Origin of the sequence: Streptomyces sp. NBC_00223 (assembly GCF_036199905.1) — a bacterium.
Classification (GTDB): domain Bacteria; phylum Actinomycetota; class Actinomycetes; order Streptomycetales; family Streptomycetaceae; genus Actinacidiphila.
The window spans coordinates 7869964-7926581 of sequence record NZ_CP108109.1 but is presented as its reverse complement, the minus strand read 5'-3'; the positions used below and the strand labels follow the sequence as shown (position 1 = coordinate 7926581).

Sequence of the window (56618 nt, the reverse complement as noted above, 5' to 3'; positions counted from 1 at the left end):
CGCGAGATGCAGGACCAGGTCGACCGGACCCGGCACGTCGAACGGCTCGGAGACGTCCCTGATGTCCAGTGCGAACCCCGGATCGTCGGACCGTCCGGCGACGTTGTCGGCGGAGCCGGTGAGCAGATTGTCGACGCAGACGACTTCCGCCCCCTCCTCCCGCAGCCGGTCGCACAAGTGCGACCCGACGAAACCGGCGCCACCGGTCACCACCGCGCGGCGTACTCTGCGGCCCTCGCCCATATCCGTCTCCTTCGACGTCTCACCGCGCGTCATGGTCACGACTCCCGCAGCGAGCGGCCGGTCTTCGTCAGGAACACGTCGTCCAGCGTCGGTCGGTGCAGCTCGATGGTCGACAGCTCGATGCCCACATCGGCCAGCGCCCGCATGATCCGCGGCATCGCCGTCTCGCCCACGTCCACCGACAGCCGCAGATCTCCGTCGTCGCGTATCTCCACCGACTGTACGCAGTCCTGCTCGCCCAGCACTCCGGCCGCCTTCTCCGCGTCGTCGGCCACTCCGACGGTGACGACCTCTCCGGCGATGGACCGTTTCAGCTCGGCCGGGGTGCCCTCCGCCACGATCCCGCCGCCGTCGATGATGGCGATCCGGTCGCACAGCGCGTCGGCCTCGTCGAGGTAGTGCGTCGTCAGGAAGACGGTCATGCCCTCGGCGCGCAGCCGGCGGATCTCGTCCCACATGTGCGAACGGCTCTGCGGGTCAAGACCCGAGGTGGGCTCGTCGAGGAAGAGGACCTTGGGCCGGTGGATGACGCCCAGCGCGATGTCGACCCGCCGGCGCTGGCCGCCGGAGTACGTACGGCAGTGGCGGTCGGCGTAGGCGGTCAGATCGAACGCGTCCAGGGCCTGGGTGGCCCGGCTCAGCGCCTCGACCTTGCCGAGGCCGTACATCCGGGCCTGCATGACCAGTTCCTCGCGGGCCGTCACATCGTCCCAGGTACCGCCGCCCTGGGCGACGTACCCGATGTTCCGCCGTACCGCGGCCTGTTGGGTGCGCAGGTCCGCCCCCGCGATCACGGCGTCACCGCCGTCCGGCGGCAGCAGGGTCGCGAGCATCCGCAAAGTCGTCGTCTTCCCGGCACCGTTCGGGCCGAGGAATCCGAAGATCTCCCCCTCGGCCACACTCAGGTCCAGGCCCGCCACCGCCTCCACAGACGCGGCCTTGCGACGCCGGCCCGTCTGGAAGGACTTCCGCAGTCCGCTGGTCTCGATCATCAGGACGTCCTTGTCACGTGTCACGAATTTCAGGTTCAGGATCAGAAGCCGGAGCAGGACCGGTGGGTGGGGCGGGAGCCGGGGCCGGGCCCCCGGGGCGGAGCCGGGGACCGGGCCCCGGTCCCCGGGTCAGCGGACCGACCGCGCAAACAGCCGGGCCGACCACGCCAGGGCCACCAACGCGACGCCCGCCATCAGCCCGAGGCTCTGCCACACCGCGTCGTCACCCGCGTGCCCCGCGAACAGCGAGCGCATCCCCACGACCGTCCAGCTGAAGGGATTCCAGTCCGACACCCGCCGCAGCCACAGCGGCGCCAGCGCCAGCGGCAGCAGCGTCCCCGACAGCAGCATCAGCGGCTGCGCCAGATTGTTCACCACCTGGCCCAGCACATTGGGATTGCTCACCTTCAGCGCGATCCCGTACGAGATTGCCGAACTGCTCAGGGTGATGAGCGCCAGAAGCGCATAAGCGAGCAGCAGATCCTCGACCCTGACGAACAGTCCGAGCGGCATCGCCAGGACGATAATGATTGCCGCCTGAATCACCAGAGTAATCACATCCCGCAACGCACGCCCCAAGAGCAACGCAACTCTGCTCACTGGAGTCACACGGGCCCGTTCAATAACTCCGGAACTCAACTCGGCCAGAAGACCGAACCCCACATAAAGTCCGCCGCCGAGTGCCAGGGCGACCAGCATTCCGGGTACATAGATCCGGTAGGCGTCGGTCATCGAACCCGCGCCCATCGATGCCAGCGCGGGTTTGAGCAGTGGCGCGAACAGCGCCAGATACACGACCGGCTGGGCCACACCCAGCACGATCGACAGCGGTGACCTGATCATCAGCAGCATGTGCCGCTGGAACACCAGCCAGATGTCGCGGAGCGTCTTCACTTCTGTGCGTTTCCCATTCCTTCGAGGTGCCGGGCCGCGGCCGCGGCGCCGCCCGCGGCCGCGAAGGACTCGCGCACGCGGTGCGCCGCGGCGCGGTAGGACGGATCGTCGAGCACGGCCAGCAGGTCCTCGCGCAGCGGCTCCGGCCGCACGCTCGCGAACCGGACCCGGCGGCCGGCGCCGACCGCCGCCACCTGGGCGGCGTTGATGGGCTGGTCCCCCTTGATCGGCGCGACCACCAGCGGCACACCGTGCGCCAGCGTCTCGCAGACCGTGTTCAGCCCGCCGTGGCTGACCACCGCGTCCAGCCGCGGCAGCAGTTCGAGCACCGGGACCCGGGAGCGGACCAGGAGATGCTCCGGCGGGTCCGGGATCGTACCGTCCGGCGCCACCACCACGGCCTGGAGCCGGTCCCCCAGCGGGCGCAGCGCCTCGGTCACCCGCGCGTAGAACTCCTTGGCGATGTCCATCGACAACGTGCCCACGCTGACCAGGACATGACGGCGTGCCGGGTCGAGCCAGTCCCAGGGGAAGGTGGTGTCCGCGGGACGCGGGGCCAGCGCCGGGCCGACCAGGACGGCGTTCTCCGGCCAGTCCAGCGGGCCGGTGAGCGCGCTGCCGGTGAAGGCGATCAGCAGATGCGGCGAGAACCGCAGGTCGTGCGGCGGTTCTCCCGGCAGGCCCGCCGCGGTCCACATCGCGGCCATCCGGTCGTGGATCCACGCCTCGACCTTGGGCAGCGCCCGGTACGGGCGGGTCAGTTCCATCGTGGTCGGGGCCATGCTCGCCCACGGCAGCCCGGCCCGGTGCGCGGCCAGCGCGCCCGCGACGGCGTGCTGGTCCACCACCAGGACGTCCGGCCGGAAGCCGGCGACCGCGCGCTCGATGCCCGGCAGGGTGACCTTCGCGTGCGGGACGATGTAGCCGTCCCACCGCGACTTGGCCGCGGCCATGCCCCGGTCCGCCTGGCCCCGGTGCGCCCGCAGCGGGATGGGCTCGATCACGGCGTCGGGGCCGAGCACCGGCCGCAGAAACGACTCCGAACCCGCCCACACCACGTCGTGCCCGCGTCCGACCAGCTCTTTCGACACGGCGGCCAGCGGGTTCACATGGCCCGTCAGCGGCAGGGAGACGAAGAGGTAACGTCCCATCAGCCACCGTCCCCGGGCGGTACGGGTGCGCCCCGGCGGGCCGCGACGTACGCGGCCACGTCGGCGACGGTCAGGCCGATGATCTGGTCGATGTCCAGCCCGGCGACGTACGCGACGAGGTCGACCCCGTCCCCGTACCGTCCGCGCAGCGCCAGGCTCCACGCGGCCAGTTCATGGCTCTCCACCAGGAGGTCGCCGTCGACACGGGTGTCGGGACCGACGACTTCCAGCCATTCGGCGTCCTCGCCGACGATGTCGCGCAGCAGTTCGGCGACCGGGCGGATCAGCCCGGACGCCGCCGGGTCGCCGGCCGCGGCCGCGTCTCCCGACGCGGCCGTGCCGTCCGACACCGCAGGACCGCCCGACGCGACAGCGCCCGTGGTCACGGGGTGTCTTCCGAGGGCTGTCCCGGCGCGGCCCCGGGCTTCACGGCCCGCAGCGCGCCGTAGGTGATGACGCCGGTGTCGAAGCCCTTCTTCATCAGCGGGCCGGCGTGGAAGAACCCCAGGACGTCCACACCGCGCTCACGGGCCAGGTCCCGCATCACGGCCCGGCCCCGCTCGAACCGCTCGATCTGCGCGAAGGTCGGGTCCCAGGAGTTGGCGACGGCCTTGCTCCAGTCCACGAAGGAGACGTCGGCGAAGCCGGCCGCGCCGGCCAGCCGCTCGTGCTCCTCCAGCGACGAGAAGTCGGGCATGACCTGGTGCAGGAGGACCTGCCGGACCAGGTCCTGCTCGGCCTCGTCCAGCTCGCCGTCGCGCACCGACCAGGTGCCCACGGCCAGGATGCCGCCCGGGCGCAGCATGCGCAGCGCCTCGGCGAAGAAGGCCGGCCGGTCCGCGATGTGCATCAGGCTCTCCAGCGCCCAGACCACGTCGAACGACTCGTCCGGGAAACCGGTGGCGAGCCCGTCGAGCACCTGGAAGCGGGCGCGGTCCGCGACGCCCGCGGCCTGCGCCTTCTCATTGGCCCTGGCCGCCTGGAGGGTGCTCAGCGTGACGCCCTCGACCGTGCAGCCCAGCGGCCCGGCGAGGTGGAGGGCCGGTCCGCCGATGCCGCAGCCCACGTCGAGGACCTTCGATCCGGCGGGGACGCCGGCGAAGGCGACCAGTTCGTGGACCAGCCGGTCGGTGGCGGCGTGGCGGTCCGCGCCGTTCACGCCCGGGACCTCGCCGGGGTCCCAGAAGCCGTGGTGGACGTGCTCGCCCCACAGGTCCTCGTACAGGTCAAGGGTGATGTCGTAGTAGCGCTCCACGGCCGTGTTCAGGCCGGAGTCGATCCCTGGTTCCACTGATGGCCAATCCTCGGAAGTTGGCATGAATGCGTAATACGAAGGCAGCAGGAATGGAAACCGGCAGGCCGCACTGGCCCCGCCCAAAATTGGTCTAATCCACATGGGACGTGCCGATACGAAACCGGCCACCGGAAAAGTACGCGGAGAACCGGCCGCACGGACAGCCGTATCGAAAAGAGAACCGCCAAGCCGGGAGGAGGACGAGGATTACCGGCAGGTAGTTTCAGTAAGTTCAGCAGTTCAGCAGTTGAGCGATGGCAACTTGCTGCCGGGTCACGGCAGTTGGCGAAGCGGCGGCCATGCTAGCGGCAGGGGGTGTCCTCGTCAACGCGAAGAATATAGCGGTTCAGCAGCCGTTGATCCCCCGCGGAGACGGCGAAGTTCAGCCGCCGGTTCTCGGGTCTTGACAGGGAACAATTCTGAGTTGAAAGTTCGGCGTGAGAATTCAGTTGGCTCTTTTGATCAAGACTCGGGGAAGAGGTTCCGGTTCTTCATGAAGGCTGCCTCCACAACTCCGCCGAAGGGCCTGGGACCACCACCGCTCGACCCCTCCTGGGTCGACGAAGTCCTCCTTCGCGGCGCCGGCGCCGAGCACTGCCTGTACTTCGACACCCCCGTCAGCAGGGACGAGCTGCGCCGCCTGGTACGGGAGCGGCAGGCCGAACTCGCGGCGGCCGGACTGCGGCAGGGCGGATCGGTCGCGCTGTGCCTGGCCCCCTCGCTCGCCCTGGTCGCCAACATGCTGGCGGCGTGGCGCATCGGCGCCCAGGCGGCGCTGCTCGACCACCGGCTCACGCCCTTCGAGACCGCCCGGGCGCTGACCCGGCTCGAACCCCAGGTCGTCGTGACGGCCCCGCCGATCGGCGCCGGCCCGGCACGCGGGTTCTACGACCTGCGGGAGACCGTCAGCACCTATCCGGGCCGTCCCGCCCGTACCCCGCACGCGGTCGTGCAGCTCAGCTCCGGCTCGACCGGCCCCTCGAAGATCATCGGGCGCACGGCGGCCGACCTGGTCGCCGAGATCGGCCGGTACACGCGGATCGACGGGGTGCCCAGGGCCGGTGAGCGCATCGTCTCGATGGCCTCGATGGTCCATGTCCTGGGCCTCGTCGGCGGTCTGCTGTACAGCCTGCACGCCGGGGTGCGGCTCGCGCTCCCGCGGCGGGCGACCGGGGAGGGCATCCTGTCCACCGTGGCCGCCGGCCCCGAGCCGACCACACTGCTCGGCGTGCCGTTCCACATCGAACTGCTCACCTGGGTCGCGCAGCCGCCCCGGCTGCCGCAGCTCACCGGCATGACCACGGGCGGGGAGCTGGTCAGGGCGCAGGTGTACGACGCCTTCACGGACCACTACGGCATCCGGCTGGGCAGCATGTACGGGATGACCGAGGTCGGCGTCATCGCCACCGACCTGTTCGGCGCCCACCGCCCCGAGCTGACCCCGGCGCCCGGCATGACGCTGCGGGAGGACGGCGGCGAGTTGCTGATCGCCATGGAGCAGTCGCCGTACATCGGCTCCGACGACGCGTCGCGCTGGTCCGACGGCTGGCTGCACACCAAGGACGGCGGCACCGTCGACCCGGACACCGGACGGGTCCGGGTGCTGGGCCGGCTCGACTCGCAGGTGTCGATCGGCGGTCTCAAGGTCGACCTCACCGAGGTCGAGCACACGCTCGCCGCCCTGCCGGAGGTGGAGGCCGCGGTCGTCGTCTTCGGCACGTCGATCGAGGCGTACGTGGTGCTGCGCGAGCAGGGCACCGCGGAGCGGGTCGGCGAGCGTCTCGCGGAGCGGCTGGCGGCCTACAAGCGGCCCCGGCTGCTGCACGTCGTGGACCGGCTGCCGCGTACCGCCACCGGAAAACTCGTCCGTGACCGGACCGTCCTGCGGGACGCCGGCCAGGGGGCGCAGGGAACGTCCGTTCAAGAACAGCCCAACCGGAAAGGGAACCCCCGCGATGTCCACTGAGGAGATCCGAGCGTTCGTGCTCGCGTCGCTGTCCGAGATGAACTACGACATCACCGGAGTCGACGACGACACCCCGCTCGGTCCGGCCGGCGCCGACCTGGAGTCGCTCTCGCTGGCCGAACTGGGCGTCCGGGTCGAGGAGCGCTTCGGCGTGCGGTTCGAGGACGACGAGGCCGAGCTGCTCGGCACCATGACGGTCGGCGAGTTCGGCGCGGCGGTGGCCGCCCGTATCGAGGCCGCGACCGCCGCGGGTCTGTGAGCGTGCCGAACATACCCGAGCGCGCCGAGGTCGTCGAGATACTCGCCGCCTTCGGCGACCGCTCCCCCGAGCAGGTCCCCGAAGGCATCGACTCGATGGAACTGGCCTGGCTCGTCCACCAGATCGAACAGCGCTACGGCAGTCAGCTGGACGACGACGACCTGGCCCGGATGACCACCGTGACCGGAGTGCTCCAGGTGCTCGGCGAACAGGCCCCCGGCCCGGACGCCCGGAGCCAGGACACACAGGGCTCGGACGCACAGAGCCAGGACGCACAGGGCCCGCATGTGTGAAGTCCGCGTCCACCGGGCCCTGCCGCACGACAGGGCCCGCCCGGTCCGGCCGGTGAACGGCCCGACCCCGCACGACCGATCCGGAACGAGGTGACGAGATGACAGGGATGGTGTCAGCGGCCCGCCGCGGAGCCGGCTCCGTCGTCGTCACCGGGGCCGCCGTGCTCAGCGCGTTCGGCGAGGGCGTCGAGCCGCTGCTGTCCGCGGCGCTCGACGGCCGGCCGGCCTTCGCACCGGTACGGCGTTTCGACGTCTCCGGCCGGCGGGTCGCGCACGCCGCCGCGCATCCCGGCGCGCCCGTGCTGACCGACGAGTTGACGCGGATGATCGGACGGGCCTGCGACCAGGCCGGCCTGTCCGCCGCGCAGCGCGCCGGCACGGCGCTGCATCTCGCGGTGCACGGCGACCCGGAGCTGCCGCGCGTGCCGGAGGCCGAGCGGCCCGCGCACGGCGCGGACGCGTTCGCCGCCGCCGTCGCCCGGCGCGGCGGGCTGTCGCCCGCGGCGCGGGTGTACACCTCCGCCTGCGTGGCGGGGAGCACCGCGGTGGCCGACGCCGCCGCGGCGATCGCCCGGGGGCGGGCCGACCGGATCGTGGTGGCGGCCGGCTATCTGGTCGAGGCCGACCAGTTCGCCGTCTTCGACGCCGGACGCGCGCTCGCCCGTGACGGGCGGGTGCGGCCGTTCAGCGCCGAGCGCAGCGGGCTGCTGCTGGGCGACGCGGTGGTCGCCGTCGTGGTCGAGTCGGCCACGGCGGCCCGGGAGCGGCGGGCCCGCCCGCTGGCCCGGCTGGCCGGCTGGGGGCGCGCGGGCGACGCCCACCACGTCTGCAAACCGCGCCCCGACGGCGAGGGACTGGCCCGCGCGATCAGCGACGCGCTGCACCGAGGGCAGGTCGGGCCCGGGGAGATCGGCTACGTCAACGCCCACGGGTCGGGCACCCCGGTCAGCGACACGGCCGAGGCCGCCGCCCTGCACCGGGCGCTCGGCGACGCGGCCGCGACCGTACCGGTCAGCTCCACCAAGTCCGTGCACGGCCAGGCCCTTGAGGCCGGCGCCCTGCTCGAACTGGTCGTCACCATGGCCGCGCTGCGCGCCGGGAAGCTCCCGGTCAACGCGGGCTATCTCGGCCCCGACCCGAGCTGTCCGCTGCGTCTGATCCTCGATCAGGCGCAGGACAGCACGTCCGGGTACGGCCTGAGCCTGACCACCGCCTTCGGCGGGGCGAACACCGCGCTCCTGGTCGGTACGCCGTGAGCCCCACGACAGCGGGCGTACGGCCCGCCCTTGTCCCCGACACCTCCCTGACCGGGCGGGCCGGGGCCGCGGGGCTGCGGGTGCTCGCCGCCGGGGCGTGGCCGGAGTCGGCGGCCGACCGCGTTCCCCCGCCGATCGCCGGGTTCGTGGTGTCCTCGTTCAGCCCGCTCGCCGCCGAGACGGCCCGGCGCTGCCTGGAACGGCGGCCAGGGTCCGAAGCGGCAGCGGACCCCGTGGTCACCGCCGTGGTCGTGGTCAGCGCGCTGGGCGATCTCGCGGGCGCGGTGCACGTGGCCGAGACCACCGACGGCGGCGGCCGGCCCGGCCCGCTGCTGTTCTTCCAGGCGGTGCCCAACGCCGTCGCCGGCCATGTGGCCGCGCTGTGGCGGCTGACCGGGCCGGTGGTGTGCGTCGGCGACACCGACTCCGGGCTGGACGTGGCGGCGCTGCTGATCGAGGACGGCGACGCCGACGAGGCGCTGCTGATCCGGGTCGACCAGGCCCACACCGCCGGCGGGCCCGACCGCGCCGCCGCCGTCCTGCTGGCCGCCCGTCCGCCGGACACGGACACAGACACAGACACGGACATGGACGCGCCCGCCGGGCGGGCGCCGGGGCCGGCGAGCCCCGTACCGCAGGACTTAGGAAGCCGGCCCGGCTCAGGACCGCACGACCACGAGGGAGAACAGCCGTGACCGACGCGCGACCAGGCAACACCGGACGAGCGGACGTCGTCATCAGCGGAATGGGCATGGTGACCCCCGTGGGCAACAGCGCCGCCGAGGTCATGGCGGCGATGTGCGAGGGCCGTTCGGGGCTGGGCCGGCCGCCGGCCGGGGGCCCGCTGGAGGGCTCGCTCGACGTGGCCGCCTTCGCCCCGCCGATCGACCCCGCCTCGGTGCTCGCCGGGCCCGAGGCCCGGGTGGTGGACCGCTACATCGTGATGGCGATGCGGGCCGCCGAGGAGGCGCTGGCCGACGCCGGGATCGAGGTGGGCCGCGACGTCGACCCGTACCGGATCGGGGTGATCCTGTCCGGGACCGGCGGTCTGGCCACCCTGGAGGCCCAGGTCATCACCAGGACCCAGCGCGGCCGGCTGGGGGTGAGTCCCTATCTGCTGCCGGGGATGCTGCCCAACATGGGCGCGGCCCGCGTCGCCATCCGGCACGGCATCCGCGGCTACAGCTCGTCGATCGGCACCGCGTGCGCGGCCGGCGCCCAGTCCGTCGGGGAGGGCCTGCGGCTGCTGCGCGCGGACGAGGCCGACGTGGTGGTCTGCGGATGCAGCGAGGCCCCGCTGTTCCCGACGCTGGCCGACACCTTCGGCAACGCCCGCGCGCTGGCCCGGGGCTGGGCCGACGACCCGGAGGGCGCCAGCCGACCCTTCGACCGCCGGCGCAACGGGCTGGTGCTGGGCGAGGGGGCCGGTGTCCTGGTCCTGGAGCGCGCCGAGCACGCGGACGCGCGCGGCGCGGCCGGGTACGCCGGTGTGCTCGGCTGGGGAGCCACCAACGACGCCCACCATCCGACGACCCCGCACCCCGACGGCGAGGGCGCCGCGGCGTGCATGCGCCGGGCCCTGGCCGACTCCGGGATCGGGCCGGAGGACATCGGCTACATCAACGCGCACGGCACCAGCACCAAGCTCGGCGACCTCGCCGAGTCCGTAGCGATCCGCCGGGTCTTCGGGGAGCAGGCGCCGCCGGTCAGCGCCACCAAGGCGGTCACCGGGCACATGCTCGGCGCCTCGGGGGTCGTGGAGTCGGCGGTCTCGGTGCTGGCGCTGCGGCGCGGGCTGCTGCCGCCGACCCACAACCTCGACGACCCGGACCCGGCCTGCGATCTCGACCACATCCGCAAGAGCCCGCGCCCGGCCCCGGAGATCAGCCACGTGATGTCGAACTCGTTCGGGTTCGGCGGTCACAACGTCAGCCTCGTCTACGGCCTGCCGGGCACCCGGCTGTCCCGTACGGCCTGACGGCACCGAGTCATCGACATAGGAGCGGCAATGGACTACCTCGGCATCGATCATGTCGAGTTCTACGTGGGTGACGCGCGCCAGGCGGCTTTCGTCCTGTGTTCCGCGTTCGGCTTCCGAATATACGGGCAGGGCGGTCCGGAGACGGGTCTGCCCGGGCAGCGCAGTCTGCTGCTGGGCCAGGGCGACTGCCGGGTGCTGCTGACCTCGGGCCTGGTGCCGGACCATCCGGCCGTGGAGTACGTGGCCCGGCACGGCGACGGCGTCGCCGTGATCGCCCTCGGCACCCACAACACGGCTGCCGCGTACGCCGGTTCGGTGGCGGGCGGCGCGACCGGGATCGAGCCGCCGCGGGCGTACTCGGGCGGCGGCGCCTCGGTGGTGACGGCCACGGTCTCCGGCTTCGGCGACGTGGTGCACCGGCTGGTGGAACGTCACGGCACCGAGGGGGAGTTCCTGCCCGGCGCCATCGAGATGCTGGACGTGCCGCCGCCGAAGGAGCCGGACCTGCTGCGGGCCATCGACCATGTGGCGGTCTGCGTGGAGCACGGGGAGCTGGACCCGACCGTGCAGTTCTACCGCAAGGCGTTCGGCTTCGAGCTGATCTTCGAGGAGTACATCGAGGTCGGCGAGCAGGGCATGTTCTCCCAGGTGGTGCAGAGTCCGGACGGCGGGGCCACGCTCACGCTGATCCAGCCGGACATGAGCCGCTCCCCCGGGCAGATCGACGACTTCCTGTCCTGGCACGGCGGTGCCGGTGTCCAGCACCTGGCCCTGAGCAGCCATGACATCGTCGCGGCCGTCGACACGCTCGCCGAGCGCGGTGTCGGCTTCGCGTTCACCCCGGACACCTACTACGCCTCGCTGGACGGGCGGCTGGGCTCCGTCGACCTGCCGGTGGACCGGCTGCGGCCGCGCGGAATCCTGGTCGACCGGGACCACTGGGGCCAGATGTACCAGATCTTCGCCAAGTCCCTCCATGTGCGGCGGACCTTCTTCTGGGAGCTGATCGAGCGTCACGGCGCCCGGACCTTCGGCACCAGCAACATCCCCGCCCTCTACGAGGCCAAGGAACGGGAACTCTCCACAGTGCGCCAGACCACGGAGGCGGGACACTGATGACCGCCACGCCCACCCAGCAGTTCACCCTCACCGAAGAGGAAATCGCGCTCCTGCCGGACGACGACGAGGTCGCGTTCTACGCCGAGCACGGCTGGTACCTGTCGAAGAAGCTGTTCGCCGACGAGGAGGTCGACGAGCTGGTCGCCGCCAGTGAGGGGTACTACGGCGGCGAGCGCAGCCGTACCCTGCCGGCGCGTCCGCCGAAGCTCGCGGCCTGGCAGCCCTCGGACGGACCGGTCCAGCGGCACAACGACTACGTCCACTACGAGAGCGACCCGATCGCCCGGATTCTGCGCAAGCCGCTGATCGGCGCGGTGGCCGCCCGGCTGGCCGGGACGGCCGAGATACGGGTGTTCCAGTCGACGCTGATCCTCAAGCCGGCCGTCGTCGGCGAGCCGAGCAACATCGTGCCCTGGCACTTCGACAAGCACTACTGGGCCACGTCGACCTCGGAGCGGATGCTGACCGCGTTCATCCCGTTCCACGACTGCGGCGAGGAGATGGGCACGCTCACCGTCGTCGACGGCAGCCACCTGTGGAAGGAGGTCGGCCGCGACGACTCGATGACCAAGCACTTCGCCGAGCGCGACCGGGACGACCTCGAACGCGTCCTGGCCGAGAACGCCGCGTACAACGGGACCGAGATCCGCAAGGTGCCGCTGTTCATCCCCAAGGGGCACATGAGCTTCCACCACTGCATGACGTACCACGGCAGCGGCGCCAACCGCAGCGACCGGCCGCGCCGGGCGATCTCGTTCCACCTCCAGGACGGCGACAACGAGTACCGCGAGTTCCCGCTCAGCGGCGGCGGATCGGCGGCGTACAACCACGACGTGCTGGTCCGGCGGCTCCCGGACGGCCGCCCGGACTACGCGGACCCCGAGTTCTGCCCCGTGCTCTGGCGGGCGGACCGGCCGGCCGGCCGTGACTGACCGGGCGGCCGACCCCGTCGGTCTGTACCGGACCGTCGCGCTGATCCGGGGGTTCGAGGAACGGGCGGTCGAGCTGGTCCGCACCGGTGTGATCCGCGGCGGCATCCATCCCTGCACCGGTCAGGAGGCGGTCGCCGCGGGGACCTGCGCGGCGCTGCGTCCCGACGACGTGATCACCAGCACCCACCGCGGGCACGGCCACGTACTGGCCAAGGGCGCCGACCCGGCCCGGACGATGGCCGAGCTGACGGGCCGGACCACCGGGCTCAACCGGGGCCGGGGCGGCTCGATGCACGCGGCCGACTTCGGGGTGGGCGTGCTCGGGGCGAACGCCATCGTCGGCGCGGCCGTGCCGATCGCGACGGGCGCGGCCTGGGCGTTCCGCCGGGCGGGCTCGGACCGGGTGGCGCTGGCCTACTTCGGCGACGGCGCGGTCAGCCAGGGCGTGGTCCTGGAGACCTTCAACCTGGCCGCGCTGTGGCGGGTGCCGGTGGTCCTGGTGTGCGAGAACAACGGCTTCGCCACCTCGATGCGGCCCGAGCAGACGATGGCCGGCTCGGTCCTCGGGCGCGCGGAGGCGTTCGGCATCCCCGCGTCGGCCGTGGACGGGATGGACCCCGAGGCGGTGCTCGCGGCGACCGCCGAGGCCGTCGCGCGGGCCAGGGCCGGGGCGGGCCCGACGCTGCTGGAGTGCGTCACCTACCGCTACGACGCCCACCACACCTGGGAGCACACCGCGCGCCCCCGCTACCGCACGGACGAAGAGGTCGCCGAGGGCCGCGCCCGCGACCCGCTGGAGGTCCAGGGCGCCCGGATCCCCGCGGCGACCCGGGCGGCGGTCGACGCGGAGACCGCGGAACTGCTCGACGAGGCGGTACGGTTCGCGCTGGCCGGCCCGCACCCGGACCCGGAGACCGCCCTCGACCACCTCTACGCCACCGGGATGCGTGCCAGGGCGGGGGCGCTCTGATGCCGAACCTGTCGTATCTCAAGGCGCTCAACCGCGCGATCGGCGACGAGATGGACCGCGACCAGGCGGTCTGTGTGCTCGGCGAGGACGTCGGGGTGGCCGTCACGCACGCCACCGCCGGTCTGCTGCGGCGGTTCGGCCCCGAGCGGGTGCTGGACACGCCCATCTCCGAGCAGGCGTTCACCAGCTTCGCCACCGGCGCCGCGATGGCCGGGATGCGCCCGCTGATCGAGTTCCAGATCCCGGCGCTGCTCTTCCTGGCCTTCGAGCAGATCGCCAACCAGGCGCACAAGTTCTCGCTGATGACCGGCGGTCAGACCCGGGTGCCGGTGACGTATCTGCTGCCGGGCTCGGGGTCGCGGGACAGCTGGGCGGGCCAGCACTCCGACCACCCGTACAGCCTGTTCGCGCACGTCGGGGTGAAGACCGTGGTGCCGGCCACCGCGTCGGACGCCTACGGGCTGCTGGTGACGGCGATCAGGGACGACGACCCGGTGGTGGTCTTCGCGCCGTCGGGGGCCCTCGGCGTCCGCGAGAACCTGGACTTCGCGGAACTCGCCCCGGTGCCGCTGGGGGTGGGCCGGGTCCACCGCAGCGGTACGGACGTCACGGTCGTGGCGGTCGGGCACCTGGTCCACGACGCCCTGGCGGTGGCCGAGGAGCTGGCCGGGTCGGTGTCCGTCGAGGTCTTCGACCCGCGTTCGCTGCACCCCTTCGACTGGCCGGGGCTGGCCGCCTCGCTGGAGCGCACCGGACGCCTGGTCGTGGTGGACGACTCCAACCGGTCGTGCGGCATCGGCGCGGAGATCATCGCCACGGCGGCCGAGGAGATGCGCCTGGTGGCGCCGCCCCGGCGTGTCACCCGGCCGGACGGCGCCGTGCTGCCCTTCGCCCGGGAACTCGACCTGGCCTGCCAGCCCACCCGGGCCCAGCTGCGGGCGGCGGTCGAGAAAGCGGTCGGGGCGGGATGACGGTCCGCCCCCAGGACGACAAGGCGACACACGGAGGAGAGCTGTGACCGGCACCAACATCAGGGCGAGGCTGGCCGCCGACCCCGAAATCGGCGCGGGCAACGTCCTGCCCAAGCTCTTCGAGCACGGGGCCGACCCCGACGGACCGGGCGCCGCCTTCGATGTCCCGGTCGACGGGCTGCCCGCCTGGGAGGAGCTGACGCTTCGCCGACTCCGCGAGCGGGTGACGGCCCGGGCGGCCTGGTGGCACGAGCGGGGCATCGGCCCGCGCGACCCGGTCGCCGTGTACGTGTCCAGCTCGGCCGACTGCCTGCTGAACTTCCTGGCGCTGACCTGGCTGGGCGCGATCCCCGCGCTCATGAACCAGTACATCCCCGGCGACATCGCCGCCGAGTACATCCGCCGGCTGCGCGGCGTCGGCCTGGTCACCGACGCGGCACACCGCGAGCGGCTGGCCGGCCAGGATCTCGGCCTGGCCGTCCACGCCGACGCGGCGGAGGTCGGCACCGGGGACCCCGAGCGGGCTCCGGCGGCGTACCGTCACCACGCCGACGACCCGATCGCGATCACCCACTCCTCGGGCACCACCCGGATGCCCACGGCGGTGGTCCACTCGAACGGCAGCCTCTTCGCGGCCATGCGGCTGTTCCGGCTGTCGGCGCCGCGCGGCCGGGGGTCCGAGCGGATCCTCAGCGCGCTTCCCGCCGCGCACGCCGCCGGCATCTCGGCGCTGAACATGGCCCTGTGCTTCCGCAGCGACCTGCTGTTCCTGTCCACCCAGAACGACGGCGCCGCCGTGGTCGACGCCATCGAGCGCTGGAAGCCGACGGGGGTCTTCGGCTTCGCGGCCACCTGGGCCCAGCTGGCCCGCGAGGACCTGGGCGCCCGTGACCTGGACTCGGTCTCGCTGTGGTTCAACACCGGCGACTGCGCGCACGAGCCGCACATCCGCCACCTGGTCGCGGCCGGCTCCCGGCAGACGGTCACCCGCGAGGGGGTCCGGCGGACACCGGGCTCCAGCTTCGTCGACGGCCTCGGCTCCACCGAGATGGGCCACTCCGCCTTCCACATCACCCACAGCCCCGGCACCGAGCGGTACGGGCGCTGCGTCGGGGTGCCGCACGGTTTCGCCGACGTCGCGCTGCTCGACACCGCCACCGGCCGGGAGGTCCCGGTCGGCCAGGTCGGCCACCTCGGCCTGAAGGCGCCGACGCTGGCCCCCGGTTACTGGAACGACTCGGGCGCCACGTACCGCAATCGGCTGGGCGGCTACTACCTCACCGGTGACCTGATGTACCGCGACGAGGAGGGCTACTACTTCCATGTCGACCGGGCGGTGGACGCGGTCGACCTCGGCGGGGAATGGCTGTACACCGCGATGTCCGAGGAGCGCATCCTCGCGGCCTGCCCCGATGTGGCCGACTGCACCGTGGTGTCGCTGGAGGTCGACGGCCGGGTGGTCACCGATGTCCTGCTGGCCCCGCACGCCACGGCCGACCCGGACGCCGACCGTACGGCGGCGGTCCGCTCCGCGCTGACCGACGCCGCCGCGGCGACGCTGCGCGAGGTCGTCGTCATCTCCGAGGACGACCTGATCGTCGGCCCCACCGGCAAGGTCCGCAAGTTCCTGATGCGGCAGCGGCACCGCGCCCTGATGGCGGAGACCGGGACGTCCGGCCAGGACTGCGAGCCGGTCGCGCAGGCGCGGGCCGCCGAACCCCTCCCTGCCCCCAAGGCCACCGAGCGGGTGCCGGTCGACTTCGCCGGGGACGGCGAGGGCGCCGACGACATGTCCTGGGGGATGCTGGAGATCTGGTACGCGATGCAGCGCCAGCGCAGCGCGCTGCCGATCGGCGGCCGGGCCCCGCTGGACGCGGGCACCACCGTCGCCGATCTGGCGGAGGAGCTGCGCTATCTGATGACCCGTTTCCCCTCGATGCGCACCCGGCTGCGGTTCCACGGCGAGGGCGACCCCACCCAGGAGCTGTTCGCCTCGGGCACGATCGCCCTGGAGGTCTACGACGCCGGGGACGACGAGGATCCCGGCGAGGTCGCCGCCTCGGTCGAGGCCGAGTACCGCCGTGTCGAGTTCGACTACGCCGGCGAGTGGCCGGTCCGGATGGGCGTCGTACGGCACCACGGCCGGCCCGCCCACCTGGTCACCGTCATGCACCACCTGGTCAGCGACGCTCTCGGCGGGGCGCTCATGCTGCGCGAGGTCAAGGACCGTGTGACCACGCCGGTCAGCGGGATGCAGCAGCTGGAGCAGGCCCGCTGGCAGCGGACGCCGGCCGGGCAGCGGCAGAACGAGCGGGTGCTGCGCCACTGGGAGGGAATCCTCCGGACGGTCCCGGCCCGGCAGCTGCCCGGCCCGACGGACCCGCGCAGCCCGCGGCACTGGACCTGCCTCTTCCGCTCGCCGGCCCTGACCGAGGCCCTGCCGGTGATCGCCGCGCGGACCGGCAGCGAGATCCCCACCGTGCTGATGGCCCTGTACGCGGCCGCGTTGCACCGGGTCACCGGGATCAGCCCCGTGATGGTCAGGCCCGTCGTCGGCAACCGCTTCCGGCCCGCCCTGGCCGACGTGGTGAGCATGGTCGCCCAGGCCGGGGTCTGTGTCCTCGACGTCCAGGACGCCACCTTCGAGCAGGTGGTCGAGCGGGCCGGGCGCGGCACCCTGTCCGCCTACAAGTACGCCTACTTCCACCCGGGCCGGCTGCGGGAGCTGATCGACCGGTTCGCCCGGGAGCGCGGCGAGGACATCAACGTCGACTGCTTCTTCAACGACCGCAGCACGCATCTGCCGCCGGAGGAAGACCAGTTGCTCTCCGGCGAGGAGCTGGCGGAGTCGCTGCGGAAGGCACTCGGCGAGACCACCTTCACCTGGACCGACCGGCGGGACGTCCAGACCGAGCGCCTCTTCGTCAGCATCGACGACGCCCCGGGCAGTCTGCGGATCGAGATCAACGCGGACACCCACTTCATCTCCCCCGCCGACACCGAGGCGCTGGCCAGGGGCATGGAGGAGATCGCCGTCCGGGCGGCCCTGGAACCGGCCTCGGCCGCGGACCCGGTCCGTTGACCGCGCTCATGGCGGTGGCCGGCTATCTGCCGGCGGACCGGGTGCCGATCGAGGAGCCGGCCGAGCGGCTCGGGCTGTCCGCGATGCAGGTCAAGATCTTCCGCCGCTACCACCGGCTCGGCGAGGTCGCCCGCGACCCGCACGGCGGTCTGCTCGACCTGCTGCGCGGCGCGGTCGCCGGTCTCGACGCGCTGCGCGGGCGGGAGCACCGGGTCCGCTACGTGCTGCACGCGCGGACCTTCCCGACGGTCGTGCCCCACCCGCACAGCCCGGTGCGCGAGCTGTGCGAGGAGATCGGGCTCGGCCACGCGGCGGTCTTCGCCGTCGGCCACCACGCCTGCGCGTCGGGGCTGCTGGCCGTCGAGACCGCGGGACGGCTGCTCGACGCAGACGGCGACCCCGGCAGCCTGGCGCTGGTGCTGGCCGGGGAGAAGGTCTTCACCGGCGAGGCCCAACTGGTCCCGGGCACCTCGTTCTTCGGCGAGGGCGCCTCGGCCTGCCTGGTCGCCGCCTCCGGGGAACGCGACCGGCTGCTCTCCTACGCCACCGATCTGCGCGGTGAGTTCGACACCGACGCGGAGGACGTCGCCCTGGAGTTCCAGCGGGTGTACGCCGACGCGCTGGCCGAGGCGATCCAGGCCGCCGTCGCGCGGGCCGGGCTGACGACGGACGCGATCGGCCTGATCCTTCCGCACAACGTCAACCGGGTGGCCTGGCACCAGGTCTGCCGCACGCTCGGCTACCCCCGCGAGCGGGTCGTCCTGGACAACGTGACGAGCGCCGGGCACGTCTTCTGCGCGGACACCTTCATCAACTACGGCACGGCGCTGCGGCGCGGGCTGCTGCGGCCGGGCGAGCCCTATGTGATGGCCGCCGCGGGCGCCGGGCGCGGCGCCACCTTCTCGGCCATGGTCTTCGAGCACTGACACGGGCGGCCGGGGCCGCACGGTCCTCTCCGACTCCGACGAACGCCGCACTCTCCACCGAAAGGATCAACGATGACGGAGCGGGACACCGCCCTGGCCGCGATCGACCCGGCCCTGCGCGAGCGACTGGTCGACAGTATCTGCGACCTGCTCCCCCACGTCCTCAAGCGCGAGGTGACCGGGGCCACGGCCGACACCGCGCTGATGGACGCCCTGGGCCTGAGCTCGACGACCGGTCTCGAACTCGTCCTGGAACTGGAGGACCGGCTCGAACTGGAGATCAGCGTCGAGGAGCTGGGCCGCGACGACTTCGGCACGGTCGGTTCGCTGGCCGACTACGTCGCCGGAAACCTGATCGCGGAAGCGTGACGATGCGCACCTTCGTACCGCACCGCGCCGGTGACGGCGTCTCGGCCGCCTGGGGAGTGCGCCGCGCCGTACGGCTGGCGTTCCCGGGCCACGCCGCCCTCGCGGACGACGCCGTCCACACCGAGCGGCTGCGTGTCTATCTGACCGACCTGCTGCGCCCGTACGGGCTCGGCCTCGACCCGGACGCGGCGGCCCTCGGCGGCCAGTCGTACGGCGAGATGGGCGAGGCGCTGATCCGGCTGGCCGTCCCCGCGGGCGAGTCGGTCGACCTGCTCGTCCTCGCGTACAGCGTCCCGGACATCACCCCGGGACGCGCCACGACGACGTACCTCAGCCATGTCTGCCCCGGTGGTCCGATGGCGTTCGCGGTCAGCGACCAGGGCGCCGGGGGCGCGTTCACCGCCCTGCGGCTGATCCGCGCGTACGCGGAGGCCGGTGAGTCGCGGCGCGCGCTGCTGCTGGTGGTCGAGCAGCCCTCGCTGCCCTACGACCCCGGGGTGCCGGTCGCGGTCCCGGCCGGGGCGTACGGCGTGGCGCTGCTGTTCGGCGAGCCGGGTCCGGGGGAACGGCCGGTCCGGCTGGGCCCGGTGACCACGCACACCCGCTCCGACCCGGCGGCGCTGGCCACCGCGCTCGGCACGCTCGACGGCACCCCGGAGCCGGTGACCGCGGTGGTCGGGGCGTCGCTCGCCGAACAGGCCACCGCACTGCCCGGTGTGGAGCGGGTGGTGACCGCCGACGCCGGGCGGCCCGGCACGGGGGTGTGGTGGGAGCTGGCCGGTGAGTTGACCGAGGAGCCCGCCGATCCGTCCGCCGCGCCCGGCCGGCTGGTCCTGGCCGAACACGACGCCGGGCCGCGGCAGTTGTCGCTGGCCGCGTTCGACATCGGCGCCGGGGTGCTTAGCGACGCCGTCGCCGCCGCCACCGCGGGGAGGCCGTGATGACCGCCCCCGCGACCCCGGTCTGCTTCGAGGACTACGAGCGCCTGGCGCGGCTGCGGCTCGACGACCCCGTCTGGGACTTCATCGAGGGCGGCGCCGGGGGCGAGCGGACCGTCGGCGCGAACCGGCGGGCCTTCGACCGGGTGACCCTGCGCCCCCGGGTGCTGGTCGACGTCTCCCGCTGCGACACCGGTACGGAACTCCTCGGCGCCCGGCTCGGCACCCCCGTCGGCGTGGCGCCCACCGCCTACCACCGGCTGGCGCACCCCGACGGCGAGACCGCCACCGCCCGCGGCGCCGGCGCGGCCGGGGCGCTCTACGTGGTGAGCATCTACGCCAGCCGCACCTTCGAGGACATCGCCGCCGAGGCCGGCGGACCGCTGTGGCTACAGCTCTACTGGCTGCGCCGCCGCGAGGTGCTGGCCGGTCTCGTCGGCCGGGCCGCCGCGGCGGGCTTCCGGGCGGTCGTCCTGACCGTGGACGCGCCCCGGCTGGGCCGCCGCCACCGCGACGCCCGCAACGGCTTCGCGATCGGTTCCGACATCTCGGCCGTCAATCTCGACCCGGCGCTGATGGCGTCGGCCCATGTCTCCGGCGACGGCCGCTCGGCCCTGGCGGTGCACGCCGCCGAGGCCGTCGACCCGTCGATCACCTGGTCGGATCTGGCCTGGCTGCGGTCGCGCAGCGATCTGCCGCTCGTCCTCAAGGGCATTCTCACCGCCCAGGACGCCGTGCTCGCCGTGGAGCACGGGGCCGACGCGGTCGTGGTCTCCAACCACGGCGGCCGGCAGCTCGACGGCGCTCCGGCCAGCCTGGACGCGCTGGCCGAGGTGGCCGACGCGGTGGGGGCCGCCGTCCCGGTGCTGTTCGACGGCGGGGTGCGCGGCGGCACGGACGTGTTCGCGGCGCTCGCGCTGGGCGCCCGCGCGGTCCTGCTGGGCCGGCCGGTCCTGTGGGGACTGGCGGCGGACGGCGCCGCCGGGGTGGCCGGCGTGCTCGACCTGGCCACGGAGGAACTCGCGCACACCATGGCACTGACCGGACGACCGGACCTGGCGTCCGTCGACAGGTCCGCGGTGGTACTCGGAACGGGGAGATGACAGTGGAGCGGACGATGGCGGTGGAGCTGGTACGCGAGGAGCTGCACGGGTCGGTGTCCGACCCGGAGTCGGCGTCGATGAACTTCCTCAACGAGGTCGCCGCCCGGTTCCCGGACGCCATCTCGCTCGCGGCGGGACGGCCGTACGACGGCTTCCACACGACCGACGACGTGGACCGGTATCTGCGGACCTATCTGGCCCATCTGGAGGAGCTGGGCCTCAGCCACGAGCAGCGGCAGCGGCAGCTGCTCCAGTACGGCCGGACCAACGGCTATCTCGGCGCGCTGATCGCCCGGATGCTCCTGGTGGACGAGGGTGTCGAGGTGCCCGAGCAGGCGGTGATGGTCACCACCGGCTGCCAGGAGGCCATGGTCGTCGCGCTGCGCGGGCTGTGCGCCGGGCCCGGTGACGTGGTGCTGGCCGTCGAGCCCTGCTACGTCGGGCTCACCGGGGCGGCCCGGGTGCTCGGCGTCGAGGTCGTGCCGGTGCCCGAGTCGGCCGACGGGCTCGACCCGGAGACGGTGCTGACGGTGGCGGCCGAGGTCCGGGCGAGCGGCCGACGGCCGCGCGCCCTGTATCTGGTGCCGAACTTCGCCAACCCGTCCGGGGCCTCGATGCCGGTACCGGCCCGGCGCCGGCTGCTCGACGTGGCGGCGGAGGCGGACCTGCTGATCCTGGAGGACGATCCGTACGGCCTGTTCGGGCTCGACGACGAACCCCGGCCGACCCTCAAGGCGCTGGACACCGGGCAGCGGGTGGTCTACCTCGGCTCGTTCGCCAAGTCCTGCTTCCCCGGCGCCCGGGTGGGCTTCCTCGTCGCGGACCAGACGGTGGTCGACGCGGCGGGGCGGCGCACGCTGCTCGCGGACGAGCTGTCGTCGGTCAAGAGCCTGATCACGGTGAACACCTCTCCGTTGGCGCAGGCGGTGATCGGCGGCTTCCTGGTCGAGTCGGGTTGCAGCCCGCGGGCGGCGGGCAAGGCGAAGACCGCGTTCTACCGCGACAACATGCGCACGCTGCTGGCCGCGCTGGAGCGGTCGTTCGGCGCCGACCCGCGGGTCCGCTGGAACGCGCCCGACGGCGGTTTCTTCGCGGTGGTCGATGTCCCGCTGACCGCCGACGAGAGCCTGCTGGAGACCTCCGGGCTCGACTACGGGGTGCTGTGGACCCCGATGAGCTTCTTCTACGGCGAACGGTCCGCCGGCGGGGGCCGCCGCTCGATCCGGCTGTCGTGCAGCGCCCTGGAACCCGAGCGGATCGAGGAGGGCGTACGGCGGCTGGCCGCACTGGTCGCGGACCGGGCCGACCCGGCGGTGGCGCGGTGAACGGCCTGCCCCCGGCCGCCGACGCGGGGGACGGCCCCGGGGACACCGTCCAGGTGTGGCTGGTGCCCGACCAGCGCTCGGAGCCGGTGCTCGCGGACCTGCTCGCCGTGCTCGACGCCGCGGAACGGCGGCGGGCCGACGCCTACCGGTCGGCCGACGACCGGCGCCGGTTCGTGGTCGCCCATGGCGCCGTGCGGCACATCGTCGCCGGGCGGCTCGGGGCGCCGGCCGCGGACATCCGCTGGACGCACGGGCCGCACGGCAAGCCGGAGCTGGCCGGCCGGTGGTGCGGGACGCAGGTCAACCTCTCCCATTCCGGCGAGGTCGCGATGGTCGCGGTCACGGCGTCGCGTCCGGTGGGCGTGGACGTCCAGCAGGTGCTGCCGAGGGTGGACGCGGCCGCGATGGCGCGGCGCTACTTCCCGCCGGAGGAGGCCCGGCTGGTCCGCGCGGTGCCGGACGCCGAGCGCAGGGCCGAGCGGTTCGCCCGGCTGTGGGCCCGCAAGGAGGCCCTGGTCAAGGCGCACGGCGGGCGGCTGACGCAGGGGCTGCGGATTCCGGTGCACGACCTCGACGGACGGGTGGGCGGACTCGGCGGGCCGGTGGGCCACGTGGGCGCGCCGGGCGACGGGGAGGGAGCCGGCGGGCGGGCGGCGGGTCTCCACAGCGAGGACACCTGGGCCCGCGGATACCGCATCACGGACATCGCCGCGCCGCGCGGCTACCGGGCGGCCGTCGCCCTGGCCGGCCCGGCGGGCTACCTGGTGACCTGGCACCGATGGACCTGGCCCGGCCCGGCCTCCGGCGACCCGACGGGCTGACACGCGAACAGCGCGAGCAGCCTTAAGGGCATTAAGCGCCGGGCACTTTGACGACTTGTCTTCTTTTACGTACGCGGAGGAACGGCATGCCCCTCGACCCCCAGCTCCAGGCCCTGCGGGACCAGCGCGCCCGCAGCGGTGAGGCGCCTCTCTACGCGCTCTCGCTGGAGGAGGCCCGCGCCGCCGATCTGGCCTCGATCCAGGCGTCCGGCGGCGCCCCGCGACCCCTGCACGAGGTCACCGACCGGCAACTGCCCGGCCCCGGCGGCGACCTGCCCGTGCGGATCTACCGGCCGAGCGGCGAGCGGCCGCTGCCCGCGCTGCTCTACTTCTTCGGCGGCGGGTGGGCCCTCGGCAGCATCGAGACCTCCGACGCCCTCTGCCGCGTCCTGGCCGAGGAGGTCGGCTGCCTGGTCGTCACCGTCGGGTACCGGCTCGCGCCCGAGCACCCGTTCCCGGCGGCGGTGGACGACTGCCACGCGGCCCTGCGGTGGGTCGCCGCGCACGCCGGTGAACTCGGCGCCGATCCGGACCGGCTGGCGGTCGGCGGCGACAGCGCCGGCGGCAACCTCGCGGCCGCGGTGACCCTGCTGGCCCGCGCGGACGGCGACATCGCCCTGGCCGGCCAGCTCCTGGTGTACCCCAACACCGACCAGCGGGCCGACGACGGGTCGATGCGCGACAACGACGATCCCTGGCTGTTCAACCACCACTCGGTGGCCTGGTACGCGCGCCACTACCTGGCCGACCCCGAGGACGCCGCGGACCCGCTGGCCTCGCCGCTGCGGGCCAAGGACCTGAGCGGGCTGCCGCCGGCCCTGGTCATCACCGCCGAGTACGATCCGCTGCGCGACCAGGGGGAGGAGTACGCCCGACGGCTCACCGAGGAAGGGGTCCCGGTGGAACTCAGCCGGTACCCCGGCATGGCGCACGGGTTCTTCGCCATGGCCGGCGCGGTCGACGCGGCCCGGACCGCCAACCTTCACGCGGCGCGCTTCCTGCGGGAACGCTTCGGGCTGTCCTGACCGTACGACGGCCTCCGCGCCCGCCGACCGGCCCGGGTGCGGCCCGGTGTCCGCACGCCGGGCCGCACTCCCGTTACGCGGGGCCCGTCGCGGGCGTCAGATCCACCGGGAACCGCTGCGGGCCCCGGACGAAGACCCCCGACTCCGCCGGCGCCGTACCGTCCGCGAAGTCCATCCGGCCGAAGGCGTCCAGCAGTTGGTTCGCGCCGACCTCGACCTCGGTCTTGGCCAGCAGCGCGCCGACGCAGAAGTGCCGTCCCAGCGCGAAGGCGAGGTGGTCGGCGGCGGCGCTGAACGCGTTGGCCGTCGTCAGGTCCTTACGGAAGACATCGAACTCCCCGGGCCGGGCGTAGCGCCGTTCGTCACGGTTGGCCGCGCCGATCAGACAGGTGACCGTCGCGCCCGCGGGCACGGTGCCGCCGCTCAGTTCGACGTCCTCGGCGGGCTGCCGCATGATCATCTGCAACGGCGGGCTGAACCGCAGCGACTCCGCGAACGCCGCCGCCACCAGGGTGCGGTCCGCCCGTACCGCCGCCATCTGCTCGGGGTTGGCCAGCAGATTGCGGAACATGACGGTGATCGCCTTGTCCGTCGTCTCCCCGCCCGCGGACAGCAGCAGGCTGACGAACGACTTGATGTCCTGGTCGGTCATCGAGGTGCCGTCGATCTCGGCGGTGCACAGCGAGGACAGCAGATCCTCGCCCGGCGCCGCACGCCGCTCGCGGATGATCGGCAGCAGATATTCCGCCAGTTCCTCGCTCGCGCGCAGCCCGGCGGCGGCGACCTCGGGGTCGCGGGAGAGATTGGCCAGGAATCCCACCACCTTGCTGTACCAGCCGTGGAAGCGGTCGTGATCGGCCCGGTCGAGACCCAGCATGTCGACGATCACATTGATCGGGAAACGTGTCGCGAACTGGTCCACCAGATCCGCCCGCGACGCGCCGCGGAAGCCGTCGATCAGCTCACGGGCGTTGCGCTCGATCACCGGCAGGAACTTCTCCCGCAGCTCCCGCCCGCGGAAGGCGGGCGCCACCAGCGCCCGCCGCACCGCGTGCTCACGCCCGCTCATCTGCACGATCGTCCGGCCGCCGTGCACGGGCTCCAGCTGCCAGTCGTAGTTGTCGGACGTGAACACCGGGTCGCGGAAGGCCCGTTCCACGTCCTCGTAGCGCGATATCAGCCAGCTCTGCGTACCGCGGTCGTAGTGGAGCGGATAGTGCTCGCGCAAAATCGCGTACGCCGGATACGGGTCGGCCTCGAACTGCGGCGAGAGGATGTCGGGCGGCGGTGGAACAGGGGTCACGGGTGCGTCCTCGGCTTTCGTGCGCGCGAGCAGGCCCGGACGATCAGGCCGCACCGACGCTAGGACGCCACCGCCCGACCGTCCAGGCACCCCCGTCCGCACAGACTCGAACAAGCCAGAACACAGCCGTTCTCCCGCTACGGACGCGGCGCGCGCAGCCCGCTCAGCGAGCCGTCGAAGAGCGGCACGCCGGGCCAGTGGGACGCGGTGAAGGTCCGCGCGGCGAGCGCGCAGGTGACGACCAGTCGGTGCGGGGTCTCCAGGAAGGTGACATTGACCGTGAGCGTGTCCGGGTCCGTCCAGCCCCCGCTCACCGCCACGGGCGCCGCGCCGCCGCCGTCCTCCCCGTCGTCGCCGCCGCCGAGCGTCCATCCCCGCGCCGAACCGCTGAACGGTACGCGCAGCGGGGACGGGCCCGCGGCCAGTTCCAGCAACCAGTCCCCGCCGTCCGCCGTCAGCGCGACCGAGGTGAGGTCGGGCTGGTCCTCGCACCGGCCGCCCGCCGGGGCGAACCGCGCGCCCGCCCACGCGTCGCGGGCACCGGGCGGGACCGGACCGCCTTGCAGCGGCGGCAGTTCCAGCCGGGCGGTCCGTTCGCGCAGGGCCGCGTCCCGCTTCTCGGCGCCTTCCCCGAGCGCGGCCGGCGGCCCGGCGGTGAAGGCCGGCAGCAGGTGCTCCCAGACCAGGTCGAGTTCGGCCTTCATGTCCTGGGCCGACGCGGTGATCGCGACCACCGCGTCGTGCTCGGGGAGCACCAGGCAGAACTGTCCGTAGGCGCCGTCGCCGCGGTAGCCGTGCCGGGACCGCCAGAACTGGAACCCGTAGCCCTGCTGCCAGTCGTCCGACTCGGCCGCCCCCGCGGCGCTGTTGACGTTCGAGATGTGCGCGCGGGTCGCCTCGGCCACCCACTCGGCCGAAAGCAGCCGCCGCCCCTCCCAGACCCCCTCTCGCAGATGGAGCAGGCCGAGCTTGGCGACGGCGTCGGTCGCGGCGTACATCCCGCTGAACCCCAGGTCGCGGCCCGCCGGATACTGCTCCCAGACCGTCTCGCCTATGCCCAGCGGATCGAAGAGCCGCGGCCGCAGATACTCCGTCAGCGTCTGCCCGGTGACCCGCTGCACGATGGCCGCGAGGGAGTACGTCGCGGGCTGGTTGTACGCGAAGACGCTGCCGGGGGCGCGGTCCGGCGGCAGCAGCAGAAAGCCGCGGACGGGCTCCTCGGGGTCCAGGGCGACCGCCCGGTCGTGGGTCTCGGCGAGATGACCGCTGGCCATCGACGCGACATGCCGTACGAGCATCGCCCGGCTGCCCGGATCGGTGATCTCGGCCTCGAACTCGGGGAAGTACGAGACCACCGGGGCGTCCAGGTCCAACAGGCCCTCCGCGACGGCGAATCCGGCCGCGGTGGAGGTGAAGCTCTTGCTCAGCGAGTACAGCAGGTGGAGGCGGTCCGGGGTGTAGGGCGCCCACCAGCCGGAGGCGATCAGCCGGCCGTGACGCACGATCATCACACTGTGGGGCTCGATGTCCGGCGCCGCCTCCAGCGCGTCGAGGAAGGCGTCGATGCCGCGGGCGTCGACGCCCTCGGCGGCGGGCGTGCTCTCGGGCAGTGGACGGGCACTCATCAGACGGCACCTCCGGCCGGGGACAGCGGACCCGGGCGACGGCCCGACCGCACACGAGCACACACAAGCACACACACGGGCGACCTGAACAGGGCCCCTGGCACAGGTCCGAGGGGCCGGCGGCTCACCCCTGCCCGTCCGTCCCCCCGCCCGTCCGCTCCCCCACGCCTCCGCCCGGCTCGGGCAGCGGACCGAGCCGGGCGGCGACCCGGGCCCGCAGCAGTTCGTACTCCGCCCAGCGCCGGGGCAGCGGGCCGGGCGGGCGCCGCACCACGCGAGCCGCCCCGACGCTCTGGCCGAGCCGGAACTGCTCCCGGGTCAGGTCGAGTTCGACGCCCGAGGCCAGCCGGTTCCACCAGTGGAAGCCGACCGGCGCGCCCGCGTGGTGGACCTCGCCGACGACCAGGTCGCCGCCGAATATGTCGTGCACGACCAGCGCGGTGATGTCGCAGTGCCCCCAGGCGGGGTTGTCCGGGTGCCAGGGCGCGCGGGCCACGTCGTCGGGCGAGCAGGTGTCGGCGGCCCAGCCCGCGCGCAGGGCCCGGTCGACGGCTGTCAGAGTCCAGGTGGTCATGTCCGCCAGCATGCACCGGGCCACTGACAGTCCGGTCCGGCGCCGACGCCCCGCGCTACACGTCGGGCGAGCGCTCCAGCACCGTGAACAGCCCGCCGTCGGGGTCGCGCAGCTCCGCGTACGGGGCTCCCGCCGAGGTCGTCCCGTGGTGCACCAGCGTGCCGCCCACCGCCCGGGCGGCGTCGACGCACCGCCGCGCCTGCGGGACAGCGAACTGCACGTTCCAGTGCGGCCGCACCACCGGGTTGGGCGCCGCCCCCACCGCGCCGGAGCCGAGGCGCGCCACCACGTTCTCCCGGCTGCGCACCACCACCTCGTCGTTCTCGTACGACACCGTGCAGCCCTCGGGGTCGCCGTCCGCCCACTCCAGGACGCCGCCGTAGAAGATGGCCGCCTCGAAGGCGTCCCTGGTCCGCAGGCGCAGTACGACCGGGCCCCGGTCGTGCAGGGTCTCCCAGCCGCTGGGCAGCCGGCCGTCCCACACCCCGAACACGGCCCCGTCGCGGTCGGCGGCCACCACCGCGCGGCCCGAGGCGAAGGCGACGGGTCCCAGGGCGACGGTGGCGCTGCGCTCCCTGATCCGGGCGGCGGCCTCGTCGGCCTGGGGCACCGCGAAGTACGGGGTCCAGGCGACGGCGATCTGCATGTCGGTGGCCACCGCGCTGATCCCCGCGACGGGCCTGCCCTCGCTCAGCGCGACGGCGAAGCTGTCGCCGAGCGTGGTGGAGCGGAAGTTCCAGCCGAAGACCGAGCCGTAGAACTTCTCGGCCGACTCCAGATCGCGGGCCGTGAGGCTCACCCAGCACGGCGCTCCCCGGGCCGCGTCCCTGGTCAGGGTGCGTGCCGCCCCGGTCGCCGACTGGTCTTCGGTCATCACGGACACCGTTTCTCGTCGATTCCCGGCCGGAGAACCCGGCCACAGCCCAGACCGCCTGCCCAGGTTTCGCGTGATCATGCACGCGGGGCCCGAATTCCACCCGCCGGGCGGAGCGCGGTCCGCCCTGGGGGCGGGTCACCGCAACGCGGCGCCGCCCCGCCGCCCCACCGTGCCCGGTCGCCACGCCGCCGGCCGGTTCCCGACGCCCGCCGCACCGGCCAACGAGGAGGACCGCGTCCATGACCGGCCCCGCTCCGGGTACGACACCCGGGCCCGAGCCCAAGCCCGCCCGACGTCGGTCCCGGGTTCGCCCGCCGGACCGTCGGCAGCCGGCCGTTCAGCCGCCTGCTGCGGGGGCGCCGTCCCGGAGATCGGCACGCGGCACAAACCCTCGACGCCGGTACCGGGTTCGCCCGCCGGACCGTCGGCAGCCGGCCGTTCAGCCGCCTGCTGCGGGCGCGGATCACCCCCTACGGCGGGGGCGCCGTCCCGGAGATCGGCACGCGGCCCGCACGAGCCGCGGCGGCGGAACGGCTTTCCGCACGGCGGTGTGTTCGCCCACGCGGCCGGCGGTCCGGGGCCGATATCCCGGTGCGGTCCCGTGCCACCGCTGCCTACGATCGTCGGATGACCACACGCGCCTTCCGTGTCCTCGTCCGCGGCTCCTTCGACCTCGGCGCGCTGACCGCCGATCAGCGGGCCGCCCTGGAGGCCGACGCGCCGCAACACGACGTCCTGCACGCGGCCTTCACCCCCGAGGGGCACCTCAGCTACGACCTGGCCGCCCGGCCGTTCTTCACCTTCCGCTTCCAGGAGTCGGGTGAGGCCGAGGAGGACATCGTGGCCGCCGCCGAGCGGGCCGAGTCGGCCGCGCGGGCCTGGCTGGAGGAGCGCGGCTACCCGTACACGCGCCTCACCTCGCAGGCCGAGGACCTGTCCCTGGCGCCGCTGGGCAAGCGGCAGCGCCGCGCGGCCCGCGCCGGGGGCTGACGGCGGGCGCGTCTGCTTGACCCGGCGCACGGTGCGCCGCGCGGCCCGCGCGGGAGGCTGACGGCCGGCACCGGCCGGCGCGCCGGGCCCGCGCCGGCGACCCGCGCGCGGACGCGGGTGGCGTAGGCCGCGGGCCGGCGTGCCGAGTTGCGCGCCGGCGACCCGCGCGCGGGCGCGGGGTGTTTGACCGGGCCGACCGCGGTGTGTTGACTGCGGGCAGGCCGCCGGGGTGACGGCCCGTCAGCGAACCACCGGCGGCCGTACCGTCACGGTCCGGCGTACGGACCCCCGCGTCCCAGGAGGCCGCCATGCCGCTCAGCCGCCTGGGGCTCGTCGTGCACGAGGGCCGGCCGGCCGCCGTCGAGGGCGCGCGGACCGTACGGGACTGGTGTGCGCGGCACTCGATCGGCTGCGTGGACATCGACGTGTGGGGCGAGCGCGAGAACCGCCGCAGCGGGCAGGCCGAGATGCGCGCCGCGGGCAGCCTCGACCTCATCGTGACGCTCGGCGGCGACGGCACCTTCCTGCGCGGCGCGCGGATCGCGGCCAAGCGGGACATCCAGGTGCTGGGGGTCGACGTCGGCCGTGTCGGCTTCCTCACCGAGACCGCCGTGGGCGATGTCGGGCGGGCGCTGGACGCCGTTCTGGCCGGGGAGTCCGCCTGCGAGGAGCGGATGACGCTCACCATGCGGGCCTCCCGTCCGCTGGAGATGCCCGGCGGCATGGACACACTGCTGCGGTACGGGCGCGGGCCGGCGCTGCCGCCGCCGCAGGTGCGGCCGGAGGCCGCCGAGGGGGACGACTGGGGACTGGCGCTGGATGTCACGGCGCTCAACGACATCGTGCTGGAGAAGCTGGTCCGCGACCGGCAGATCAGCGTCGGGGTCTACATCGCCGCGCGGCTGCTGGCGTCCTATTCGGCCGACGGGGTGATCGTGGCCACGCCGACCGGTTCGACCGCGTACAGCTTCGCCGCCGGGGGTCCGGTGCTCTCGCCGCGGATGAGGGCGGTGGTCTTCACCCCGGTCGCGCCGCACATGACCTTCAACCGCACGGTCGTCGCCGACGCGGACGAGCCCGTCGCGCTGCGCGTGCTGCCGCACTCCGGCCAGGCGGCGGTCAGCGTCGACGGCCAACTGCGAGGGGTCCTCGATCCGGGCGACTGGATCGGGGTCTTCGCCGCGCCCCGGCCGCTGCGGCTGGTCCGGCTCAAGCCCGCCGACTTCTACGGCCGGCTGCGGGCGCGAATGGGGCTGACCGACGCGCCCGCCACGGCGGCGGACGGCCGGTCGGCGCCGCTGTTCCGGCCGGCCGGTCCCGTACCCGAGGATCTGGCGCATCTGTTCCTGGCGCCGCCGGACCCGCCCGCCGAGCCCGGCTGAGCGCTGCCGGGCCCGGCCGGACCTGGCTGAGCCTGGCCTCGGCCGTACGGTCATCCGGCGGCGGATTCGGCGGCCCGCTTCAGGTGGGACAGCCAGGACGTCAGCGACACGTCGAGGGCCTGCCGCATGGCGGCCGGGTCGGCCTCGACGGGGTCGCCCGCGAAGGACTCCTCGGTGACGACACGGACACCTCCCGCGGTGCGGGTGAGGCGCCATTCGTGCACGCCGCTGATGCCGTCGGCGGTGCCGCCCCACAGCACGCGGGCCGGCGCGGTGACGTCGTGGACGGTCGAGGTGACGGTGAAGCCGAAGCTCGTCCAGGTGAAGCGGGCGCCGGGGGTGAACGGCGCCTCCGGGTCGGTGGGGACCGCGGAGGTGATGTCGGGGTTCCAGGCCGGCCACCCGGTGACGTCGGCGTGCAGCCGCCAGACCGTCTCCAGCGGGGCCCGGACGTCGATCTCGTGGCGGACCAGGACGGGGGCGGCCGGGTCGACGGAGGTGGGGACGGCGGGGGTCGGGCCGGTGCCCATGACTTCTCCTCGGTGATGGTCCGAACGGCTGATGATGCGCACGGCGGCGGACACGCCGGTCACCTCGACGCGTACCGGGGTCCGGCCGGCGGCCGGGAGCGCCGCCACGATCGCTTCCAGGGTGACACTTCTGTTAGTGCTTCTCAGTTCCGTTATACCCTATCACTCAACGGATACCGTCTATATTTCACGGCGGACGGCATGCGACTTCCCAGGACAGGAGCCGGACCGTGGCATACGAGCCACCGCACACCGAGACAGGCCCGCGAGCGCGCTTCCGCGGCCAGGTCCGCGACGAGAGCAAGGAACTGGCGCTCCGCCAGCTCGCGGACGGCGGCCCCCAGGCTCTGTCCCTCAACGCCATCGCCAAGAGCCTCGGCATGTCGGGGCCCGCCCTCTACCGCTACTTCGCCAACCGCGAGACCCTGCTCACCGCCCTGGTCGTGGACGCCTACCGCGACCTCGCCGAAGCCCTGCACAAGGCCGTCGCCGTCCCCTCCTTCCAGCCGCCCGACCGGCTCGCCGCGCTGGTGGACGCCTACCGCGCCTGGGCCGTGGACCAGCCCCACCGCTACCGGCTGCTCTTCCGCGCCCCGCTGTTCGGCTACGACCCCCAGGCGCCCGACCTCGTCGCGGCCTCCCAGCCCGCGATGGGCGCCGCCGCCGACACCGTCGCCGCGGTCCTCGGCCGCCCCGCGGACGACCCCGCTGTCGCCTTCCGGGCCACCTCCCTGTGGGCCGGGCTGCACGGCCTGGTCAGCCTGGAGATCGAGGGCAACTTCACCTCCACGGGCATCGACCCGGCCGGGCTCTACGACGCCCAGGTCCACGCGGTGCTGCACGCCGTGACCCAGGGCGCCGGCGCCGCCTGACCGCCCGGCCGCCGAGCCGCCGATCGGCACCGGCCCCGCACCCCAAGCCACGCAGGCCCCCGCCCGAGGCCGCCCAGCGAAAGCGGGGGTCCACCGGAGCCACCGGCGAGGGTGGCGCCCAGACCCCCGATGGGCGCACCCGGGCGCGACCCCGCGCCCAAGGCGGCCACCTACCCCGCCCCGCCAGGCGCGAGCCGCCCCCGCACACGCCGAAGGGCCCGCCTGATCGCTCAGGCGGGCCCTTCGGCGCGCTCCGGTCCGGACCCGGGGTCCGGACCGGTCAGTACCCGTACTCCCCCGGCGCGCGGGGCCGTTCGCGTACGGATTCGGGCGGGCGCGCGTAACCGCCCTGCCGGACCGGCCCGCGGGCCAGCCGGTGGGCGCCGACCGCCAACAGCGCGGCGAGCAGCCCGCCGCCGCCCGTCCACAGCCAGCGCGGCGACCACCAGGTGCCCGCCCAGCCGCCCTCGGGCGAGACATCGGGGGCGTTCGCCGAGACCACCGGCGCCACCGAGCCGTCCACCGCCTGACGTCCGCCCGTCCCCTGCGACGTGGCCTTCACCGCCGCCTGGACCGGCAGGCCCAGATCGGTCTGCGGCAGGTCCAGGACGGTCAGCCGCAGGTAATAGGCGCCCCGCAGCGGGTCGTTGGACCACGGTTCGGCCCAGGCGCGGACCGTACGCAGATGGCAGGCCAGCTCGATCGACGCCGTGTCCGCCGCGCCGGTCCGGGTCGTCGAGCCGTACCGGCACGACTGGTGCCTGCGCAGCCCGTCGTACACATCGATCTGCCAGGTGGACGGGCCGTGCCGGGTCTCGGTGGAGGGGAAGGTGACGGTCGCCGTGACCGTGACGTTCTGCCCGGCGTCGGCGGGGAAGACCCAGTACAGGTAGTCACCCGTCGAGGCGGCGGCCGTGGCCTCCTGCCCCTGCCGTACGACGGTGGCGGTACGGAAGTCCGTGCCCGCCTCCGTCGGTGCCGCGTCGCCGTCGCCGGGGGTCGCCGAGGCGCCGGGGTCGGCGCTCGTGCCCGGGTCCGTACTCGGGTCGTCCGCGGCGGCCGTGCCGCTCAGCGCGGCCAGAAACACGCCCGCCAGCAGGGCGGACGCGGCCAGGAGCCGTGTGGTGCGCATCAGTTGGACCTCCCCGTGGACAGATTCCAGCGGGCGATCCAGCCCGAGAACAGACCGGCCACCACGCCGACCAGGGCCAGCAGACCCAGCAGCCACCAGCCGCTGCCGAGACCGTAGAAGGCCACGTCGGAGGGCTTGTCGGGGCTGTCCACGAGATCGATGGACAGCTCCACCGGCAGACCGGGCGTGGTCTTGACGGAGGCCGGCGCGGCGAAGGAGTTGCCCACCTGGAGGCAGACCGTCTCCGGCGGGGTGCCGTCGTCCGCCGGCGGTTTCGGGTAGCGGATTCCGGCCGAGACGACATCGGTACGGCCGGTGCCGCCCTCGTCGTCCCGGACGATCTCCCGCCCGTGCAGGGTGACCCCGCGCAGCAGCACCCCGTAGTCCGCGTTGACCGCGCGGTCGTCGGAGATGCTCACCGAGGCGCGCAGCTCCTGCCCGGGCCGTACGTCGACGCGGTACCAGCGGTTCTCGGAGAACGTCTCGCGGTCGGTGTAGATCCCCTGCTTGAGCACGGGCGCGTCGGCGCAGGCCGCGGCGCCCTGGGTGGCCACCGGGGCGACCACCGTCTCGGCGCTGCGGTCGACCAGCTGCTTGACCTTGGTGGTCAGCTGCTCACGGTGCTGCACGGTGGTGTACGTGCCGCCGGTGGCCGCGGCGATGCAGCTGAGCTGGTTGCGGGTGGAGGAGTCGGGGATGAGGCCGAGGGTGTCGATGACGAGGTTGATGCCCCTGGCGGCGATGTCCCGTGCCACGTCGCACGGGTTCAGCGGCGGACAGGTGTCCTCGCCGTCGGTGATCAGCACCAGCCTGCGGGTGGCGTTGTCGTCGCCCTTGAGGTCGTCGGCGGCGGCGAGCAGGGCCGGGCCGATCGGGGTCCAGCCGGTGGGGGCCAGGGTGGCCACCGCCGTCTTGGCCTCGGTGCGGTCGAGGTGACCGACGGGGTAGAGCTGCCGGGTGTCCTTGCACCCGGTCTTGCGGTCGTTGCCGGGGTAGTCCGCGCCGAGTGTGCGGATGCCGAGCTGCACATTGTCGGGCACGGAGTCGAGTACGTCGTCGAACGCCTGCTTGGCGGCGGACATCCGGGACTGCCCGTCGATGTCCCGGGCCCGCATCGAACCGCTCACATCGAGTACGAGTTCGACTTTGGGGTCGGGCTGGGCGACCGGTTCGTCCGCGCCGTCGGCCACGGCTGTCGCAGGTATCAGGCCGCACGCGAGGGCGGCGAGCAGGCCGCCGCCCAGTCCAGTGGCCAGTAATCTTCTCATGATCATCGGAGGATCGTAGTGAAGGGTCGGCGGAATGCCGAAGTCGGCTGGTCAGAGGGGTGGGTTGACGCCTCGCGGGGCGCACTCCGGGCGGCCGGCGGCACGGCCGCGAGGACTTTGACAAGTCTTTACAACCGGGCCGGGCGCTGTGGCGTCTCTGTTGCCGATTCCCCGTCCGCCCGGCAGGCGCTCGCTCAGGAGCCCCGGGGGCGCGGGGGGAGGACAAGGAGCAGGACATGCGCAACAGTTCACTCGCCGTCGGGGCCGCGGGAGCCGCCGCCCTGGCCGCGGCCGTGTTCGGCGCCGCCCCCGCGACGGCCTCGACGCCCGTCCTGGACACCACCCCGATGTGCGCGACCTCGCAGCTGACCGCGTCACTCGGCGGCGGTGACGCCGGAGCGGGCAACCTGTACCGCTACCTGGTGCTCACCAACCACAGCTCGACGACCTGTCACCTCACCGGCTACCCGGGCCTGTCGATGCTCGACGCCAAGGGAAACCAGATCGGCGCGCCCGCGACCCGGGCCGCCACCGGCTACGCGCCCGTGGTCCTCACGCCCGGCGGGTCGGCCAGCGACACCATTCACACCATCAACCACCAGGGCACGTGTCTGCCCACCTCGACCAGCCTGCGGATCTACCCGCCGGGGAACACCGCCGCGCTGGTCTTCGCCGGCCAGGTCACCGACTGCGACAACCTCTTCACCGTCACCCCGCTCAGCGCCGGCAAGGGCGGCACCTCGCTGGGGCAGGCCCCGACGGCCGTCGCCCCGGCCTCCTCCCCCGCCCCCACTCCGACCTCCGCCGGCGGCCGTCAGGTCACCGCCGTGCCCTCGGGCGCGCCGGACACCGGGGTGACCGCGTCGCGGTCCGGCGGCAGCGGCACCGGCGTGGCCGTCGGGGCGGCCGCGGCCGGAGTGCTCGCCCTGGGCGGCCTCGGTGTCGTCGCGGCCCGCCGCCGCAAGGTCCGGGGCTGAGCGTTGATCCCGCGAACCGTCCGGACGGCGCCGGGCCGGGCCACCGTGCTCGGGGCGGCCTCGGCCGTACTGGCCGCCCTGCTGTGCGGCTGCGCCGGCGCCGCCCCGGCCCCGGCCCCGGCGAGCGGCGGCGCCCGTACGACGGCCGCCGCCCCCACCACCGCGACGACCACCGCCGGCGACTCACGGAAGGCCCCCGCCGGGGCCATGGCCCGCTCGGTGCCGGACCGGCTGCGCATCCCGGCGATCGGGGTCGACACGGCCGTCATGTCGCTGGCGCTGGCCCCCGACGGCACGGTACGGGTGCCGCCGATCGCCGCCCACTCGCCGGCGGGCTGGTACGACGGCTCGCCCACGCCCGGCGAGACCGGTCCCTCGGTGATCCTCGGACATGTCACGGTGGGCCGGTACGGTGACGGCGTCTTCCTGCATCTGTCGCGGCTCAGGGCCGGTGACCGGATCATGGCCGTACGCGAGGACGGCCGGGTGGCCACCTTCGCGGTGGACTCGGTGCGGACCGTGGACAAGGCCCACTTCCCGACGGAGGCGGTGTACGGGAACGTCGACCACCCCGCGCTGCGTCTCATCACATGCGGCGGCACCCGGGTGACCGGGGGCGGCGGGTATCCGGACAATGTCATCGTCTTCGCCTCGCTGGTCTCAGGTTCGTGAGTCCGGGCCCGGCGACGGACACCGGCCGGCCGGGCCCGGGAGCCGAGGAGCGGTACGACGACAAGTGAGGGGAACGGTCATCCGGTCTCAAGAGCGCGCGGCCTCCGAGCTGTTCGCGGCCCTCTACCCGCGACTGGCGGGCTGGGTGCGCCGGCTGGTGGACGACGACGGAACCGCGCACGAGATCGCCTCGGAAGCCTTCACCCGGCTGTGGGCGCGCTGGACCAAGGTCGACGAGCCCAGCGGCTTCCTCTATGTGACCGCGGCCAATCTGGTCCGCGACCACTGGCGCAGAACCGAGCGCGAGCGCCGGGCGCTGCGCCGGGCGAGGACGGAGGAGGCCGTCAAGCGGCCGCCGGACGCCGACCCGTCGGTGCGGCTGCTGGTCCAGTCGCTGCCCGAGCGGCTGCGCAACCCCGCCCTGCTCCACTACTACGCCGACCTGCCGATACGTGAAGTCGCAGCGCTGCTTGGCCGTAACGAGGGGACCGTCAAGTCCGACCTGCACGCCGCTCGCGAACTGCTCCGCGCCGAGCTCAAGGGACACCATGACCGGATTTCCTGACGCCCCTGACGACGGGCCCGACGGCAGCGGCGGGCCCGACCCGCTGGAGCCGCTGCTGCGGATCTCGCCCGACTACCTCGCGGCGCCGCCCAGGGCCTTCGGGCGGATCCGCCGCCGCGCCGCGCGCCGCCGGCGTGCCCGGGCGGCGGCGGGCGGCACGGTCGCGGTGGCGGTGGTCGCGGGCGCGCTCTATCTGGTGGGGGCGATAGCGCCGGACGGGGGCGACGGGGTCGTCGGCCCCCCGGCCAGCAGCTCGCTGAGCAGTACGGCCCCCAGCACGCCCGGCCCGTCCACCGCGCGGCCCTCCGGGCCCTCGTCGCCCACCGCGGCGGGGTCGCACTCGCCGGGCGACCGGCAGGACCCCGTCCCCCGTACAACCGGCGGTGTGACGCCGACACCGTCCCGGACGACGACCGCCGCGACCACCGCCACCGGTACGACGCCGATGTGCGCGGCCTCCCAGCTGACCGCGTCGCTCGGCGGCGGCGACGCGGGCGCGGGCAATCTCTACCGCTATCTGGTGCTCACCAACCACAGCTCGACGACCTGCCATGTGACCGGCTACCCGGGCCTGTCGATGCTCGACGCGGACGGCGCGCAGATCGGCCCGCCCGCCGGCCGCCAGGAGATGGCGTACGTCGCGGTGGTCCTCGATCCGGGAGCGTCGGCGAGCGACACGATCCACACCGTCAACCATCAGGGCACCTGCCTGGCCACCTCGACCAGCCTGCGGATCTACCCGCCGGGCAGCCGGGAGTCGCTGGTCTTCCCGGGGCAGGTCACCGACTGCGACAGCCTCTTCACGATCACGCCGTTCGCGGCGGGGAAGACCGGCAACCCGGTGTCGTGAGGGGCCCGTGGCCTGGGCTGCGGGCGCGGTTTTTGCCTCAGAGGCAAGTCTTTTGCCTCTGAGGCACTGACGCGGTTCCATGGAGTCATGACCGACACCGTGAACACGGACGTCGCCCACGACGACACCGCCGCCCCCGAGGCCGATCTCGTGCTGGCCCCGAGGCTGCGGGACCGGCGGCGGGCCGGCGGGCTCACCCTGGAGTCCGCGGCCCGGCGGCTGGGTCTGTCGGCGGCGCATCTGTCCCGGCTGGAGTCCGGACTGCGCCAGCCGTCGCTGCCCGTGCTCCTGGGGCTCGCCCGGCTGTACGGGACGACCGTCTCCGACTTGCTCGGGGAGACGGCGGCCGAGCCCGATCCCATCGTACGCGGCGAGCGGATGGCCCCGGTGCCCGCCGGCGGCTGGACGTACTGGCGGGCCGGCGGGACCGGGCGGGCGATGCAGGCCCTGCGCGTCCATGTGCCCCAACGGGCCCAGCGGGCGCTGGTCCGGGTGCACCCGGGCGAGGAGTGGCTGTACGTCACCTCGGGCGAGCTGGAACTGACCCTCGGTGACCGCACCCATCTGCTGGCCCCCGGGGACTCCGCGCACTTCGACTCGCTGGTGCCGCACCGGCTGGCGTCGGGCGGCCACGGCGGGGTCGATCTGCTGTTCCTGCACACGCTGATGCAGAGCGAGACCTCGGCCCTGTGCCTGGGACCGCGGGAGACCACCGAGAGCCTGGGAGAGCGACGATGACCATGAACGAGCCCGAGCGCCAGGTACGCCCCCCGGCCCCCCGGGTGGTGCCCACCACCAACGGCAGTGAGGAGCGCAAGGAGCGCGGGGTGGTCCGCCGCGTCCTGGTGTACGTGGTCGCGGCGCACCTGGCCGCCTTCTACCTGTGGCTGATGTTCAGCGTGATCGGCAACCGCGGCTGAGCCGGCCGCGCGCGCCGGACCCGGCCGTACCGCCTCCTCCCCCAACCGCCCGGGTGCCCGTGCCCCGGGCGGTCCGCTGTGTCCTGGACCACCCTTTCGGCCTTCTCGGCGCCCCAGGTGCGGTGACGGACAGTAAGGTGTGAACCTGCGGGTGGGTGCCTTGCGCCCCCGCCCGAGGACCGGGGGAAGGAGTTCACCGTGCTGCGACGAGTCCGGAGCGCTCGCCCCTCGCCGGGCGACGCGACGGTCCCGCACGCCTCCGGCGGCTCGTACGTATCCCCGGTGTCCTCGGCGTCTTCCGCGTCCTCCGCCCCGCTGGCGCTCACCGTGCTGCCGTACGTGGTGATGGCCGTGGTCGCGCTGCTCGACGGGATCGGCGGCGCGAGCGTGGGCCTGCTGCCGCTGGTCTCCCTGGGCCCGGCGTTCGCGGGCCTGGTGGGGACGTGGGTCCGTACGCTGGTCATCGGCTGTCTGGCGATCGGGCTGGTGACCGTGCTCGGTGTGGTCGACGGGCTCTTCGCCGAGCGGCGCGGGTTCGCCGCGGTCGGGGCGGTGGTCGGGGTGACCGTCGCCGGGCTGATAGCGGCGGTAACCCGGCAGCGGCGCGAGGAGGAGCTGGCGAGCGTACGGTCGATCGCCGAGGTGGCGCAGCGGGTGCTGCTGCGGCCGGTGCCGCGCCGGGCCGGCCATCTGCGCGCGGCGGTCTCGTACACCTCGGCGGTGACGGCGGCCAGGATCGGCGGCGATCTGTACGAGGTGGTCTCCTCGCCCGAGGGGGTGCGGGTGATCATCGGCGATGTGCAGGGCAAGGGCCTGGAGGCGGTCGAGACGGCGGCGGTCGTACTGGGCGCCTTCCGGGAGGCCGCGCACGACGAGAAGACCCTGGAGGGCGTCGGGGAGCGGGTCCAGCGCGCGGCGGACCGCACGCTGAGCGGCGAGAAGTTCGTCACCGCGATCCTGGCGGAGATCAGCCCCACGCGGGGCACGACGGTGCTCAACTACGGCCATCCCCCGCCGATGGTGGTCGCCCCCGACGGGCGGGTGGACTTCCCCGAGCCGCCGCAGTTCTCGCTGCCGCTGGGCCTGGGGATGCCCCGCACCGAGACGCCTGCGCCGTTCGAGGTGGTCTTCCGCCCCGGCGACCAGCTGCTGCTGTACACCGACGGCGTCACCGAGGCGCGCGACCGGGCGGGGACGTTCTACCCGCTGGGCGAGCGCGCGCATCTGCTGCGGCACGCGGACCCGCAGGGCGCCCTGGAGGCGCTGCGCGCGGATCTGATCCACCACACCCAGGGGCCGCTGCTCGACGACGTGGCGATGCTGCTGCTGCGCTACCGGGAGCCGGACCGGCGGCCGCCTGCCGGGACCGGGACCGACTGACCGGTCCCGGTTCTGTCGGGTCCGGTACGGTCGCGCGCGGTCAGCGGCAGTCGGGGTGGCCCCAGCCGTCGGCGTTCTTGGTGATCGGCTCGCCCGCCGCGTAGGCGCGTCCGCAGCGGCAGCGGCCGGGGTACTTCGCCTTGAGCGTCCGGACCGGGCCCTCGGCGCCGCCCGCCGGCGCGGACGCCCGGGCGACACCGGCGGAGGCGCGGGCGCCGCCGCCGGAGGACCGGGCCGCGCTCGCGGACTTGCGCGGGGTGTCGGGCGAGGGCGGGGGCGTCGGCGAGCCCAGGTCGCTGCCCGCGGGCTGCTGGACGATCGCGGCCTGGCTCGCGGCGCGGTCGGCGAAGTCGTTGAGCCGGTCGCCGTCGACCTGGTGCGCGGGCACGTAGCGGAACTCGACGGAGCGGCCGGCCAGCAGGGTGTCGATCCGGACCACGAGCTCCTGGTTGGCGACGGGCTTGCCCGCGGCCGTCTTCCAGCCCTTGCGCTTCCAGCCGGGCAGCCAGGTGGTGACGGCCTTCATCGCGTACTGGGAGTCCATCCGGATCTCCAGCGCGACCTGGGGCTCGACGGACGTCAGCAGCCGTTCCAGCGCGGTGAGTTCGGCGACGTTGTTGGTGGCGGTGCCGAGCGCCCCCGCCTCCCAGCGGACGGGCTCGCCCGCGCCGTCGGCGATGACCCAGGCCCAGCCTGCCGGTCCCGGATTTCCTTTGGACGCCCCGTCACAGGCGGCGATGATGCGGTCAGCCACGGGTCCGATCATGCCATCCCGCGGCGGCCCCCGATGACGCACCCCGCGCCGGGCGCCGCCGCGCCCCGCGTCACCGGGCCCGGGCGGTCACTTCTGCCGGAGGCTCGCCGCCGCGGCGTGCTCGCGGACCTGCTCGGGGCTGAGGTAGGAGTCGGTGTACTCGAAGTCCCGCAGCGTCACGCGGGTACGGGCCTGGAAGCCGGTGCGGACGAAGTCGTCGCCCGCGACGGCGTTGAGCAGCCAGTTGGTCATCACCCGGGTCTTGGCCACATTGGTGCGCAGCGCCGACCAGTGGTAGCCGCGGGCGACGGCCTGGGCGGGCAGGCCGCGCAGTTCGACGCCGAGCGGCTTGGAGACGGCGTCCCTGCCGCCGAGGTCGACCACGAGGCCGAGGTCCTTGTGCCGGTAGGGCCGCAGCGGCTGGTGGCGCAGGGCGGCGATGACGTTGTCGGCGGCCCTGCGGCCCTGCCGTTTGGCGTGCTGGGCGGTGGGCGGGCAGACGGCGCCTTCCTCGTTCTTGGTGAGGTCAGGTACGGCGGCGGCGTCGCCGAGCGCGAAGACCCCGTCGGCGCCGGGGACCCTCATCTCGGGGGTGACCGCGAGGCGGCCCTTGACGGTCTCGGCGTCGAGGGTGCGGACCAGGGGGCTGGCGGCGACGCCGGCGGTCCAGATCAGGGTGCGGCAGGGCAGCACCCGGCCGTCGGTGAAGGTGACCTCCTCGGGCCCGGCCTTGGCGACGGACACGCCGAGGGAGATCTCGACGCCGCGGTCGCGCAGGATCTGCTGGGCGCTGCGGCCGAGCTTGTCGCCGAGTTCGGGCATCAGCTTCGGGGCGATGTCGATGAGGTGCCACTTGATCTGGCGCGGGTCGAGCCGGGGGTAGCGCTCGATGGCGCTGGTGGTCAGCCGTTGCAGGCAGGCGGCGGTCTCGGTGCCCGCGTAGCCGCCGCCGACGACCACGAACTGGAGCCGTGAGACGCGCTCGGCCTGGTCCTGGCTGGCGTCGGCGAGGTCGAGCTGCGAGATGACGTGGTCGCGGATGTACGCGGCCTCGGCGAGGGTCTTCAGGCCGCGCGCGTTGTCGACGAGGCCGGGGATGTCGAAGGTGCGGGTGACGCTGCCGGGGGCCAGTACGAGCTGGTCGTACGGCTCGTCGACCAGCTCGTCGGTGATCTTGCGGACCACGCAGACCTTCGCCCTGGTGTCCACGCCGACGGCGCCGCCGGGGATGATCCGGGTGCGGTACTTCTGGCTGCGGCGCAGTGAGACCGCGATGGACTGCGGGCTGAGGATGCCGGAGGCCACCTGGGGCAGCAGCGGCAGATAGAGCTGGTACGAGAACGGGGTCACCAGGGCGATCTCGGCCTCGTCGGGGGTGAGTTTTCGTTCGAGCCGGCGGACGCACTCGACTCCGGCGAAACCGGCGCCCACCACAAGGATCTTCGATCGTGCCACGACATCCGTCCCTTCTCGCGACCGGGCGATCGTCTTCTCACCTGCCCACGGACCGCGGCCTCGCACCTCTGTCCTATCCCGGGGCGGGCCCGCCCGCCAGCGGAGGCGCGACCGCCCCCGGCCGCCGTGGACCCCGGCCGGGGGCGGTCGCCGATGCGGCGCGGTGGGAAACCGGCGCCGCTACGAGGTGGTGCCGTAGACCTGCATCTCGTACAGCGAGTAGCCGTAGGAGGTGCCGCGGGCCGTGCCGTTGATCCGGACATAGCGGCCGGTGCCCTTGAGGCCGGTCAGGTCCTCGGTGCCGCCCTTGCCCGCCGTGGTGCTGTAGACGGTGGTCCAGGTGGAGTCGTCGCCGGAGACCTGGACGGTGTACGCCTTGGCGTAGGCGGCCTCCCAGGTGAGCTTGACCCGGCTGATGTCCGCGCTCTTGCCGAGGTCGACCCGCAGCCACTGCGGGTCGACGCCCTCCTTGCTGCCCCAGCGGGTGGAGGTGAGGTCGCCGTCGAACGCCTTGCCCGCGGCGTAGGTGGAGGACTCCGTGGAGGAGGCGGTCGCGGACTTGCCCTGGGAGAGCAGCACGGCGTCGCCGCCACCGCCGCCGGGCGGGTTGCCGGTGCCGTCGGCGGCCGTGAAGGTCCACTGGCTCGCGGTGCCGGAGCAGCTGCCGGCGCTCAGGGTGCTGCCGCTGGCCCGGAAGCACTTGTTGCCGGTCTGGATGTCGGAGATGGTCAGATCGGGGTTGATCGACCACTGCTGGTTCGGTCCGCCGTCGCAGGTGGCCAGCTGGATGTTCGAGCCGGACAGGGTGGCGCACTGGGTGCCGCTGACCAGGAAGGCACCGTGGAAGGTGAAGGTCTCGGCCGCGCTCGCGTCGCAGGCGGCGGTGGCCAGCTTGGTGCCGCCGGCGGGCTTGGTGATGCACTGGCCGGTGGAGACGTTGTGGTACTGGCCGACGGTGGAGTTCGGCTGCGCCCCGCCGTAGCAGGCGCCTGTGCCGGTGTTGAACAGCGGCGTCGCGTCGTAGGGCTCGTTGTTGGGCGGGTTGACGACGACCGGTTCCATCGTCGGGGTGTTGTCGGCGTTGTAGTGGGTCAGGGCGTCCTCGCAGTCGATGGCGTCGAACGCGTTGCCGCCCTTGCCGCCGAGCCAGAGGTCGTAGTGGTAGAGGTTGGGTCCGCCGTTGGGGCCCTTGCCCTTCCAGTCGTCGTTGCACTCCCCGCAGTCGTCTTCCATGATGAAGTACTTGCCGACCCGCGGGACCCAGATCCGCGCGCCCTTGGCGATCTCGGCGGTCGAGGACGCGAAGGTGATCGGGTCGGCGTAGGTGCCGGTGCCGCCCGCCGTGCTGTGCAGACCGGGGTAGGAGATGTCGGCGCCCGGCGGGGTGTTGTCGTACCAGCCGTAGAAGGTCAGGAACGCCTGCTGCGAGGGCTGGGCGGGCGCCGTGGTGGTGGCCGAGGGCGTCGGCGTGGCCGACTTGGTGGGTGTCGGCGTGGGCGTGGGCGTCGGCGTGGTTGTCGCCGACGGGGTGGGCGTGGTGGGCGGGTTCCCGGTCGCCGTGGCCGGGTTCCAGTAGTCGCCCGCCATCACCAGGTAGACGAGCATCTTGATCGTCTCGCCGTAGTACCCGTCCTGGAACGGGTTGCTCGCGAGCTGCTTCCAGATCGCGTCCGTCCAGGCCTGGTCGCCGGCGGCCATGGCGGCCGGGCCCGCGGAGTCGCCGGCCTCCTCGGCCTCGGTGTCGCCCGAGACATTGCCGTTGGCACAGTTCAGCTTGATGTGCGGCTGGACCTTGGCCGGGTTGCCGCCGGACAGCGACTTCAGGCAGTCGGACTCCTTCTTGGCCACGCCGTAGGCGACGGCGGCGGTGGAGGAGCCGTTGAGCAGGGCGTCGGTGCCCATGTGCCAGGGCACGCGCACGGAGTTGTAGCCGACGATGTTGTCGGGCTGGTTCTCCTGGTAGTTCGCCGGGGCGGGCTTGGGGCTGGTGGTGTCGGCGTTGACCACGAAGTCGGACAGCAGGCCGGCGGAGGAGGAGTAGCCCGAGGTGAACGCGGTGATGACGGCCTCGGTGCGGGTGACGACCTTGTTCCAGTCGTGCGCGGTGTCGTAGGCGGCGAAGGCCCGCAGGTGGTCGAGCATCATGTCGGACGGCCGGGTGTCGGTGTTGGGGCCGTCGTCCTCGCACTTGAGGTGGCCGTCGGGGGCGACGTCGTGGGCGTAGAAGGAGGCGAGCCACGCCTTGGCGTCGGCGGTGTAGCCGCCCCACTGCCTGTCGGCGAGGATCAGCCCGTAGCCGATGTCGAGGTCGCCGTCGGTGGCCGAGTCGGGGGTGCCGCTGTCGGCGTACTTGCAGGTCTTGCCGTCCAGCTGCCACTGCATCAGGCCGCCGGCGTCCTTGTGGTCCTTGACCAGCTGCCACAGGCCGTCGAACTCGGCCTTGGCGTCGGCGTCGTAACCGGCCATCAGGGGCACGATGTTCATGCCGTAGCCCTGGGCCTCGGAGACCGTGCCGTTGTTCGGGGCGTCGCCGTCGCCCTTGGTCGAGACGTAGTACTCGTTCGAGGCGCAGCCCTTGACCAGGTAGGTGCTCTTCCAGGCGTCGTACGCCTTCTGCACCGCGGTGTCGCGGGCGCTCTGGGACGCGGACGGCAGCACGCCCACCTTGTACGTCGTGTGGGCCGGGAACGGGAGGGCCGGGGCGGTGGCGGCCTGGGCCGAGCCGCCGACACCTGCGAGCAGTCCCGCGGTCGCGCAGCACGCGGCCGCGGCGACGACTGCCACGAGTCTTTTCAGGGGTGGGGCCATCTGGTCAGCTCCTTGACGGGGTGAGGGCGTGGAAGAGTCACGGTATGGATAGTTAGGAAAGGTTCCTAACATGTTCGCGGTACAGAGTGTGACTCCGCGGGCGGCCCGTCAAGGGATCGCGCGATGCTCGTCCCATGCGTTGACAGGGACCAACTCGGCGCTCTAGCGTCCCGGTTGCCCCTGACCAAAAATCATGTACATGAAGATCCGGGACCGTTTACGGCCGTGCTGACCAGCGGGTTCGGCGGCAGGGACCGCAGGCACACGGAGCACACGAAAGAGCGGTCCGCGTGTATACGAAAGGCCGGGGGCACGACCGGCCCGAGCCGATCGCGCCCCCGGCCTCCGGGTGGCGTCGCCGCTACTTGATGTCGATCGAGCCGCTCGCGGACCCGCCCTCCTTGCCGTCCTTCCCCGACGTGCCGTCACGCCGGCCGGCGGAGACACCGCGCAGGGTCAGGGCGCCGTCCGACGGGCTGTCACCGCCGTTGAGGTTCTTGCGGACCGAGTCCAGGATCGTCAGACCCTGGCTGACCAGGCCCGCGGCGATCTCGCTGAGGCCGTCGGCGCCGTTGAGCACGTTGACATTGGCACCGGCCAGACCGGCCGAGGCCTCCTTGACGATCTGCGGCAGCTGGTCGATGAGCATCCGGTCGAGCGCGACCCGGTCGTACGACGCGGCGGCCGCGGCCTGGATACGCATCCGCTCGGCGTCGGCGACGGCGAGCACCCTGATCCGCTCGGCCTCCGCCTCCGCGGGCTTGACGATCTCGGCCACCAGCTGCTGCTGGCGCAACTCGGCCGCGCGCAGGGCCAGTTCGGTCTGCGCGGCGAGCACCTCCTGCTGGGCGTGCGCCTGGGCCAGCGGACCGGCCTGGGCGGCCTCGGCCTGCGCGCGGTCCACCTGGGCGGAGTACTCGGCCTGCACCACTGCGGTCTGCCGGGCGTACTCGGCCTGGTTACGGGCCGCGATCTGCTGCGCCTCGACCGACGCCTGGGTGGCCTGGGCCTGCGCGATCTGCGCCTGCCGCTGGATGGCGGCCTTGTGCGGCGCCGACATCGCGTCGATGTAACCGGTCTCGCCGTCGTCGATCGACTGGATCTGCAGCGAGTCCACGCTCAGACCGATCTTGGCCATCTCCGTCTTGGAGGTCTCCAGCACCTCCCCGGCCAGCTTCTGCCGCTCGGTGACGATCTCCTCCACCGTCATGGAACCGATGATCGCGCGCAGGTGACCGGCGAAGATCCGGCCGGTGAGCACCGACATCTGGTCCTGGTCGGACAGGAAGCGCTGCCCGGCGTTGACGATGCTCTCGTGGTCGTTGCCGACCTTGAACGCGATGACGGCCTTGACCGTCAGCGCGATGCCCTGGCGGGTCACACAGGTCTCGGCGACCTCCGCCTCGCACATGGCCAGGGTGAGGAACCGGGTCTTGCGGAAGATCGGCAGCACGAACTTCCCGTGCCCGGTCACGACGCGGAACGGCGCACCCCCCAGCCCTCGTCGGCCGCCCGAGATCAACATCGCCTCATCGGGCGCGGGAACGCGATAACCCAACATCTTGTATCTCCTTCTGTGCGCGGCTCAGCCGGCCGGCGCGTCCAGCGGATCGGTCCACTCGATGACATCCACCTGGCGGGCGCCGCGGGACTCCACCACGAGCACGGTCGTCCCTCTGGGCAACGGTTCGTCCGACCAGGCGAGGAAGGCCTCACTTCCGCCCCTGATCCGTACCAGGACCTCGCCGGGGCCGGCCGGCCCGCGTGTGCCGATGTGCAGCTTTCCCGTACAGCCGATCACGGCGTGGTCCTGCACTCCCGGCCACCCCTCGTCGTCGTGGTTGAGTGTTGTTTCCGACTGTGACCATCCTCCCACTCGGGGCGCTGATCCGGTCGTCGGCCGTCCCTGTGGAATACGCCAACCGCGCGACGGCGGTTCCACAGGTGCACGCCAAAAATCGCCCGCGCGGCGCGAAGGAACGCCACCCGCCGCGGCAGGGCCGTCAGGGGGTCGTGGCGATGAATTCGCGCAGGGCTGCGGACAGGGCCGCGGGCTGGTCCTCGGGGACGAGGGTGCCGGAATCGGCAACCTCCACCAGCCGCCCGAGCGGAAGGATCTCGGCCAGCCGGCCGCCGTGCGCCCAGGGCATCAGCCGGTCCTCGGTCGCCCACACCACCAGCGCGGGCCGGTCGAAGCCGCGCAGCGCCTCGGCCGCCTCCAGCATCTCGCCCTTGCGGGCGCCGAGCAGATAGCGGCGCAGATCGCCGCGTACGGCCGGATCGGTGAGCAGCGGCCGCATCCAGTCGTCGAGGACCTCGTCCGGCACCGGGTACTTGGTCAGGACGCCGAGTCCCGCGGCGGTGCGGCGCAGCGGACGGGTGCCCATCACCCGGGCGGCCAGTCCGATGCCCCCGGGCACCTTCGCGGCCAGGCTGATCATCTTGCCGGACAGCCCGGGCGGATAGTTCTCCAGCGCCTCGCAGGCGACCATCACCAGCCGGGCCAGCCGCTCCCCGTGGAAGGCGGCGACCTGCTGGGCGCGGCCGGAGTCGACCTCGACGAGGGTGACCTCGCGCAGATCGAGACGGTCGAGGAACTCCGCGGCCAGCGCGGCGACCGCCCGGGGCGACAGATCCGCGCCGGGCCTCATCGCGATGCGGTGGCCGCCCTCGGGCAGCGTCGGGGTCAGACAGCGGTGGTCGGCGCGCAGATCGGCGACGACCCGCCGCCACACCGTGCCGTTCTGCGCCAGCCCGTGCAGCAGGACGACGACGGGCCCGTCGCCGCCGGTGTCGCCGTACTCGACGGTGCCCGCGCCGAGTGCGACGCTGCGCCGCTCGCTCGTGTCGGCTGTCATGTCCGTCCCCGTCAGGTCGGCTGAACACTCGGTGCGCCGCACCCCGTTCGCGACAGAACGGTACGCCGCCACGCCCGGGTCCGCCCCTCGGGTCGCGCGCCGCCGGGGCCCGGCTCGTGCCAGGGTGTGGGGAGACGTACGCACTGGTGGGAGGCTGGATGTTCCGGGGCTTCACGACGCCCTTGTCGGGTCGGACCGAGAGTGACCGTACGACGGCCGCCACGGCGTGGGCGTACATCCGCACCGAGACGGGCAGCGCCGCCGTACTGCTCGTGGCCACGCTCACGGCCCTGGCCTGGGTGAACACCGACCCGGCCGGGTACGACTCGGCGTGGACCACCCATCTGTCGGTACGGCTGGGCGACCACGGGGTGAACCTGGATCTGCGCGACTGGGTGAACAGCGGGCTGATGACGCTGTTCTTCCTGGTGGTCGGTCTGGAGGCGCGCCGCGAGTTCGACATGGGCGAGCTGCGCGACCGGCGCCGTATTCCGCTGCCGCTGCTGGCCGGGGTGTGCGGCATGGTGGTGCCGGTCGCGATCTATCTCGCGGTGAACGCGGGCCGGTCCTCCGCGCACGGCTGGGGCACGGCGATGTCGACGGACACCGCCTTCGCGCTGGGCATGATGGCGCTGCTCGGCTCGCGCTTCCCGCGGCGGCTGCACACCTTCATCCTGACCGTGGCGGTGGTGGACGACTTCGTGGCGCTCGCGGTGATCGCCGTCGCGTACAGCGACGACATCACCTGGACCCCGCTGCTGATCGGCATCGGGGTGCTGGCGCTGGTGGCCGGGGTGCGCCGGGCCGGGCTGCGCCGCGGGGGCGTGTACGCGGTGCTGGGGATCGTGGCCTGGGTGGCGTTTCTGCACTCCGGGGTGGACCCGCTGGTGGTCGGCCTGGTGATGGGCCTGCTGTCGTACGCCTATCCGGCCTCGCGGGACGCGCTGGAGCGGGCCAGCGGTCTGTTCCGCTCCTTCCGCGAGCAGCCGACGGCGGAGCTGGAGCGCGAGGCGCGGCAGGGCATCGCCTCGGCGCTGTCCCCCAACGACCGGCTCCAGCGGCTCTTCCACCCGTGGAGCAGCTATGTGATCGTGCCGCTGTTCGCCCTGGCCAACGCGGGCATCGCGATCAACGGTTCGCTGCTCGCGGACGCGTTCACCTCACCGATCACGCTGGGCATCCTGCTGGCCTACGGTCTGGGCAAGCCGATCGGCATCGTGGGCGCCTCGGCGCTGGCCACCCGACTGAGCCGGGGCCGGATGCGGCCGCCGGTGGGCTGGGCCGCGGTGCTGGGGGGCGGCACGATCGCGGGCATCGGCTTCACGGTGTCGCTGCTGATCGCCACCCTGGCCTTCCACGGGCGGCAGCTCGACGAGGCGAAGATCGGCGTGCTCAGCGCGGTGGTCTTCGCCATGCTCTCCACCACGACGGTGGCGCTGGTGACCGCCCGGCTCCCCCGGGCCCGCCGGGCGCGGGCGCTGCTGGGCACCGCGCAGTCGGTGGTGGACCTGGCCGATCCGGTCGACCCCGACCTCGACCATCTGCGCGGCCCGGCGGACGCGCCGGTCACGGTGGTGGAGTACGGCGACTTCGAGTGCCCCTACTGCGGGCAGGCCGAGAGCGTGGTGCGCGAACTGCTCGCGGACTTCGGCGACATCCGGTACGTGTGGCGTCATCTGCCGCTGACCGATGTGCACCCGCACGCGCAGCTCGCGGCGGAGGCGGCCGAGGCGGCGGCGCTCCAGGGCGAGTTCTGGGCGATGCGCGATCTGCTGATCACCCGTCAGGACGAGCTCCAGATCAAGGATCTGCTGCGCTACGCGGAGGAGTTGAACCTCGATGTGGAGGCCTTCCACCTCGCGCTGAGGGCCCGCAAGGGCGCGCCGAGGGTCGCCCGGGACGTGGAGTCGGCGGATCTGAGCCGGGTGTCGGGCACCCCGACCTTCTTCGTCAACGGCCGCCGCCACCACGGCGCTTACGACATCGCGGGACTGTCCGCCTCGGTCGTGGCCGCGCGGGACCGGGTGGTGCTGGTGGACGGTAACGGCCCGGACGAGCCGTAGAGGCGCGCGCACGCGCCTCCGGCCCCCGTACGGCGATACGGTACGGGGGCTGCCGCCGTTCGGTGGGCGGCGGGTACGGGGAAGCGGGGCCGGGTGCTCAGCGCACCCGGATCGCCCGGGGCACTTCGGGGTCCTGGTGGCCGCCGCTGGCCACCATCCGCACCTCGCCGTCGGCGCTGATCTCGGCGCGCACGATGCCGGTGTCGTCCTCGTAGACGGGGTAGCCGCCGGCGCCCGACTGGGCGCTGCGGTGCACGGTCACGACGTCGTCCTCGACGGCGGGCGCTCCGAAGACCAGCTCGTAGGTTTCCGGATATTCCATGAGTGCCTCCCGACCAGGTCATCAGGCAGCACGCTGCTGCCTCCCCTGTTTCGATGGGCCTTCTCCATCATCGCGCGGTGACGCGGAAGATGCCTCCCGGGCCGCGGAAACCCTGTACCGATGCGGTTTCCGGGGCCCGGCGGCGGGCCGCGGTCCCCGGGGATACGGGGGTCTGCCGACCGGTCGGTACGCCGAGTCCGTTCGAGTGGGAAAACGAACAGTATGTAACAGCCGCGCGGGAACCGCTCCGCCCGCTGACAGGCCGGGAACGCTGTGGTTGCATGGCCCGCATGACCTTGCTCGTGATGCGCCGCCACGTGGACTACGCGCGCGTCACGACCATGGCGTGTCCCGCCGTGCGCTGACGTCGCGCGCCCGGCGTTCTGCCGCCCTTCCGGCGGCCGATCACCCCTTGTGTCACACCGCCCCCGGTGCGCAGCCGTGCCCCCTTCGAGGCCGCACGGTCCGCGGCCGGGTGCCGTTTCCGTACCCACGTACACCCGTACGCCAGTTCAGGGGAGAGCCATGACCCAGCCCATCGACTCCGTGACCGCGGGGCACACGCCCGACGACGCCGGGGTGGACGACCGGCCCGGTTGGTCGTTCGAGACGCAGCAGGTGCACGCCGGAGCCGAGCCGGACCCCACGACCGGTGCGCGGGCGGTGCCGATCTACCAGACGACGTCCTTCGTCTTCCGTGACACCCAGCACGCGGCGGACCTCTTCTCGCTCGCCGAGCCGGGCAACATCTACACCCGTATCCACAACCCCACGCAGGACGTGTTCGAGCAGCGCGTCGCCGCGCTGGAGGGCGGGGTCGCCGCCGTCGCGCTGGCGTCGGGGCAGGCCGCCGAGACGCTGGCGATCCTGACGCTGGCCCGCGCGGGCGACCACATCGTCTCCAGCGCGTCGCTCTACGGCGGCACGTTCAACCTCTTCCACCACACGCTGCCCAAGTTCGGCATCGAGGTCTCCTTCGTGGAGGAGCCGGACAACGCCGACGCGTGGCGGGCCGCGATCCGGCCGAACACCAAGGCGTTCTTCGCCGAGACGCTGGGCAACCCGCGCGGTGACGTGCTGGACGTACGGGCGGTCGCCGATCTGGCGCACGCCGAGGGGCTGCCGCTGATCGTGGACAACACGGTCGCGACGCCCTTCCTGCTGCGGCCGATCGAGCACGGCGCGGACATCGTGGTGCACTCGGCCACGAAGTTCCTCGGCGGGCACGGTACGACCATCGGCGGCGTGGTGGTCGACGGCGGCACCTTCGACTTCGGGGCGCACGCCGAGCGCTTCCCCGACTTCACCGAGCCCGACCCCAGCTACCACGGCCTCCAGTACTGGCCCGCGCTCGGCCCCGGCGCCTTCGCCGCCAAGCTGCGGGTGCAGCTGCTGCGCGACCTCGGGCCCGCGCTGTCGCCGCACTCCGCCTTCCTGCTGCTCCAGGGCGTGGAGACGCTGTCGCTGCGGCTGGAGCGCCACTCGGCGAACGCGCAGGCGCTGGCCGAGTGGCTGGAGGAGCGCGACGAGGTCGAGGCCGTGCACTACGCGGGCCTGCCGTCGAGCCCCTACCACGCGGCCGCGAAGCGCTATCTGCCGCGCGGCGCGGGCGCGGTGCTGACCTTCGAGCTGCGGGACGGCGCGGAGGCGGGCAAGCGGTTCGTGGACGGGGTGCGGCTGTTCAGCCATCTCGCCAACATCGGTGACGTCCGCAGTCTGATCATCCACCCGGCGTCGACCACGCACAGCCAGCTGGACGAGGCGCAGCTGCTGGCCACGGGCGCGTCGCCGGGTCTGGTACGGCTGTCGGTCGGCATCGAGAACCTGGCCGACCTCAAGGCGGACCTGGAGGCCGGGTTCCGCGCGGCGAAGGGCGCGTCCTGAGCACCACCGCCCGTACGGCAGGCGGCGTCCCCCTTCTGCCGGCCACCGGGGCCTGGCAGGAGGGGGACCCGCCGGGCCGCCGCCGGTGGTACGCGCCCGACCGTCCGCTGCCGCTGGAGGCGGGCGGTGAACTGCCCGGTGTACGGCTGGCGTTCGAGACGTGGGGGCGGCTCGCGGCCGACGGGTCCAACGCGGTGCTCGTGCTGCACGCGCTCACCGGGGACAGCCATGTCACCGGCCCGGCCGGTCCCGGGCATCCGACGCCCGGCTGGTGGGACACGCTGATCGGTCCCGGCCGGGCGCTGGACACCGACCGGTGGTTCGTGGTCGCGCCGAACGTCCTGGGCGGCTGCCAGGGCAGCACCGGACCGGCCTCGTACCGCCCCGACGGGCGGCGCTGGGGCGGCTCCTTCCCGTTTCTGACCCAGCGGGACCAGGTCGCGGCCGAGGCGGAGCTGGCGGACGGGCTCGGCATCGACCGCTGGGCGCTGGTGGTCGGCGGGTCGATGGGCGGGATGCGCGCGCTGGAGTGGGCGGTCGGGCACCCGGAGCGCACGGGGGCGCTGCTGCTGGTCGCGACCCCGGCGGCGTCGAGCGCGGAGCAGATCGCGTGGGCGTCGGCGCAGGTCCGGGCGATCAGGTCCGACCCCGCGTGGCGCGGCGGCGACTACCACGACGCGGGGCCGGGCGGCGGCCCGCACACGGGGCTGGGGCTCGCCCGGCGGCTGGCGCACATCACGTACCGCAGCGAGGACGAGCTGCGCGGGCGCTTCGGGCGGGCCGCGCAGGACACGGAGGACCCCTGGCGGGGCGGGCGTTACGCGGTCGAGTCGTATCTCGACCACCACGCCGAGAAGCTGGTGCGGCGGTTCGACGCCGCGAGCTATGTGGTGCTCACCGAGGCGATGAACGCGCACGACATCGGGCGGGGCCGCGGGGGTACGGCGGCGGCGCTGCGGCGGGTGACCGCGCCCGCGGTGGTGGCCGGGGTCGACTCCGACCGGCTCTACCCGCTGGTCCAGCAGGCGGAGCTGGCCGCGGGGATTCCGGGGGCGGACGGGGTGCGGGTGATCACGTCTCCCTACGGGCACGACGGGTTTTTGATCGAGGCGGGGCAGGTGGGGGCACTGGTGCGGGAGTTGGTGGGTTGACGTTCGCGCCCTCCGGGCCTGCCCTCAAACGCCGGGCAGGCTTGGTTTGTTGGCCCGGGTGGCGTGGAGCCAGGTGGCCGCTGCCGTGGGGGTCGGGGTGGTGGGGACCTCGGGGGGCGGGGGTGGGCGGCGGATGAGGAGGACGGGGATCGCGGCCTCGCGGGCGGCGGTGAGCTTCGCCGCCGTGGCCGGGCCGCCGCTGTCCTTGGTGACCAGGACGTCGATCCGGTGTCCGCGCAGCAGCTCCCGCTCGCCGTCGAGCGTGAACGGGCCTCGGCCCAACAGGAGTCGGTGATCGCGCGGCAGCGGTCCCGTCGGCGGCTCGACCGAGCGGATCAGGAAGAACAGACCGAGCGCGGCGAACTCCCCCACCCCCTGCCGTCCGGTGGTGAGGAAGACCCGCCGGCCCAGGCCCGGCAGCGCCGCCGCCGCGTCCGCGAGCGTGTCGGCCCAGTGCCACCGGTCCCCCGGCCCCGCCGTCCAGCCGGGCCTGCGCAGCGCCACCAGCGGGACCCGTGCCTCCGCGGCGGCTTCGGCCGCGTGCCGGCTGACGGCGGCCGCGAAGGGGTGCGTGGCGTCCACCACGGCGTCGGTCCGCTCGGCGCGCAGCCACCCGGCGAGCCCGGCCGCTCCCCCGAACCCGCCGGTGCGCACCCGCCCTTCGGGCAGTCGTGGCTGCCCGGTGCGGCCCGCCAGCGACGTGGTGACCTCCATGGTGGGGTCGGCTGCGAGCAGGTCGGCCAGCTCGCGGGCCTCCGCGGTGCCGCCGAGGATCAGCACCCGCATTCAGTGCCCGCCGCCCCTGCGCAGCAGATACGTGTCCATGATCCACCCCTTGCGGGCGCGGGCCTCGGCCCGGACGGTACGGATACGGTCGGCCAGTTCCTCGTCCAGCGGCCCGGCGAGCAGGATCTCGTCGGCCGTGCCGAGGTACGCCCCCCAGTAGATGTGCAGGCCCTGCCCGGTGAAACGTCCGAAGGTCTGACGCGCGTCGAGCATCACCACCACGTCGTCCACCCCCGCGGGCAGTCCGCCGTCGGCCAGCCGCCGCCCGGTGGTGATCTGCACCGGACGCCCGACCTGGTTCAGGCCCGTGCGGTGCCGGGCGACGAGCGTCGAGACGCTGCTGACGCCGGGCACGACGCTCCACCCGAAGGCGACGGCGCCGCGCGCGTGCACGTCCTCCAGGATGCCCAGCGTGCTGTCGTACAGCGCGGGGTCGCCCCACACCAGGAACGCCCCGCACTCGCCGTCGGCCAGTTCCTCGGTGATCAGCCGCTCGTAGATGTCGGCCCGGCGCCGCCGCCAGTCGTCCACCGCCGGTACGTACGCCGCCGAGGCCGCCGTACGGTCCCGCTCGGGGTCGCGCGCGACGACCACCCGGTGCGAGCGGGTGGCGTGGCGTTCCAGGATCAGCGCGCGCAGTGCCGCCAGGTCGGACTTCTCCTCGCCCTTGTCGAGCAGGAAGAAGACATCCGTGTCGCCGAGCGCCCGTACCGCCTGGAGGGTCAGCTGGTCCGGGTCGCCCGCCCCGATGCCGATGACCCGGATCTGTTTCACGGTCGGATCCGTGGTCTGATCCGCAGTCGGTTTCACGGTCGGATCCGCCGTCGGTTTCACGGTCGGATCCGCCGTCGGTTTCACGGTCGGTGAGTCTGGCACGGCGGCCCTTCGGGTCGGACGGACTGGTTCACCGCGGCTCACCGCAGCGCGCAGTCGCCGCACAGGGCGCCCTTGCGGTCCGGTGCGGCGCGGTAGATCAGACAGCAGCTGCGGCGCCGGAAGGAGCCGTCGGGCGCGGTGGAACTCTCGCCGGCCAGCGGTGGGCGGGCCAGCAGGAGGGCGGCCAGCGCGCGGGCGGGCCCGGCCGCCTCGGGCCGGGCTCGGGCGATCATGGCGGCGGCGCTGTTGACGGCGGAGACGGTGTTGCCGCGCGCGATGTGCGCGGAGACCGCGAAAGCGGCGGCCAGTTCCTCCAGCGGCCCGGCCAGCAGCTCCGCGGCCAGCACGCCGGCCAGCCGTTCGGGCGTACCGGCCTCCCCCACCGCGTCCGCGGGCAGCGACAGGGGTACGGGCCCGCCGAGCACGGGCTGCCAGCGCACGTCGCCGAGGCCGAAGACCAGCGGCCGCCCGTACAGCGCGGCGGCGGCCAGCGCGGGCGACACCAGCCGTGCGGCCAGGCCGAGATGGGCGACGGAGGCGGCGACCCGGAGCTCGACGGCCTCGGGCCGCTGTCCCCCGGCGGCGGCGAGCCTGGCCCCGACCTCGGCCGTCCGCTCGTCGAGCAGTGACCGGGTCACCGGCTGCCAGGGCCCGGCCGGCGGCGACCCGGGCGGGTGGAGGTCCAGGGCGAAGAACGGCCCGAGCGCGGTGACCCCTTCGGCCACCGCGCCCGGTTCCCGGCGGTCGTCCGGGGCGGGAGGGGTCATGCCGGCACGGGGGCCGGCTCCCGCGTGGACGGGGTGTCCGGACGCGGCTTGAGCAGCCGTTCGGCCTGCGGCGCGAAGAGCAGCCCGATGGCGGACCAGAGCAGCAGTTGCGCGCCGACGGAGTAGAAGCGGAACGAGAAGAGCACATCGGCCGGGAAGCCCGGGTAGACGATGGTGCCCTTGCCGTCGGTCAGCGGCAGCGGGGTCTCGGTGGCGTGGTTGCCGAACTCCCGCTTGTTGACGGCCAGATGGCCCAGCGACGGCAGGAGCAGCATGACCACGCCGATGGCGACGACGAAGGCGCCCGCCGCCAGCAGGGTGGCGTTCCAGTTGCCGAAGCGCGCCTGGAGCCGCTTGCCGAGCCAGACCGCGCCGGCCAGGAAGGCGATCGAGCAGACCACCATGATCAGATAGAGGCCGCTGCGGGCCCTGATGGTCTCCTCGTGGCCGATCGCGGGCGGGTTGGCCGGGTACTTGAGGAACGGCACCAGGTACATGCCGAGGAAGCCGCCGCCCGCGACGAGCAGCGACAGATTGCGGGCCCGCAGGCCCCCGACCCGGCCCAGGCACACGGCGTAGGCCACGGCGAACAGCGCGCCCATCGCCATGCCGAAGACGATCATGCCGACGCCGATGCCGACATCCGCCTGGACGGTCCGGCTGAACAGGTCCGGGTCCGCGGCCCCCGCGGGAAGTCCGGCCGCCTTGTCCAGCGCGGCCTGCGCGGCGTCACGGCCGCTCTCGTAGTCGATGGCCTTGCCGATCAGCGGCTCGGCGAAGACGCGGGCGAAGAGGAAGGCGAGCAGCCCGGCGACTGCGCCGGCGAGGACGCCGCGCAGTATGAGCTTCTTTTCCATGTCGAGTTGTCCGTACGTAGAGGTGCCGGGGCGTCAGTGGCAGGGGAAGCCGAGGAAGTGACGCGCGTCGTGGACGAACTCGTGGATGTGCATGTCGTTGCCGAACACCGAGACGGCACCCTGGTCGACACCGATGAAGTAGTAGGCGGCGAGCGCGAGGACCGCGGTGCCGACCAGCCGGAGTACGGACTTCGAGACCGGCAGGACGAC

56 protein-coding genes (2 of these 56 only partly in view) are annotated in these 56618 nt (G+C 73.4%); 31 read left to right on the top strand and 25 right to left on the bottom strand.

All coding sequences use genetic code 11. The features are described from left to right. From OHA30_RS33740 to OHA30_RS33715, 6 genes are all read right to left on the bottom strand, one after another. A protein-coding gene (locus tag OHA30_RS33740) for an NAD-dependent epimerase/dehydratase family protein (RefSeq protein ID WP_328917666.1) crosses the window boundary here: on the bottom strand, positions 1-276 show its 5' end (the start). Its footprint begins 723 nt before the window's first position; 276 of the gene's 999 nt are visible here — the first part of the coding sequence; it begins with the start codon at positions 274-276; the stop codon falls past the left edge of the window. Positions 277-278: 2 nt separating this feature from the next. Next, a complete protein-coding gene (locus OHA30_RS33735) occupies positions 279-1259 on the bottom strand; it encodes an ATP-binding cassette domain-containing protein (protein WP_328917665.1) in 981 nt (326 codons plus the stop codon). A gap of 105 nt (positions 1260-1364) precedes the next feature. Further along, positions 1365-2129, bottom strand: a complete 765-nt coding sequence (locus OHA30_RS33730) for an ABC transporter permease (RefSeq protein WP_328917664.1) — start codon at positions 2127-2129, stop codon at positions 1365-1367. Then, positions 2126-3280: a glycosyltransferase gene (locus tag OHA30_RS33725; protein ID WP_328917663.1), complete on the bottom strand. Its 1155-nt coding sequence runs from the start codon at positions 3278-3280 to the stop codon at positions 2126-2128. Before OHA30_RS33725 ends, OHA30_RS33730 begins: the two co-directional genes overlap by 4 nt. Then, entirely contained in the window at positions 3280-3666 is a 387-nt protein-coding gene (locus OHA30_RS33720) for a hypothetical protein (protein WP_328917662.1), read from the bottom strand. The genes OHA30_RS33725 and OHA30_RS33720 overlap by 1 nt, the downstream gene beginning before the upstream one ends. Next, positions 3663-4571 (bottom strand): methyltransferase domain-containing protein, encoded by a 909-nt coding sequence (locus OHA30_RS33715; RefSeq protein ID WP_328917661.1) that lies wholly within the window; start codon positions 4569-4571, stop codon positions 3663-3665. Before OHA30_RS33715 ends, OHA30_RS33720 begins: the two co-directional genes overlap by 4 nt. A gap of 496 nt (positions 4572-5067) precedes the next feature. Between OHA30_RS33715 and OHA30_RS33710 the strand changes: the two genes are divergently transcribed. The 18 genes from OHA30_RS33710 to OHA30_RS33625 all read left to right on the top strand — a co-directional run bounded on the left by OHA30_RS33710 (position 5068) and on the right by OHA30_RS33625 (position 23910). Continuing rightward, positions 5068-6540: a class I adenylate-forming enzyme family protein gene (locus OHA30_RS33710; RefSeq protein WP_328917660.1), complete on the top strand. Its 1473-nt coding sequence runs from the start codon at positions 5068-5070 to the stop codon at positions 6538-6540. Continuing rightward, positions 6530-6799, top strand: a complete 270-nt coding sequence (locus tag OHA30_RS33705) for an acyl carrier protein (protein ID WP_328917659.1) — start codon at positions 6530-6532, stop codon at positions 6797-6799. The genes OHA30_RS33710 and OHA30_RS33705 overlap by 11 nt, the downstream gene beginning before the upstream one ends. A gap of 2 nt (positions 6800-6801) precedes the next feature. Then, on the top strand, positions 6802-7092 hold the full coding sequence (locus OHA30_RS33700; protein WP_328917658.1) for an acyl carrier protein: 291 nt from the start codon (positions 6802-6804) through the stop codon (positions 7090-7092). Positions 7093-7190: 98 nt separating this feature from the next. Beyond that, positions 7191-8348: a beta-ketoacyl synthase N-terminal-like domain-containing protein gene (locus OHA30_RS33695; RefSeq protein ID WP_328917657.1), complete on the top strand. Its 1158-nt coding sequence runs from the start codon at positions 7191-7193 to the stop codon at positions 8346-8348. Next, complete coding sequence (locus OHA30_RS33690; RefSeq protein ID WP_328917656.1) at positions 8345-9043, top strand: hypothetical protein; 699 nt, start codon at positions 8345-8347, stop codon at positions 9041-9043. The genes OHA30_RS33695 and OHA30_RS33690 overlap by 4 nt, the downstream gene beginning before the upstream one ends. After that, on the top strand, positions 9040-10326 hold the full coding sequence (locus OHA30_RS33685; RefSeq protein WP_328917655.1) for a beta-ketoacyl-[acyl-carrier-protein] synthase family protein: 1287 nt from the start codon (positions 9040-9042) through the stop codon (positions 10324-10326). Before OHA30_RS33690 ends, OHA30_RS33685 begins: the two co-directional genes overlap by 4 nt. 30 nt (positions 10327-10356) lie before the next feature. Further along, positions 10357-11445, top strand: coding sequence for a 4-hydroxyphenylpyruvate dioxygenase (gene hppD / locus OHA30_RS33680; RefSeq protein ID WP_328917654.1), 1089 nt, complete (start codon positions 10357-10359; stop codon positions 11443-11445). Next, positions 11445-12380: a phytanoyl-CoA dioxygenase family protein gene (locus OHA30_RS33675; RefSeq protein ID WP_328917653.1), complete on the top strand. Its 936-nt coding sequence runs from the start codon at positions 11445-11447 to the stop codon at positions 12378-12380. The genes hppD and OHA30_RS33675 overlap by 1 nt, the downstream gene beginning before the upstream one ends. Continuing rightward, positions 12373-13350, top strand: coding sequence for a thiamine pyrophosphate-dependent dehydrogenase E1 component subunit alpha (locus OHA30_RS33670; protein ID WP_328917652.1), 978 nt, complete (start codon positions 12373-12375; stop codon positions 13348-13350). Before OHA30_RS33675 ends, OHA30_RS33670 begins: the two co-directional genes overlap by 8 nt. Beyond that, on the top strand, positions 13350-14321 hold the full coding sequence (locus OHA30_RS33665; RefSeq protein WP_328917651.1) for an alpha-ketoacid dehydrogenase subunit beta: 972 nt from the start codon (positions 13350-13352) through the stop codon (positions 14319-14321). Before OHA30_RS33670 ends, OHA30_RS33665 begins: the two co-directional genes overlap by 1 nt. A gap of 43 nt (positions 14322-14364) precedes the next feature. After that, a complete protein-coding gene (locus tag OHA30_RS33660; RefSeq protein WP_328917650.1) occupies positions 14365-17403 on the top strand; it encodes an AMP-binding protein in 3039 nt (1012 codons plus the stop codon). Beyond that, positions 17400-18329, top strand: a complete 930-nt coding sequence (locus OHA30_RS33655) for a 3-oxoacyl-[acyl-carrier-protein] synthase III C-terminal domain-containing protein (RefSeq protein ID WP_328917649.1) — start codon at positions 17400-17402, stop codon at positions 18327-18329. Before OHA30_RS33660 ends, OHA30_RS33655 begins: the two co-directional genes overlap by 4 nt. Positions 18330-18401: 72 nt before the next feature. Then, positions 18402-18698: a phosphopantetheine-binding protein gene (locus OHA30_RS33650; protein ID WP_328917648.1), complete on the top strand. Its 297-nt coding sequence runs from the start codon at positions 18402-18404 to the stop codon at positions 18696-18698. Further along, a complete protein-coding gene (locus tag OHA30_RS33645) occupies positions 18695-19639 on the top strand; it encodes a hypothetical protein (protein ID WP_328917647.1) in 945 nt (314 codons plus the stop codon). Before OHA30_RS33650 ends, OHA30_RS33645 begins: the two co-directional genes overlap by 4 nt. Then, on the top strand, positions 19639-20739 hold the full coding sequence (locus OHA30_RS33640; RefSeq protein WP_328917646.1) for an alpha-hydroxy acid oxidase: 1101 nt from the start codon (positions 19639-19641) through the stop codon (positions 20737-20739). The genes OHA30_RS33645 and OHA30_RS33640 overlap by 1 nt, the downstream gene beginning before the upstream one ends. Beyond that, positions 20736-22064 carry an aminotransferase-like domain-containing protein gene (locus OHA30_RS33635; protein ID WP_328917645.1) on the top strand — a complete coding sequence of 443 codons (1329 nt, stop codon included), beginning with the start codon at positions 20736-20738 and terminating at the stop codon, positions 22062-22064. The genes OHA30_RS33640 and OHA30_RS33635 overlap by 4 nt, the downstream gene beginning before the upstream one ends. Further along, complete coding sequence (locus OHA30_RS33630; protein ID WP_328917644.1) at positions 22061-22885, top strand: 4'-phosphopantetheinyl transferase family protein; 825 nt, start codon at positions 22061-22063, stop codon at positions 22883-22885. Before OHA30_RS33635 ends, OHA30_RS33630 begins: the two co-directional genes overlap by 4 nt. Before the next feature lie 86 nt (positions 22886-22971). Continuing rightward, positions 22972-23910, top strand: coding sequence for an alpha/beta hydrolase (locus OHA30_RS33625; protein ID WP_328917643.1), 939 nt, complete (start codon positions 22972-22974; stop codon positions 23908-23910). Positions 23911-23983: 73 nt separating this feature from the next. Here the strand turns inward: OHA30_RS33625 and OHA30_RS33620 are convergent, their stop codons facing one another. From OHA30_RS33620 to OHA30_RS33605, 4 genes are all read right to left on the bottom strand, one after another. Beyond that, positions 23984-25213, bottom strand: a complete 1230-nt coding sequence (locus tag OHA30_RS33620; RefSeq protein ID WP_328917642.1) for a cytochrome P450 — start codon at positions 25211-25213, stop codon at positions 23984-23986. Between the two features lie 137 nt (positions 25214-25350). Further along, positions 25351-26838, bottom strand: a complete 1488-nt coding sequence (locus OHA30_RS33615) for a serine hydrolase domain-containing protein (RefSeq protein ID WP_328917641.1) — start codon at positions 26836-26838, stop codon at positions 25351-25353. Between the two features lie 124 nt (positions 26839-26962). Further along, positions 26963-27412, bottom strand: coding sequence for a YunG family protein (locus OHA30_RS33610; protein WP_328917640.1), 450 nt, complete (start codon positions 27410-27412; stop codon positions 26963-26965). Positions 27413-27467: 55 nt separating this feature from the next. Further along, positions 27468-28286 (bottom strand): VOC family protein, encoded by an 819-nt coding sequence (locus OHA30_RS33605; RefSeq protein WP_328917639.1) that lies wholly within the window; start codon positions 28284-28286, stop codon positions 27468-27470. A 630-nt stretch (positions 28287-28916) separates the two neighbouring features. Between OHA30_RS33605 and OHA30_RS33600 the strand changes: the two genes are divergently transcribed. Next, positions 28917-29279, top strand: a complete 363-nt coding sequence (locus OHA30_RS33600) for a DUF6204 family protein (RefSeq protein ID WP_328917638.1) — start codon at positions 28917-28919, stop codon at positions 29277-29279. A 308-nt stretch (positions 29280-29587) separates the two neighbouring features. Beyond that, positions 29588-30661 (top strand): NAD(+)/NADH kinase, encoded by a 1074-nt coding sequence (locus OHA30_RS33595; protein ID WP_328917637.1) that lies wholly within the window; start codon positions 29588-29590, stop codon positions 30659-30661. A gap of 50 nt (positions 30662-30711) precedes the next feature. Here OHA30_RS33595 and OHA30_RS33590 read toward each other — a convergent pair whose 3' ends face one another. Then, positions 30712-31299 (bottom strand): SRPBCC family protein, encoded by a 588-nt coding sequence (locus OHA30_RS33590; protein ID WP_328917636.1) that lies wholly within the window; start codon positions 31297-31299, stop codon positions 30712-30714. Positions 31300-31421: 122 nt separating this feature from the next. Between OHA30_RS33590 and OHA30_RS33585 the strand changes: the two genes are divergently transcribed. Continuing rightward, the gene (locus OHA30_RS33585) at positions 31422-32063 is read left to right on the top strand and encodes a TetR/AcrR family transcriptional regulator (RefSeq protein ID WP_328917635.1); all 642 of its coding nucleotides are present in this window, start codon (positions 31422-31424) and stop codon (positions 32061-32063) included. 280 nt (positions 32064-32343) lie between these two features. On the opposite strand, the gene OHA30_RS33580 is transcribed toward OHA30_RS33585, so the two are convergent. Together OHA30_RS33580 and OHA30_RS33575 are read right to left on the bottom strand one after the other, a co-directional pair. Then, positions 32344-33195, bottom strand: coding sequence for a hypothetical protein (locus OHA30_RS33580; RefSeq protein ID WP_328917634.1), 852 nt, complete (start codon positions 33193-33195; stop codon positions 32344-32346). Beyond that, entirely contained in the window at positions 33195-34469 is a 1275-nt protein-coding gene (locus tag OHA30_RS33575; protein WP_328917633.1) for a VWA domain-containing protein, read from the bottom strand. Before OHA30_RS33575 ends, OHA30_RS33580 begins: the two co-directional genes overlap by 1 nt. A 230-nt stretch (positions 34470-34699) precedes the next feature. On the opposite strand from OHA30_RS33575, the gene OHA30_RS33570 reads away from it, so the two are divergent. The 7 genes from OHA30_RS33570 (at position 34700) to OHA30_RS33540 (ending at position 39827) form a co-directional block, all read left to right on the top strand. Then, complete coding sequence (locus tag OHA30_RS33570) at positions 34700-35440, top strand: DUF4232 domain-containing protein (RefSeq protein WP_328917632.1); 741 nt, start codon at positions 34700-34702, stop codon at positions 35438-35440. Between the two features lie 3 nt (positions 35441-35443). After that, the gene (locus OHA30_RS33565) at positions 35444-36112 is read left to right on the top strand and encodes a class F sortase (protein ID WP_328917631.1); all 669 of its coding nucleotides are present in this window, start codon (positions 35444-35446) and stop codon (positions 36110-36112) included. Between the two features lie 79 nt (positions 36113-36191). Next, positions 36192-36677 (top strand): RNA polymerase sigma factor, encoded by a 486-nt coding sequence (locus OHA30_RS33560; RefSeq protein WP_405786019.1) that lies wholly within the window; start codon positions 36192-36194, stop codon positions 36675-36677. Next, the gene (locus OHA30_RS33555) at positions 36661-37527 is read left to right on the top strand and encodes a DUF4232 domain-containing protein (RefSeq protein WP_328917629.1); all 867 of its coding nucleotides are present in this window, start codon (positions 36661-36663) and stop codon (positions 37525-37527) included. Before OHA30_RS33560 ends, OHA30_RS33555 begins: the two co-directional genes overlap by 17 nt. An 87-nt stretch (positions 37528-37614) precedes the next feature. Then, positions 37615-38265, top strand: a complete 651-nt coding sequence (locus tag OHA30_RS33550) for a helix-turn-helix domain-containing protein (RefSeq protein ID WP_328917628.1) — start codon at positions 37615-37617, stop codon at positions 38263-38265. Further along, the gene (locus OHA30_RS33545; RefSeq protein ID WP_328917627.1) at positions 38262-38447 is read left to right on the top strand and encodes a DUF6126 family protein; all 186 of its coding nucleotides are present in this window, start codon (positions 38262-38264) and stop codon (positions 38445-38447) included. Before OHA30_RS33550 ends, OHA30_RS33545 begins: the two co-directional genes overlap by 4 nt. 345 nt (positions 38448-38792) lie before the next feature. After that, the gene (locus OHA30_RS33540) at positions 38793-39827 is read left to right on the top strand and encodes a PP2C family protein-serine/threonine phosphatase (RefSeq protein WP_328918103.1); all 1035 of its coding nucleotides are present in this window, start codon (positions 38793-38795) and stop codon (positions 39825-39827) included. A gap of 40 nt (positions 39828-39867) precedes the next feature. Here the strand turns inward: OHA30_RS33540 and OHA30_RS33535 are convergent, their stop codons facing one another. From OHA30_RS33535 to OHA30_RS33510, 6 genes are all read right to left on the bottom strand, one after another. Next, positions 39868-40593, bottom strand: a complete 726-nt coding sequence (locus tag OHA30_RS33535) for a ribonuclease H family protein (protein WP_328917626.1) — start codon at positions 40591-40593, stop codon at positions 39868-39870. A 75-nt stretch (positions 40594-40668) separates the two neighbouring features. After that, on the bottom strand, positions 40669-42036 hold the full coding sequence (locus OHA30_RS33530; RefSeq protein ID WP_328917625.1) for an NAD(P)/FAD-dependent oxidoreductase: 1368 nt from the start codon (positions 42034-42036) through the stop codon (positions 40669-40671). Between the two features lie 180 nt (positions 42037-42216). Continuing rightward, a complete protein-coding gene (locus OHA30_RS33525) occupies positions 42217-44844 on the bottom strand; it encodes a glycosyl hydrolase family 8 (protein WP_328917624.1) in 2628 nt (875 codons plus the stop codon). Positions 44845-45205: 361 nt separating this feature from the next. Beyond that, a complete protein-coding gene (locus OHA30_RS33520; protein WP_328917623.1) occupies positions 45206-46405 on the bottom strand; it encodes a flotillin family protein in 1200 nt (399 codons plus the stop codon). Positions 46406-46429: 24 nt separating this feature from the next. Next, positions 46430-46660 (bottom strand): hypothetical protein, encoded by a 231-nt coding sequence (locus OHA30_RS33515; RefSeq protein WP_328917622.1) that lies wholly within the window; start codon positions 46658-46660, stop codon positions 46430-46432. A gap of 187 nt (positions 46661-46847) precedes the next feature. Next, entirely contained in the window at positions 46848-47702 is an 855-nt protein-coding gene (locus OHA30_RS33510) for an alpha/beta fold hydrolase (protein ID WP_328917621.1), read from the bottom strand. A 158-nt stretch (positions 47703-47860) separates the two neighbouring features. Here OHA30_RS33510 and nhaA point away from each other — a divergent pair, with 158 nt between their 5' ends. Continuing rightward, complete coding sequence (gene nhaA / locus OHA30_RS33505) at positions 47861-49765, top strand: Na+/H+ antiporter NhaA (protein ID WP_328917620.1); 1905 nt, start codon at positions 47861-47863, stop codon at positions 49763-49765. Positions 49766-49862: 97 nt separating this feature from the next. Here the strand turns inward: nhaA and OHA30_RS33500 are convergent, their stop codons facing one another. After that, a complete protein-coding gene (locus OHA30_RS33500) occupies positions 49863-50087 on the bottom strand; it encodes a DUF6296 family protein (RefSeq protein ID WP_328917619.1) in 225 nt (74 codons plus the stop codon). A 525-nt stretch (positions 50088-50612) separates the two neighbouring features. Between OHA30_RS33500 and OHA30_RS33495 the strand changes: the two genes are divergently transcribed. Together OHA30_RS33495 and metX are read left to right on the top strand one after the other, a co-directional pair. Further along, a complete protein-coding gene (locus OHA30_RS33495; protein ID WP_328917618.1) occupies positions 50613-51971 on the top strand; it encodes a bifunctional o-acetylhomoserine/o-acetylserine sulfhydrylase in 1359 nt (452 codons plus the stop codon). Further along, a complete protein-coding gene (gene metX, locus OHA30_RS33490) occupies positions 51968-53122 on the top strand; it encodes a homoserine O-acetyltransferase MetX (protein ID WP_328918102.1) in 1155 nt (384 codons plus the stop codon). The genes OHA30_RS33495 and metX overlap by 4 nt, the downstream gene beginning before the upstream one ends. 24 nt (positions 53123-53146) lie before the next feature. On the opposite strand, the gene OHA30_RS33485 is transcribed toward metX, so the two are convergent. From OHA30_RS33485 to OHA30_RS33465, 5 genes are all read right to left on the bottom strand, one after another. Further along, entirely contained in the window at positions 53147-53908 is a 762-nt protein-coding gene (locus OHA30_RS33485) for a cobalt-precorrin-6A reductase (RefSeq protein ID WP_328917617.1), read from the bottom strand. Then, on the bottom strand, positions 53909-54682 hold the full coding sequence (gene cobF, locus OHA30_RS33480; protein WP_328917616.1) for a precorrin-6A synthase (deacetylating): 774 nt from the start codon (positions 54680-54682) through the stop codon (positions 53909-53911). A gap of 140 nt (positions 54683-54822) precedes the next feature. Next, positions 54823-55551 (bottom strand): (2Fe-2S)-binding protein, encoded by a 729-nt coding sequence (locus OHA30_RS33475; protein WP_328917615.1) that lies wholly within the window; start codon positions 55549-55551, stop codon positions 54823-54825. After that, the gene (locus tag OHA30_RS33470; protein WP_328917614.1) at positions 55548-56408 is read right to left on the bottom strand and encodes a CbtA family protein; all 861 of its coding nucleotides are present in this window, start codon (positions 56406-56408) and stop codon (positions 55548-55550) included. Before OHA30_RS33470 ends, OHA30_RS33475 begins: the two co-directional genes overlap by 4 nt. 33 nt (positions 56409-56441) lie before the next feature. Then, positions 56442-56618, bottom strand: the 3' portion of a protein-coding gene (locus OHA30_RS33465; RefSeq protein WP_328917613.1) for a CbtB domain-containing protein. 39 nt of this gene lie beyond the right edge of the window; only the last 177 of its 216 coding nucleotides appear in the window; its start codon lies off the right edge, out of view; the stop codon is at positions 56442-56444.

Bases quoted from the DNA above. Each gene is read 5' to 3' on its own strand.
- OHA30_RS33595 (WP_328917637.1), top strand. From the start codon at position 29,588: ATGCCGCTCAGCCGCCTGGGGCTCGTCGTGCACGAGGGCCGGCCGGCC.
- hppD (WP_328917654.1), top strand. From the start codon at position 10,357: ATGGACTACCTCGGCATCGATCATGTCGAGTTCTACGTGGGTGACGCG.
- OHA30_RS33545 (WP_328917627.1), top strand. From the start codon at position 38,262: ATGACCATGAACGAGCCCGAGCGCCAGGTACGCCCCCCGGCCCCCCGG.
- OHA30_RS33470 (WP_328917614.1), bottom strand. From the start codon at position 56,408: ATGGAAAAGAAGCTCATACTGCGCGGCGTCCTCGCCGGCGCAGTCGCC.
- OHA30_RS33500 (WP_328917619.1), bottom strand. From the start codon at position 50,087: ATGGAATATCCGGAAACCTACGAGCTGGTCTTCGGAGCGCCCGCCGTC.
- OHA30_RS33615 (WP_328917641.1), bottom strand. From the start codon at position 26,838: ATGAGTGCCCGTCCACTGCCCGAGAGCACGCCCGCCGCCGAGGGCGTC.
- OHA30_RS33710 (WP_328917660.1), top strand. From the start codon at position 5,068: ATGAAGGCTGCCTCCACAACTCCGCCGAAGGGCCTGGGACCACCACCG.
- OHA30_RS33575 (WP_328917633.1), bottom strand. From the start codon at position 34,469: ATGATCATGAGAAGATTACTGGCCACTGGACTGGGCGGCGGCCTGCTC.
- OHA30_RS33675 (WP_328917653.1), top strand. From the start codon at position 11,445: ATGACCGCCACGCCCACCCAGCAGTTCACCCTCACCGAAGAGGAAATC.
- OHA30_RS33605 (WP_328917639.1), bottom strand. From the start codon at position 28,286: ATGACCGAAGACCAGTCGGCGACCGGGGCGGCACGCACCCTGACCAGG.
- OHA30_RS33665 (WP_328917651.1), top strand. From the start codon at position 13,350: ATGCCGAACCTGTCGTATCTCAAGGCGCTCAACCGCGCGATCGGCGAC.
- OHA30_RS33640 (WP_328917646.1), top strand. From the start codon at position 19,639: ATGACCGCCCCCGCGACCCCGGTCTGCTTCGAGGACTACGAGCGCCTG.
- OHA30_RS33520 (WP_328917623.1), bottom strand. From the start codon at position 46,405: ATGTTGGGTTATCGCGTTCCCGCGCCCGATGAGGCGATGTTGATCTCG.
- OHA30_RS33625 (WP_328917643.1), top strand. From the start codon at position 22,972: ATGCCCCTCGACCCCCAGCTCCAGGCCCTGCGGGACCAGCGCGCCCGC.
- OHA30_RS33510 (WP_328917621.1), bottom strand. From the start codon at position 47,702: ATGACAGCCGACACGAGCGAGCGGCGCAGCGTCGCACTCGGCGCGGGC.
- OHA30_RS33475 (WP_328917615.1), bottom strand. From the start codon at position 55,551: ATGACCCCTCCCGCCCCGGACGACCGCCGGGAACCGGGCGCGGTGGCC.
- OHA30_RS33650 (WP_328917648.1), top strand. From the start codon at position 18,402: ATGACGGAGCGGGACACCGCCCTGGCCGCGATCGACCCGGCCCTGCGC.
- OHA30_RS33555 (WP_328917629.1), top strand. From the start codon at position 36,661: ATGACCGGATTTCCTGACGCCCCTGACGACGGGCCCGACGGCAGCGGC.
- OHA30_RS33485 (WP_328917617.1), bottom strand. From the start codon at position 53,908: ATGCGGGTGCTGATCCTCGGCGGCACCGCGGAGGCCCGCGAGCTGGCC.
- OHA30_RS33535 (WP_328917626.1), bottom strand. From the start codon at position 40,593: ATGATCGGACCCGTGGCTGACCGCATCATCGCCGCCTGTGACGGGGCG.
- OHA30_RS33610 (WP_328917640.1), bottom strand. From the start codon at position 27,412: ATGACCACCTGGACTCTGACAGCCGTCGACCGGGCCCTGCGCGCGGGC.
- OHA30_RS33705 (WP_328917659.1), top strand. From the start codon at position 6,530: ATGTCCACTGAGGAGATCCGAGCGTTCGTGCTCGCGTCGCTGTCCGAG.
- OHA30_RS33580 (WP_328917634.1), bottom strand. From the start codon at position 33,195: ATGCGCACCACACGGCTCCTGGCCGCGTCCGCCCTGCTGGCGGGCGTG.
- nhaA (WP_328917620.1), top strand. From the start codon at position 47,861: ATGTTCCGGGGCTTCACGACGCCCTTGTCGGGTCGGACCGAGAGTGAC.
- OHA30_RS33600 (WP_328917638.1), top strand. From the start codon at position 28,917: ATGACCACACGCGCCTTCCGTGTCCTCGTCCGCGGCTCCTTCGACCTC.
- OHA30_RS33725 (WP_328917663.1), bottom strand. From the start codon at position 3,280: ATGGGACGTTACCTCTTCGTCTCCCTGCCGCTGACGGGCCATGTGAAC.
- OHA30_RS33550 (WP_328917628.1), top strand. From the start codon at position 37,615: ATGACCGACACCGTGAACACGGACGTCGCCCACGACGACACCGCCGCC.
- OHA30_RS33540 (WP_328918103.1), top strand. From the start codon at position 38,793: ATGGCCGTGGTCGCGCTGCTCGACGGGATCGGCGGCGCGAGCGTGGGC.
- OHA30_RS33570 (WP_328917632.1), top strand. From the start codon at position 34,700: ATGCGCAACAGTTCACTCGCCGTCGGGGCCGCGGGAGCCGCCGCCCTG.
- OHA30_RS33495 (WP_328917618.1), top strand. From the start codon at position 50,613: ATGACCCAGCCCATCGACTCCGTGACCGCGGGGCACACGCCCGACGAC.
- OHA30_RS33695 (WP_328917657.1), top strand. From the start codon at position 7,191: ATGACAGGGATGGTGTCAGCGGCCCGCCGCGGAGCCGGCTCCGTCGTC.
- OHA30_RS33635 (WP_328917645.1), top strand. From the start codon at position 20,736: ATGACAGTGGAGCGGACGATGGCGGTGGAGCTGGTACGCGAGGAGCTG.
- OHA30_RS33525 (WP_328917624.1), bottom strand. From the start codon at position 44,844: ATGGCCCCACCCCTGAAAAGACTCGTGGCAGTCGTCGCCGCGGCCGCG.